47 protein-coding genes and 10 tRNA genes (2 of these 57 cut by a window edge) are annotated in these 57,671 nt (G+C 63.2%); 11 read left to right on the forward strand and 46 right to left on the reverse strand.

Translation table 11 applies throughout. From position 1 onward, the window contains the following. The 3 genes in view from ACZ6YA_RS07695 to ACZ6YA_RS07705 are tightly spaced (each overlapping or abutting the next) and all read left to right on the forward strand, a layout consistent with a single transcriptional unit that may run on beyond the window. Window positions 1-857 carry the 3' portion of an exonuclease SbcCD subunit D C-terminal domain-containing protein gene (locus ACZ6YA_RS07695; RefSeq protein ID WP_465896533.1) on the forward strand. Its footprint begins 382 nt before the window's first position, so 857 of the gene's 1,239 nt are visible here — the last part of the coding sequence; its start codon lies beyond the left edge, outside the window; the stop codon is at window positions 855-857. Further along, a complete protein-coding gene (locus tag ACZ6YA_RS07700) occupies window positions 854-4,498 on the forward strand; it encodes an AAA family ATPase (RefSeq protein ID WP_465896534.1) in 3,645 nt (1,214 codons plus the stop codon). The genes ACZ6YA_RS07695 and ACZ6YA_RS07700 overlap by 4 nt, the downstream gene beginning before the upstream one ends. Continuing rightward, on the forward strand, window positions 4,495-5,088 hold the full coding sequence (locus ACZ6YA_RS07705; protein WP_465896535.1) for a glutathione S-transferase: 594 nt from the start codon (window positions 4,495-4,497) through the stop codon (window positions 5,086-5,088). Before ACZ6YA_RS07700 ends, ACZ6YA_RS07705 begins: the two co-directional genes overlap by 4 nt. A 130-nt stretch (window positions 5,089-5,218) precedes the next feature. Here the strand turns inward: ACZ6YA_RS07705 and ACZ6YA_RS07710 are convergent, their stop codons facing one another. The 11 genes from ACZ6YA_RS07710 to ACZ6YA_RS07760 form a co-directional block, all read right to left on the reverse strand. Continuing rightward, window positions 5,219-5,398 carry a hypothetical protein gene (locus ACZ6YA_RS07710; protein WP_465896536.1) on the reverse strand — a complete coding sequence of 60 codons (180 nt, stop codon included), beginning with the start codon at window positions 5,396-5,398 and terminating at the stop codon, window positions 5,219-5,221. A gap of 121 nt (window positions 5,399-5,519) precedes the next feature. Beyond that, entirely contained in the window at window positions 5,520-6,650 is a 1,131-nt protein-coding gene (locus ACZ6YA_RS07715; protein WP_465896537.1) for a lactonase family protein, read from the reverse strand. After that, window positions 6,616-6,906, reverse strand: coding sequence for a DUF5629 family protein (locus ACZ6YA_RS07720; protein ID WP_465896538.1), 291 nt, complete (start codon window positions 6,904-6,906; stop codon window positions 6,616-6,618). The genes ACZ6YA_RS07715 and ACZ6YA_RS07720 overlap by 35 nt, the downstream gene beginning before the upstream one ends. Window positions 6,907-6,972: 66 nt before the next feature. Continuing rightward, complete coding sequence (locus ACZ6YA_RS07725) at window positions 6,973-9,348, reverse strand: efflux RND transporter permease subunit (RefSeq protein WP_465896710.1); 2,376 nt, start codon at window positions 9,346-9,348, stop codon at window positions 6,973-6,975. Window positions 9,349-9,368: 20 nt separating this feature from the next. Further along, window positions 9,369-10,409 (reverse strand): WD40/YVTN/BNR-like repeat-containing protein, encoded by a 1,041-nt coding sequence (locus ACZ6YA_RS07730; protein WP_465896539.1) that lies wholly within the window; start codon window positions 10,407-10,409, stop codon window positions 9,369-9,371. A 220-nt stretch (window positions 10,410-10,629) separates the two neighbouring features. Beyond that, a complete protein-coding gene (gene pepN, locus ACZ6YA_RS07735; RefSeq protein ID WP_465896540.1) occupies window positions 10,630-13,287 on the reverse strand; it encodes an aminopeptidase N in 2,658 nt (885 codons plus the stop codon). A gap of 13 nt (window positions 13,288-13,300) precedes the next feature. Continuing rightward, entirely contained in the window at window positions 13,301-14,131 is an 831-nt protein-coding gene (locus ACZ6YA_RS07740; RefSeq protein WP_465896541.1) for a DUF2797 domain-containing protein, read from the reverse strand. Further along, the gene (locus ACZ6YA_RS07745) at window positions 14,128-14,388 is read right to left on the reverse strand and encodes a YeaC family protein (RefSeq protein WP_401073641.1); all 261 of its coding nucleotides are present in this window, start codon (window positions 14,386-14,388) and stop codon (window positions 14,128-14,130) included. The genes ACZ6YA_RS07740 and ACZ6YA_RS07745 overlap by 4 nt, the downstream gene beginning before the upstream one ends. Window positions 14,389-14,401: 13 nt before the next feature. Beyond that, entirely contained in the window at window positions 14,402-15,289 is an 888-nt protein-coding gene (locus tag ACZ6YA_RS07750; protein WP_465896542.1) for a rhomboid family intramembrane serine protease, read from the reverse strand. Continuing rightward, window positions 15,286-16,257 carry a metallophosphoesterase gene (locus tag ACZ6YA_RS07755; RefSeq protein WP_465896543.1) on the reverse strand — a complete coding sequence of 324 codons (972 nt, stop codon included), beginning with the start codon at window positions 16,255-16,257 and terminating at the stop codon, window positions 15,286-15,288. The genes ACZ6YA_RS07750 and ACZ6YA_RS07755 overlap by 4 nt, the downstream gene beginning before the upstream one ends. Then, on the reverse strand, window positions 16,257-17,147 hold the full coding sequence (locus tag ACZ6YA_RS07760; RefSeq protein ID WP_023632574.1) for an NAD(+) kinase: 891 nt from the start codon (window positions 17,145-17,147) through the stop codon (window positions 16,257-16,259). Before ACZ6YA_RS07760 ends, ACZ6YA_RS07755 begins: the two co-directional genes overlap by 1 nt. Here ACZ6YA_RS07760 and ACZ6YA_RS07765 point away from each other — a divergent pair. Further along, the gene (locus ACZ6YA_RS07765) at window positions 17,146-18,171 is read left to right on the forward strand and encodes a DUF1853 family protein (RefSeq protein ID WP_465896544.1); all 1,026 of its coding nucleotides are present in this window, start codon (window positions 17,146-17,148) and stop codon (window positions 18,169-18,171) included. The two genes, ACZ6YA_RS07760 and ACZ6YA_RS07765, sit on opposite strands and share 2 nt — an antisense overlap. A 224-nt stretch (window positions 18,172-18,395) precedes the next feature. Beyond that, window positions 18,396-18,941: a cytochrome b561 gene (gene cybB, locus ACZ6YA_RS07770; RefSeq protein ID WP_465896545.1), complete on the forward strand. Its 546-nt coding sequence runs from the start codon at window positions 18,396-18,398 to the stop codon at window positions 18,939-18,941. Here cybB and ACZ6YA_RS07775 read toward each other — a convergent pair. Then, window positions 18,932-19,831: a 1-aminocyclopropane-1-carboxylate deaminase/D-cysteine desulfhydrase gene (locus ACZ6YA_RS07775; protein WP_465896546.1), complete on the reverse strand. Its 900-nt coding sequence runs from the start codon at window positions 19,829-19,831 to the stop codon at window positions 18,932-18,934. The genes cybB and ACZ6YA_RS07775 overlap by 10 nt on opposite strands. Before the next feature lie 47 nt (window positions 19,832-19,878). Further along, window positions 19,879-21,915: an oxidoreductase gene (locus tag ACZ6YA_RS07780; RefSeq protein WP_465896547.1), complete on the reverse strand. Its 2,037-nt coding sequence runs from the start codon at window positions 21,913-21,915 to the stop codon at window positions 19,879-19,881. 185 nt (window positions 21,916-22,100) lie between these two features. Here ACZ6YA_RS07780 and ACZ6YA_RS07785 point away from each other — a divergent pair, with 185 nt between their 5' ends. Beyond that, window positions 22,101-23,219 (forward strand): nitrilase-related carbon-nitrogen hydrolase, encoded by a 1,119-nt coding sequence (locus ACZ6YA_RS07785; protein ID WP_465896548.1) that lies wholly within the window; start codon window positions 22,101-22,103, stop codon window positions 23,217-23,219. A gap of 4 nt (window positions 23,220-23,223) precedes the next feature. After that, on the forward strand, window positions 23,224-24,264 hold the full coding sequence (locus tag ACZ6YA_RS07790; RefSeq protein WP_465896549.1) for an AraC family transcriptional regulator: 1,041 nt from the start codon (window positions 23,224-23,226) through the stop codon (window positions 24,262-24,264). 246 nt (window positions 24,265-24,510) lie between these two features. Here ACZ6YA_RS07790 and ACZ6YA_RS07795 read toward each other — a convergent pair whose 3' ends face one another. The 21 genes from ACZ6YA_RS07795 to leuC all read right to left on the reverse strand — a co-directional run bounded on the left by ACZ6YA_RS07795 (window position 24,511) and on the right by leuC (window position 44,490). Then, window positions 24,511-25,317, reverse strand: coding sequence for a DUF2242 domain-containing protein (locus ACZ6YA_RS07795; RefSeq protein ID WP_465896550.1), 807 nt, complete (start codon window positions 25,315-25,317; stop codon window positions 24,511-24,513). Between the two features lie 189 nt (window positions 25,318-25,506). Next, window positions 25,507-25,583: transfer RNA gene (locus tag ACZ6YA_RS07800), tRNA-Asp, on the reverse strand. 138 nt (window positions 25,584-25,721) lie between these two features. Beyond that, window positions 25,722-25,798: transfer RNA gene (locus tag ACZ6YA_RS07805), tRNA-Asp, on the reverse strand. 100 nt (window positions 25,799-25,898) lie between these two features. Further along, window positions 25,899-25,975, reverse strand: a tRNA-Asp gene (locus tag ACZ6YA_RS07810). A 79-nt stretch (window positions 25,976-26,054) separates the two neighbouring features. Beyond that, window positions 26,055-26,130, reverse strand: a tRNA-Val gene (locus ACZ6YA_RS07815). Window positions 26,131-26,277: 147 nt separating this feature from the next. Continuing rightward, window positions 26,278-27,051 carry an SDR family oxidoreductase gene (locus ACZ6YA_RS07820; protein ID WP_465896551.1) on the reverse strand — a complete coding sequence of 258 codons (774 nt, stop codon included), beginning with the start codon at window positions 27,049-27,051 and terminating at the stop codon, window positions 26,278-26,280. Beyond that, complete coding sequence (locus ACZ6YA_RS07825) at window positions 27,048-28,259, reverse strand: O-succinylhomoserine sulfhydrylase (protein ID WP_465896552.1); 1,212 nt, start codon at window positions 28,257-28,259, stop codon at window positions 27,048-27,050. The genes ACZ6YA_RS07820 and ACZ6YA_RS07825 overlap by 4 nt, the downstream gene beginning before the upstream one ends. A 16-nt stretch (window positions 28,260-28,275) precedes the next feature. Further along, window positions 28,276-29,781 (reverse strand): amidophosphoribosyltransferase, encoded by a 1,506-nt coding sequence (gene purF, locus ACZ6YA_RS07830; RefSeq protein WP_346613761.1) that lies wholly within the window; start codon window positions 29,779-29,781, stop codon window positions 28,276-28,278. A gap of 42 nt (window positions 29,782-29,823) precedes the next feature. Continuing rightward, a complete protein-coding gene (locus tag ACZ6YA_RS07835; protein ID WP_465896553.1) occupies window positions 29,824-30,381 on the reverse strand; it encodes a CvpA family protein in 558 nt (185 codons plus the stop codon). 172 nt (window positions 30,382-30,553) lie between these two features. Next, window positions 30,554-31,198, reverse strand: a complete 645-nt coding sequence (locus ACZ6YA_RS07840) for an SPOR domain-containing protein (protein WP_465896554.1) — start codon at window positions 31,196-31,198, stop codon at window positions 30,554-30,556. Window positions 31,199-31,202: 4 nt separating this feature from the next. Further along, a complete protein-coding gene (gene folC / locus ACZ6YA_RS07845) occupies window positions 31,203-32,489 on the reverse strand; it encodes a bifunctional tetrahydrofolate synthase/dihydrofolate synthase (RefSeq protein ID WP_465896555.1) in 1,287 nt (428 codons plus the stop codon). Further along, window positions 32,489-33,382: an acetyl-CoA carboxylase, carboxyltransferase subunit beta gene (gene accD / locus ACZ6YA_RS07850; protein ID WP_465896556.1), complete on the reverse strand. Its 894-nt coding sequence runs from the start codon at window positions 33,380-33,382 to the stop codon at window positions 32,489-32,491. Before accD ends, folC begins: the two co-directional genes overlap by 1 nt. A 223-nt stretch (window positions 33,383-33,605) precedes the next feature. Then, entirely contained in the window at window positions 33,606-34,226 is a 621-nt protein-coding gene (locus tag ACZ6YA_RS07855; protein WP_465896557.1) for a phosphoribosylanthranilate isomerase, read from the reverse strand. A 60-nt stretch (window positions 34,227-34,286) separates the two neighbouring features. Beyond that, on the reverse strand, window positions 34,287-35,138 hold the full coding sequence (truA, locus tag ACZ6YA_RS07860) for a tRNA pseudouridine(38-40) synthase TruA (protein WP_465896558.1): 852 nt from the start codon (window positions 35,136-35,138) through the stop codon (window positions 34,287-34,289). 86 nt (window positions 35,139-35,224) lie between these two features. Beyond that, window positions 35,225-37,924 (reverse strand): motility hub landmark protein FimV, encoded by a 2,700-nt coding sequence (locus ACZ6YA_RS07865; RefSeq protein WP_465896559.1) that lies wholly within the window; start codon window positions 37,922-37,924, stop codon window positions 35,225-35,227. Window positions 37,925-37,994: 70 nt separating this feature from the next. Continuing rightward, the gene (locus tag ACZ6YA_RS07870; RefSeq protein WP_465896560.1) at window positions 37,995-38,999 is read right to left on the reverse strand and encodes an aspartate-semialdehyde dehydrogenase; all 1,005 of its coding nucleotides are present in this window, start codon (window positions 38,997-38,999) and stop codon (window positions 37,995-37,997) included. Between the two features lie 205 nt (window positions 39,000-39,204). Continuing rightward, a complete protein-coding gene (gene asd / locus ACZ6YA_RS07875) occupies window positions 39,205-40,317 on the reverse strand; it encodes an aspartate-semialdehyde dehydrogenase (protein ID WP_400799066.1) in 1,113 nt (370 codons plus the stop codon). Between the two features lie 63 nt (window positions 40,318-40,380). Continuing rightward, the gene (gene leuB / locus ACZ6YA_RS07880; RefSeq protein WP_465896561.1) at window positions 40,381-41,463 is read right to left on the reverse strand and encodes a 3-isopropylmalate dehydrogenase; all 1,083 of its coding nucleotides are present in this window, start codon (window positions 41,461-41,463) and stop codon (window positions 40,381-40,383) included. A 54-nt stretch (window positions 41,464-41,517) separates the two neighbouring features. After that, window positions 41,518-42,282: a class I SAM-dependent methyltransferase gene (locus ACZ6YA_RS07885; RefSeq protein ID WP_465896562.1), complete on the reverse strand. Its 765-nt coding sequence runs from the start codon at window positions 42,280-42,282 to the stop codon at window positions 41,518-41,520. A 133-nt stretch (window positions 42,283-42,415) separates the two neighbouring features. Beyond that, on the reverse strand, window positions 42,416-43,060 hold the full coding sequence (leuD, locus tag ACZ6YA_RS07890; RefSeq protein WP_465896563.1) for a 3-isopropylmalate dehydratase small subunit: 645 nt from the start codon (window positions 43,058-43,060) through the stop codon (window positions 42,416-42,418). Then, complete coding sequence (gene leuC / locus ACZ6YA_RS07895) at window positions 43,057-44,490, reverse strand: 3-isopropylmalate dehydratase large subunit (RefSeq protein ID WP_465896564.1); 1,434 nt, start codon at window positions 44,488-44,490, stop codon at window positions 43,057-43,059. Before leuC ends, leuD begins: the two co-directional genes overlap by 4 nt. Before the next feature lie 130 nt (window positions 44,491-44,620). Between leuC and ACZ6YA_RS07900 the strand changes: the two genes are divergently transcribed. Together ACZ6YA_RS07900 and ACZ6YA_RS07905 are read left to right on the forward strand one after the other, a co-directional pair. Beyond that, on the forward strand, window positions 44,621-45,499 hold the full coding sequence (locus ACZ6YA_RS07900; RefSeq protein ID WP_403132979.1) for a LysR family transcriptional regulator: 879 nt from the start codon (window positions 44,621-44,623) through the stop codon (window positions 45,497-45,499). Between the two features lie 60 nt (window positions 45,500-45,559). Further along, window positions 45,560-48,856, forward strand: coding sequence for a PAS domain S-box protein (locus ACZ6YA_RS07905; protein ID WP_465896565.1), 3,297 nt, complete (start codon window positions 45,560-45,562; stop codon window positions 48,854-48,856). Between the two features lie 49 nt (window positions 48,857-48,905). On the opposite strand, the gene ACZ6YA_RS07910 is transcribed toward ACZ6YA_RS07905, so the two are convergent. The 12 genes from ACZ6YA_RS07910 to gltX all read right to left on the reverse strand — a co-directional run bounded on the left by ACZ6YA_RS07910 (window position 48,906) and on the right by gltX (window position 55,081). Further along, a complete protein-coding gene (locus ACZ6YA_RS07910) occupies window positions 48,906-49,349 on the reverse strand; it encodes an Hsp20 family protein (protein WP_465896566.1) in 444 nt (147 codons plus the stop codon). Between the two features lie 225 nt (window positions 49,350-49,574). Then, complete coding sequence (locus ACZ6YA_RS07915) at window positions 49,575-50,546, reverse strand: tRNA dihydrouridine synthase (protein WP_465896567.1); 972 nt, start codon at window positions 50,544-50,546, stop codon at window positions 49,575-49,577. 51 nt (window positions 50,547-50,597) lie between these two features. After that, window positions 50,598-51,032, reverse strand: coding sequence for an acyl-CoA thioesterase (locus ACZ6YA_RS07920; RefSeq protein ID WP_403132986.1), 435 nt, complete (start codon window positions 51,030-51,032; stop codon window positions 50,598-50,600). A gap of 43 nt (window positions 51,033-51,075) precedes the next feature. After that, a complete protein-coding gene (locus ACZ6YA_RS07925) occupies window positions 51,076-51,909 on the reverse strand; it encodes an alpha/beta fold hydrolase (RefSeq protein WP_465896568.1) in 834 nt (277 codons plus the stop codon). A gap of 16 nt (window positions 51,910-51,925) precedes the next feature. Continuing rightward, on the reverse strand, window positions 51,926-52,465 hold the full coding sequence (locus tag ACZ6YA_RS07930; RefSeq protein ID WP_465896569.1) for a TetR/AcrR family transcriptional regulator: 540 nt from the start codon (window positions 52,463-52,465) through the stop codon (window positions 51,926-51,928). 171 nt (window positions 52,466-52,636) lie between these two features. Beyond that, window positions 52,637-52,712, reverse strand: a tRNA-Glu gene (locus ACZ6YA_RS07935). Between the two features lie 42 nt (window positions 52,713-52,754). Next, window positions 52,755-52,830 (reverse strand) — tRNA-Ala (locus ACZ6YA_RS07940). A gap of 65 nt (window positions 52,831-52,895) precedes the next feature. Then, a tRNA-Glu gene (locus tag ACZ6YA_RS07945) sits at window positions 52,896-52,971 on the reverse strand. Between the two features lie 42 nt (window positions 52,972-53,013). Next, window positions 53,014-53,089 (reverse strand) — tRNA-Ala (locus ACZ6YA_RS07950). A gap of 53 nt (window positions 53,090-53,142) precedes the next feature. After that, window positions 53,143-53,218, reverse strand: a tRNA-Glu gene (locus tag ACZ6YA_RS07955). Window positions 53,219-53,290: 72 nt separating this feature from the next. Further along, window positions 53,291-53,366, reverse strand: a tRNA-Ala gene (locus ACZ6YA_RS07960). A 233-nt stretch (window positions 53,367-53,599) separates the two neighbouring features. Beyond that, window positions 53,600-55,081 (reverse strand): glutamate--tRNA ligase, encoded by a 1,482-nt coding sequence (gltX, locus tag ACZ6YA_RS07965; protein WP_465896570.1) that lies wholly within the window; start codon window positions 55,079-55,081, stop codon window positions 53,600-53,602. 143 nt (window positions 55,082-55,224) lie between these two features. Between gltX and ACZ6YA_RS07970 the strand changes: the two genes are divergently transcribed. Continuing rightward, on the forward strand, window positions 55,225-56,280 hold the full coding sequence (locus ACZ6YA_RS07970; RefSeq protein ID WP_465896571.1) for an HlyD family secretion protein: 1,056 nt from the start codon (window positions 55,225-55,227) through the stop codon (window positions 56,278-56,280). Further along, window positions 56,270-57,671, forward strand: the 5' portion of a protein-coding gene (locus ACZ6YA_RS07975) for an MDR family MFS transporter (protein ID WP_465896572.1). The gene runs 149 nt beyond the window's last position; 1,402 of the gene's 1,551 nt are visible here — the first part of the coding sequence; its start codon is at window positions 56,270-56,272; its stop codon lies beyond the right edge, outside the window. The genes ACZ6YA_RS07970 and ACZ6YA_RS07975 overlap by 11 nt, the downstream gene beginning before the upstream one ends.

Below are 57,671 nucleotides of genomic sequence, written 5' to 3' on the forward strand. Positions count from 1 at the left end.
CCAACGGCCGTGGCAAGGTCGCCGCCTGGTGCCTGGCCCTGCCCTTCCTGCGCCCGGCCGAGGTCACCGGCCCGCAGCTGGGTGACGACTACCTGCAAGGCATCACCCAGGTGCACCAGCAACTGATCGCCGCCGCGCAGCAAAAACGCAAGAAGGACCAGGCGCTGGTCGCCATCAGCCACGCGCACATGGCCGGCGGCGCGGTGTCCGAGGACTCGGAACGCAGCCTGATCATCGGCAACGCCGAGGCCCTGCCGGCCAAGCTGTTCGACAAAGCCATCAGCTACGTGGCCCTGGGCCACCTGCACAAGCCGCAGAAGGTCAACCGCGAATCCCGCATCCGCTACAGCGGATCACCTATCCCGCTGTCGTTCGCTGAAATCAACTACCCGCACCAGGTGCTGGAAATCGAGCTGGACGGCGCCGAGCTAGTCAGCGTCGAAGCGCGCCCGGTGCCGCGCGCCGTGGCCCTGCAACGCATCGGCCCGGCACCGCTCGGCGAGCTGCTGGAACAACTCGCCGAACTGCCAGTGATCGACCTGCTCGAAGACCCTAACCGCCAGCCGTGGCTGGAAGTACGCGTGCTTCTGGACGAGCCGCAACCCGACCTGCGCCAGCAAGTCGAAAGCGCACTCCAGGGCAAGGCCGTGCGGCTGATCCGCATCGGCGCCGAATATGCCGGGCGCCGCAACGAGGACGACAATGAGCTTGAGTTCGTCGAACTGTCGCAGATGACCCCGCAGGACTTGTTCAGCCGCGCCTGGGAACAGGCCTACGGCAACCCCGTCGACGAGCAGGTGCTGGCCGACTTCGCCCTGCTGCTGCAGGACGTCCAGCAGGAGGAGGAACAGCCATGAAGATTCTCGCCATTCGCCTGAAGAACCTGGCATCCCTGGCCGGCCCGATAGACATCGATTTCACCGCCGAACCCCTGGCAAGCGCCGGCCTGTTCGCCATCACCGGGCCGACCGGCGCTGGCAAGAGCACCCTGCTAGACGCGCTGTGCCTGGCGCTGTTCGGCACCGTGCCTCGGCTCAACGACATCGGCCGCGAAGCCAAGGTGCCGGACGCCGACGGCGACATACCCACTTCCGACCCGCGCAACCTGTTGCGCCGTGGTACCGGCAGTGGTTTTGCCGAGGTCGATTTCGTCGGCATCGACGGCCACCGCTACCGCGCACGCTGGGAGGCCAACCGTGCCCGCGACAAAGCCAACGGCAAGCTGCAGCTCAGCCGTCAGAGCCTGTATGACCTCGACAGCGAGCAGGTACTGGGCAGCGGCAAGAACGAATACAAGCAATTGATCGAAGCCCGCCTGGGCCTGAATTTCGAGCAGTTCACCCGCGCGGTGATGCTGGCGCAGAGCGAGTTTGGCGCCTTCCTCAAGGCTGACGACAAAGAACGCAGCGAGCTGCTGGAAAAGCTCACCAACACCGCCATTTATACCCGCCTCGGCCAGCGCGCCTTCGGCAAGGCACGGGAAACCGGTGAAGCGCACAATGCCTTGAAAGACCGCGCCAGCCATCTGTTGCCGATGGTCGCCGACGCCCGCGCCGAACTCGACCAACGCCTGGAACAGGCTCAGCAGCAATTCAAGGCCGACCAGGCGCGCCAGCGCCAACTGGAGCAGCAGCGCACCTGGCTCAACGAGCAATGCCAGCTACAGGCACAGCACAGCGAAGCCCGCGCTGCCCTGCAGGCTGCCGAGCAAAGCTGGCAAGCGCTGGGCGAGCAACGCCTCGACCTGCAGCGCCTTGAACGCCTGGCGCCCCAGCGGCACCAGTTCCACCGCCAGCAAATATTGACGGCGCAACTGACGCCACTGGCGGCACAGATCGCCGAGCAACAGCACCAGCACGCCGAGCTGAACATTCGCACCAGCGAACTGGAACACGCACTGGTTGCGGCACGTCAGGCACTTGCAGACAGCCAGGCCCAGCACAGCGAAAACGCCCCGCGCCTGCGCCAGGCCTTTGCCGCGCAGGACAGCCTCGCACGCCTCGACGCAGAACTGACGGCGCAGCGCTCGGCCGGCCAGCAAGCCGACCAGCACGTTGCCGAATGCCAGCAACATCTACAGCAGCTGGAAGAAAACCAGCAACGCAGCCTGCAACAGCTAGCGCAGATCGATGAAGCCTTGGCAGGCAGCCAACACCTGGCAGGGCTGGCCAACGCCTGGCAGGCCTACCTGCCGCAGCTCAAGCAAGTGATGCTGATCGGTGGGCGTTTGACCAAGGGCCGCGACGAGCTGCCAGGCTTGCAAGCCCAGGCCAGCCAGGCCAATGCGCAATGGCAGGCGCAACGCGACCATTACGATTTGCTGTTCCGCGAAGCCAAGGCCGAACCCCAGGCGCTGGCCGAACAGATCGACCTGCTCGGCGGCATGCTCCAGGACAATCGCAAGCAGCAGCGCGCCGTCGAAGAGCTGTCGCGCCTGCATGGCCGCGAGCTGGAACTGCGCCAGCAACTCGAAGCCATCCGCGAGCGCCAGCAGCAGGCCATGCAGCAACGCCAGCAACTGATCGGCGAGGGCACTGCAGCAAAAGCCGAGCTGGAAGCCGCCGAACAGGCGCTGAATCTCACTCGCCAATTGCTGGAACGCCAACGCATGGCGCGCAATACCAGCGTCGAAGAGCTGCGCGGCCAGCTGCGTGACGGAGAACCGTGCCCGGTCTGTGGCAGCGCCGAACACCCGTTCCACCAGCCTGAAGCATTGCTGCAAAGCCTCGGCCGGCATGACCAGGCTGAAGAGGACGCGGCGCAGAAGCAGGTCGAAACGCTTAACGGCAAACTGGTGGAACTGCGTACCCAGCTCGGTGTGATCAATGCCCAGCTCAAGGACTACCAGCAACAACAGGTCCAGCTGGGCGAGCAGTTGCAGCCTCTGGTTGCGCAGGTGCAGGCGCACAGCCTCTGGCCAGCGCTCGCACCACAGGACGACAAGGCTCGCACGGCCTGGCTGGCCAACCAGCAGCAGCGCCTGGACGATGAAATCGGCAAGGACGAGAAGCGCCAGAGCGCCCTGCTCGCCCTGCAAAAAGATGCCGCCCGCCTCAACCAGCAACTGCAGGCAGCGCAAGAAGCGCAGCAGCAGGCCCAACGCCATCTCGACCAGCAACACCAGGCACTGGCCAGCGACGAGCAGCAACTGCAGCAAGGGTTGAATGACCTGGCCAGCGTGCTGCCGGACGATGTACTCAAGGCCCTGAGCGATGACCCGGCCAATGCCTTCCTCGGCCTGGATCAGCAGATCGCCCAGCGCCTGCAGCAGCTGGAGCATCGCAAGGACGAGCAGGAAGAACAGCAAGCACGCCAGGTGCAACTGGACAAGCTGCGCGACCAGCTGCACACGCGCCTGCAGGCTCAGCAGCAATCGCAGCACCTGCTTGTCGGCCTGGACGAGCAGCGCCAGCACGCTCAAGCTGCGCTCGCCGAACTGCTGGGTGTACACGCCAACGCGCAAACCTGGCAACAGCATCTGGACGCACAGCTGGAACAGGCCCGCGCAGTGGATGCCGACACCGCTCAGCGCCTGCAGGACCTGCGTACCCAGGGCGTGCAATTGGCCGCCGAGCTCAAGGCCAATACTCAGCGGCAGCAGGCGTTGGAACACGAATGCCAGCAGCTGCAAGGCGAGATCGCCCAGTGGCGCAGCGAACATCCCGAGCTGGACGACAGCGGTCTCGACCGTCTGCTGGCCATAGACGACGGCCAGCTGGGTGAACTTCGCCAACACCTGCAAAATGCAGAAAAAGCCATCGAACAAGGTCGCGTGCTGCTGCAGGAGCGCGAGCAGCGGCTGCAGCAGCATGCCGCCCAGGCGCAGGAAGAGATGCCTGCCGAAGAACTGGAGCAGACACTGGCCGAGCTTGTGCAGCAACTGAACGTTCAGGAACAGCACTGCGCCGAGCTGCGTGCGCAACAGGCCGATGACCAGCGCCGCCAGCATGCACACCAAGCGCTGGCCGGCGAAATTGACCAGGCCTACCAGCAGTGGCAGCGCTGGGCTCGCCTGAACGCGTTGATCGGCTCAGCCTCTGGCGATGTGTTCCGCAAGATCGCCCAGGGCTACAACCTCGACCTGCTGCTGCACCACGCCAACGCCCAACTGCGCCAACTGGCGCGGCGTTACCGCCTGAAACGCGGTGGCAGCGCGCTGGGCCTGCTGGTGCTGGACACCGAGATGGGCGATGAACTGCGCTCGGTGCACTCGTTGTCCGGCGGTGAAACCTTCCTGGTGTCGCTGGCACTGGCTCTGGGTCTGGCCTCGATGGCCTCCAGCACCTTGCGCATCGAATCGCTGTTCATCGACGAAGGCTTCGGCAGCCTCGACCCCGAGTCGCTGCAATTGGCCATGGATGCCCTCGACGGCCTGCAGGCACAGGGCCGCAAGGTGGCGGTGATTTCCCACGTGCAGGAGATGCACGAGCGCATCCCGGTGCAGATCCAGGTACGGCGCCAGGGCAATGGCCTGAGTGATGTCGAGGTGTGCGGGTGATCCTCTACTCGTTCCGCCGTTGCCCCTGGGCCATGCGCGCGCGACTGGCCCTGCGCTATGCCGGGTGCGAAGTCGAGATCGTCGAGGTGGCGATGAAGCACAAGCCGGCCGAGCTGCTGGCGCTGTCACCCAAGGGCACGGTGCCGGTGCTGGATACCGGTGAGGGGGTGCTGGAAGAGAGTCTGGACATCATGCGCTGGGCACTTGAGCGCAACGACCCGCAGGATTGGCGGCTGCAGGCTGATCCCGCTGCTGCGCAGCTGGCCGACCGGCTGATTGCCCGCAACGACAGCGAGTTCAAGGCGCAGGTGAACTTGTACAAGTACGCCGAGCGCTATCCCGAGTATTCACGGGAGCATTACCGCCAGCAGGCTGAAACCTGGCTGGCAGAACTTGAACAGTTGCTCGAGGGCCGGTCCTACCTGCTGGCCGAGCACCCGAGCCTGGTCGACGCCGCCTTGTTGCCCCTGATGCGCCAGTTTGCCGGGGTCGAACCGCAGTGGTTCGCCGAGGCGGCTTATCCGCGGGCGCGGAGCTGGCTGGAGGGGTGGTTGGGGTCGGCGCTGTTCAAATCAGTGATGGCTCGCTAAAGCTCTCAGCTACGCACGAATCCATGTGGGAGCATGCTTGCCCGCGAAGCTGCCACCGCGGTGCATGGCACCGGCGTTGCCGGTGTTCGCGGGCAAGCCCGCTCCCACAGGGTACTCATGCAGGCTTACGTCAGTGATTATTCTTGCCACTCAAGGCCGCATGGAAGTGCGCACTCTGGCGCAGGTACTGCTCGGTGTAGCTGTGGGTGGCGGATGCCTTGGCGCTGGAGTCGGCATGGGCATGCGTGGGCAGCACGACCGATGCGGAAATGGCGGAGGCGGCGATGACCGGGAAGAGATTGAAGTTCATCTGGGCTGACCTCGACTGCGGTGGTTTGAGTTGACCCGTTGGGCCTTGGGTCAAACTTACGCCGATGAGGTCAGCCACAGAAATTCATTGCGGTGGTAGGGACTATCACGCGTATCGATAGTCACTCGATGAATTTCAGATCCGAAGGCGCGTCCTGCGGCAAGGTCTGCACGGTTTCACCCAGCTTGCCCGTGCGCGGGTCGCGGCGCATGACTACGATCTGGCTGCTCTTCTGGTTGGCCACCAGCAAGAAGTTGTCGCTTGGGTCCAGGACAAACTCCCGTGGGTGGTCGCCCTCCACCGAGCGACGCTGCAGGAACGCCAGCTGCCCGTCATCCTTGCCCACGCTGAACACCACGATCTCGTTGGCCGTGCCACGGTTGCTGACATAGAGAAAGCGCCCATCCGCCGACAAATGCAGGCCGCCAGCGGCCCTGGCCGCGGCATCTTTCTGCTCCGTCAACGGCAGGCGCTGGCGTTCCTGCAAGGCTGCATCCTTGACATCGAACATGACCACTTCGGCGCTCATCTCCAGCGTCAGGTAGGCGTGCCGCCCCTTGGCATCGAACAGCAGATGACGCGGGCCGCTGCCAGGCGGCAACGTGACCGACGCAGGGATCGCCGGGGTCAGTGGTTTGTCAGGGCTGGCACCGTCGTAGCGGTAGATGAACACCTTGTCGGCACCCAGGTCACTGGCATACAGGTGGCTGCCATCGGGCGACAGTATCAGCGAATGCACATGGGCACCGGCCTGGCGCTCGGGGTTCACGCCACTGGGCTTGTGCCGTACCTGCTGGACCACCGCCTTGAGCTTGCCGTCCTTGGCCACCGGGATCACCACCAGGCTGCCGCCAGGGTCGGGAGCGACGGCGTAGTTGGCGACGAACAGGTAGCGCTGGTCGCGGCTGAGGCTGGCGTGGGTCGGCTCGTCGCCACGGGTGGCCACCTGGTTGAGCGGTTTGATCTCGCCTTTGCTGCTCACGCTGAAACTGCTGGCATGGCCCTGCGGCGTTTCGTTGACCACGAACAGTTGCCGCTGATCGGCCGAGAGCACCAGCCACGAGGGGCTGACGCTCTTGACCACCTGCTGCGGCGTGGGGTCGATATGGCCGGTCTTGCTGTCGAATGCGTAGCGGTAGATACCTTGGCTGGCGCCATCGGTGTAACTGCCCACCAGCAGCGTGGCAGCCTGGGTATTGAAGGTCAGGGTCATGAGGCTAGCGGTCAGCAGGCTCGTCCATTTGCGGTTCATCGTCGTCTTCATCCGGGGCGCGAAAGGCACTCATACAGACTAGACGATGCTCGCCCTGGGCATCGCTGAGTTGCCACTCCTCACCCACGGCAATGGCGGCGGCGACCTGGTCAGTAGTGAAAGTCCAGCGGCGCAGTTGACGGCCGTCCATGCATTCGACCGTGAGGCCGGTTTCGTCGGAGGTGAAATCGAAGGCGTGCAGGCCGTCGATCAGCAGCATGTCGCAGGATGCGAGGGCGGTGGCGAGGGGGGACATGGGAATACCGATGAAAAAAGAGCCGGCAGTATAACCCGAGGGCCGCATGGCGGCCCTCGGGATACCTCAATGGGCGAAGATCGAGCCGCCCTCCTTGCCCACCATCTTCTCAGGCTTGATCAGGAACCTGGCCAGCGCCGGCAGCAGCCACAATGCACCAAACATGTTCCACAGCAGCATGAAGGTCAGCATCAGGCCCATGTCGGCCTGGAACTTGATGGCCGAAAAGATCCAGGTACAGACGCCGATGGCCAGGCACAGGCCGGTGAACAACACCGCCTTGCCAGTGGAGCGCAGGGTCTGGTAGTAGGCCTCCTGCAGCGGCAGGCCGGCACGCAGGAAGCTTTCCAGGCGACTGTAGATGTAGATGCCGTAGTCCACGCCGATGCCCACGCCCAGCGCCACCACCGGCAAGGTGGCCACCTTGACGCCAATCCCCATGAATGCCATCAGCGCATTGCCCAGCACCGAGGTCAGCACCAACGGCAGGACGATGCACAGGGTCGCGGCAAACGAGCGGAAGGTGATCATGCACATCACCGCCACGCAGAGGTACACCAGTATCAGGATGGTCAGCTCGGCCGACTTGATCACCTCGTTGGTGGCCGCCTCGATGCCGGCATTGCCTGCCGCCAGCAGGAACTGCAGGCCCTCCTTGTTGTGGCTGTCGGCAAAGGCCTTGGCGGCAGCGGTGACGCGCTCCAGGGTTTCTGCCTTGTGGTCGTTGAGGAACACCAGCACCGGTGCCAGTGAGCAGTCGCCGTTGTACAGGCCGTCGGCGCGGGCGATGGAGTTGTTGAGGATGTCCGGGTTGCGCGACAGGGTCTCCCATTTCAGGCTGCCCTCGTTCATGCCCTTGATCACCTGCTTGGACACGGTCACCAGGGAGATCGCCGACTGCACGCCGGGGGTATTCTGCATGGTCCACATCAGCTCATCGATCGGCGCCATGGTCGAGTGGATCGAACAGCTCTCCGCCGGAGTCTTGACCATGATCACCAGCACGTCCGAGCTGGTCGAATAGTTGCTGATGATGAAGTTGTTGTCCTGGTTGTAGCGCGAGTCAGGGCGCAGCTCCGGGGCGCCCTGGTCGAGGTCGCCGATCTTCAGGTTCTGGCTGTACCACAGGCCGCCAGCGAAGGCGACCAGGGCCAGGGCAATCGACACCGGTGCCACCTTGGCGCTGGCGAAGTTCGACAGCAAGCGCCAGAACGGGTGCTCGCGGGTCGCGTCTTTCTTGCTGCGCTCAATGGCCTTCTTGCTGATGCCGACGTAGGAAATCGCCACCGGCAACAGGATCAGGTTGGTGAACACGATCACCGCCACGCCGATCGATGCACCGATGGCCAGCTCACGGATCACGCCGATGTCGATGATCAGCAGGGTGATGAAACCCACCGCGTCAGCGAGGATGGCGATCATCCCCGGCAGGAACAGCTGGCGGAACGTGCGCCGGGCAGCGGTCAGGGCGTTATCGGCGTCACTCGACTGCAGGGCGATGCCGTTGATCTTCTGCACCCCGTGGGAAATGCCGATGGCGAAGATCAGGAACGGCACCAGCATCGAGTACGGGTCCAGGCCGAAGCCCACCGCGTGCATCAGGCCCAACTGCCAGACCACCGCCACCAGGGTGGTGATGAGCACGGCGATGGTGCTGCGGATGCACCAGGTGAACCAGTACAGCAGGATCCAGGTGATCACCAGCGCCACACCGAAGAACATCGCCACCATTACCAGGCCATCGATCAGGTCACCGACCTTCTTGGCGAAGCCGACGATATGCACCTTGACGTTGGGGTTCTGCGCCTGGAACTTGTCGCGGATCTTTTCCTCCAGCAGGTGCGAGAACTGCTGGTAATCAAGCTTGACCTGCTTGCCGGGGTCGTTCGGGTCGGGGTAACTCTCCAGCAGTGGTACATCGATGATGCTGGACTTGAAATTGTTGCCCACCAGGCGCCCGACCTGGCCGGACTTGAGCACGTTGTCGCGCAGCGTGTCGAGGCTGTCTTGCGAGCCGTTGTAGGTATTGGGGATCACCTCGCCGCCGGAGAAGCCTTCTTCGGTCACTTCGCTCCAGCGCACGCTAGGGCTCCACAGCGACTTGAGGCCCGCGCGGTCGACACCGGGGATGTAGAACACCTCGTCATGGACCTGGCGCAGGGTCTCCATGTAGTCCTTGTCGAAGATGTCGCCGTTGACCGCCTCGACCGAGATGCGCACGGTGTTGCCGAGGTTGGCCAGGTCGTTACGGTGCTCCATCATCTGTTCGATGAAGGGGTGCTCGAGCGGAATCATCTTCTCGAAACTGGTCGAGGGACGGATCTGCGTGGCTTGCCAAAACAGGAAAATGCTCACCAGCACGCACAGGGCGATGACCACGGGGCGGTTGTTGAAAATCAAGCGTTCCAGCAGCGTGGCCTTGTCCTGGTGGTGCGGGTGCATGGTGATGCTCTCTCGGCTGGTCATGGACGCGCCCCCTCGGCAGTGCTGTCGGCACCTTCGGCGGTAGCCAGGTGCACGCCCCCTTGCCCGACCAGCAGCAAGCCACCATTGGCCAGGCCACTGACGCCGGCCAGGGCAATGCGGTCGGCGCGGTTGTAGACGCTGAAGGTCTGCCCGTCGTCGACGCTGCGCAGCACGCTGCCGCCATTGCCGACCAATACCAGGCTGCCATCATCGAGAAGCGTAGCGCTTGCCAGGCCGAATTCGAGGTTGCCGCGTGCGGCCTTGAGCTCGATCGGCTGCCAGCTGTCACCGAAGTCGGTGGAGCGGAACAGGTTGCCGCGCAGGCCATAGGCCAACAGCGTGTGTGGCTGGGTGGTGCCGATCACGCCGAACAGCGAGCCCTCGTAGGGGCCATCGACCTTGGCCCAGGTCTGGCCGTTGTCAGCGGAGCGGAACATGCTGCCCTGCTCGCCGACGATGAACAGGCCGGCATCCCTTACTACGGCAATACCGTTGAGGTGCAGCTGGTCGGCGTTGTCCAGGCGTTCGGCAACGTCCTGCCAGTGCTGACCACCGTCGAGGGTTTCCAGCAAGGCGCCGTAGGCACCCACGGCAAACCCGTGCTGGGCATCGAGGAAGGTGACGTCGAGCAAGGGTGCTTCGCGGGAAAGGTCTTCGAACTGCTTGGTCCAGGTTGCGCCGCCATCGCTGCTGGCGAGGATCTGCGCGTCGTGGCCGACTGCCCAACCGCGCTTGTCGTCGAGGAAGAAAACGGCAGTGAGCAGTTGCCGAGTGGGCACCCGGGCTTGCGTCCAGGTCGTACCCTGGTCATCGGAGAACAGAATGTGGCCGCGGTCGCCGACCACCACCAGGCGCTTGCCGGCATGAGCGGCATCGATCAGCAGGCTCTGACTGGCCTTGGCCGATTCGGTGGAGTACTCGTCGGCCGCCGCCGCGTGCGCGTTGTCGGCCCACATCCCCAGTGCCAGCGCCAACAGCGCGCCAGCTGCCAACGGCCAGGCACCACGCCTGGCCTGCATCATCAACCGTTCCCTCATGACCGTCCCCTGTTGTGTTCTTTTTAGTGGGTCTGTGCTTTGGGGGATCGTATCGGTGGAGATCGAGAGATTACAACGAGCGGGACGTTATGTTTTGTTAACCGCCCAAAAGCTTCGCGGGCAAGCCCGCTCCCCCAGAAACCCCACCGCCCTAGAGAGCTGCAGAGAACCTGTGGGAGCGGGCTTGCCCGCGAAGAGGCCCGCTCAGGTCATAGAGAACTCAAGCCAGGCTCTTGCTCACCACCTCATACACATCACTGGAAAGCGCCCCAGACGCGAGAATCCGCTCCAGCTCACCTTTCATCAATCCCTGCCGAGCAGCGTCATATTTGCGCCAGCGTGTCAGCGGCGCCAATTGACGCGAAGCGATCTGCGGGTTCAACGCATTCAGCTCGATCACCAGGTCCGCCAGGAAGCGATACCCGGAGCCATCCGCCGCATGGAAGTTGACCAGGTTCTGCCCGGCAAAAGCACCGACCAGCGCCCGCACCTTGTTCGGGTTCTTCAGGGTGAACGCCGGATGCTGCATCAACGCCTTGACCCGCGCCAACCCGCCCGGCAAGGCGCTGGCCGCCTGCACGCTGAACCACTGGTCCATGACCAGTGGGTTGTCCTTGAAGTGCTCGGCGAAAGCTTCCAGGGCCTTGGCCCGCTCGGCCTCGAACGGCGAGTTGACCAGCACCGCCAGCGCAGTCAGGCGTTCGGTCATGTTGTCGCAGTGCTCGAACTGCTCCAGGGTCGCCTCCAGCACCTGCGGCTTGCCGCTCTGCATCAAGTACGACAGGGCGATGTTCTGCAGGCTGCGCCGGGCGAAATGCTCGGCCGCGGCGACGTAGGCGGTGTTGCGCGATACCTCGCGGTGCGCCTGGTAGCGTGCCCACAGGCCGTCGAACAGCTGCTCGGCGATCTGCTGGCGGGCGAACTCGCGGGCCGCGTGGATGGCATCGACGTCGGCCACCTGGCTGATCTCGGTCAGGTACGCCTCACCTGGCAACGACAGCATCTCGGCCACCATGGCGGCGTCCAGCGACTCGTTGCCCAGCACGGTACCCAGGGCGGTGATCAGGCGCTGATCGAGCTTCAGGGCTTCGCCACGCTGATGCTGGCCAATCAGTTCCTGCAGCACTTGCACCGACAGTTGCTGGCCCGCTTCCCAGCGGTTGAAGCCGTCGCTGTCGTGCTGCATGAGGAACATCAGTTGATCGCGGTCGTACGGGAAGCTCAGCTTCACTGGCGCGCTGAAACCACGCAGCAGCGAGGGCAGCGGCTTGGCCTGGATGCCTTCGAAGGTGAAGGTCTGCTCGGCCTCGGTCACCGACAGCACGCGGCTGGTGCCGCCCGCAGCGGCTTCACCGGCCAGGCGCAGTGGCAAGTCATTGCCTTCGGTATCCAGCAGGCCCAGCTCCACCGGAATCACGAACGGCAGCTTCTCGGCCTTGTCCGGGGTCGGCGGGCAGCTCTGGCGGAAGGTCAGGCTGTAGGTCTGAGCGCCAGCATCATAGGCCTCGCTGACCTCCAGGCGCGGCGTGCCCGCCTGGCTGTACCAGCGTTTGAACTGGGTCAGGTCGGCGCCGTTGGCGTCTTCCATGGCCTTGATGAAGTCGTCGGTGGTCACCGCCTGGCCATCGTGACGCTCGAAGTACAGGTCGCTGCCCTTGCGGAAGCCCTCGGCACCTAGCAGGGTACGCACCATGCGCACCACTTCGGCACCCTTTTCGTACACGGTCAGGGTATAGAAGTTGGAGATCTCGATGAAGCTGTCCGGGCGCACTGGGTGGGCCATGGGGCCGGCGTCTTCGGCGAACTGGTGGGTACGCAGGTAGGCCACGTCCTCGATGCGCTTGACCGTGCGCGAGTTCATGTCGGCGCTGAACTCGGCGTCGCGGAATACCGTGAAGCCCTCCTTGAGCGACAGCTGGAACCAGTCGCGGCAAGTCACGCGGTTGCCCGACCAGTTGTGGAAGTATTCGTGGGCGACCACCCCTTCGACGCGCTGGTGGGCGGCGTCGGTGGCGGTCTCTGCACGCGCCAGCACGCAGCTTGAGTTGAAGATGTTCAGGCCCTTGTTTTCCATGGCGCCCATGTTGAAGTCGTTGACCGCGACGATCATGAAGATGTCCAGGTCGTATTCACGGCCGTAGACTTCTTCGTCCCAGCGCATGGACTTCTTCAGGCTGACCATGGCGTGGTCGCACTTGTCGAGGTTCTCGGGTTCGACGTAGATGCGCAGCATCACATCGCGGCCCGACTGGCGCGTGAAGCTGTCTTCGACGCACCACAAGTCACCCGCCACCAGCGCGAACAGGTAGGCCGGCTTCATGAACGGGTCTTCCCAGGTGGCCCAGTGCCGGCCATCTTCTGCCGGCCCGCTGCCGATCGGGTTGCCGTTGGACAACAGCACCGGGTAGCGATGCTGCTCGGCGATCACCGTGGTGGTGAAGGTGCTCATCACGTCCGGGCGGTCGAGGTAATAGGTGATCTTGCGGAAACCCTCGGCCTCGCACTGGGTGCAGAACATCTTGCCGGACTTGTACAGGCCTTCCAGCGCGGTGTTGCTCTCGGGGTGGATCTTGACGCTGGTGTCGAGGATGAAGCGCTCGGCCTTGGGGTAGACAGTCAGGCTGTCGGTTTCGAGCTGGTAGTCGCTCGCCTGCAGTTCCTGATCATCCAGCGAGGCGCGTAGCAGCTCCAGCTGCTGGCCGTCGAGTACCAGGGGCGGCAGACCGGCACCGCGTGCCGGGTTGCGGCGCATGACCAGTTGCGCATGGACCAGCGTGTGGTCCTCGAACAGCTCGAAGGTCAGGTGCGTCTCGTCGATCAGGTACTCGGGCGCCTGGTAGTCCTTGAGGTAGATCACTTGCGGTTGTTCGGTACGCATGTGCAGGTCCTTTTTACTGGAGCACGGCCAACTGGTAGGCCGTGTACTTGCGAATGTTGATCACGCCGGTGTCGAAGATCAGGTACTGGCCCTTGATGCCCAGCAGCGTGCCTTCCACCACCGGATCCTTGTCGAGGTTGAAGCTGACGATCTTTTTCGGGTACGCCTCGACCGGGTAGTTCATCTGCACCACTTCAGCGTCGGGCAGCGGCTGGATCGCCTGCAAGCCGAAACGTGCCTGCAGCTCGCGCAGGCCGTCGGCGCAGGCGTCGAAAATCTGTTCTCGAATGGCCACCAGGTCGAGCGCTTCAGCGTCGCCCTTGAGCAGCGCGCGCCAGTTGGTGCGGTCCGGCACCTGGCTGCGCAATACGTCTTCGACCAGGCCTGATTGCTGGCGGGTAGCCACGCGCATGATCGGCAGCGCCTGGCTCGCACCCTGGTCGAGCCAGCGAGTGGGCAGCTGGGTGGCGCGAGTGATGCCGACTTTGACGCCCGACGAGTTGGCCAGGTACACCACGTGGTCGGTCATGCAGAACTGCTCGCCCCAGGATGGCTCCCGACAGGTGCCAGCGTCGTAATGGCAGCGTTCCGGAGCCATGATGCAGATATCGCACTGGGCCAGTTTGGTCATGCACGGGTAGCAGTAACCCTGGCTGAAACTGGTCTTGGTGCGCTTGCCGCAATGACTGCAGTGAATTGCACCGAGGTATTCCAGGCGCAGGCGCTGGCCGATCATTGGGTTGACCGGCACCTGCGTGTCATCCAGGCGAAAGCTGTATTGCACCAGCGGTGCTTGCAGGCTTACCGCCATTTTGCTCAAAGAGCCACGAGCGAGTTCGATCAATGTACCGAGTCCGACTTGAACAGAATATTGGCGATCGGCGCGGACTTCGACGCGCATTCCTGCGGGCCCATGTAGCCGGTGCGCTGGTCTTCGGGCAGGTTCTGCATTTCCCAGGCGATCACGGCCTGCAGCGACAGCTCCTTCTGCTCGGCGGTGAGCTTGCGCCCGTCCGACCATTTGCCAATTTCCACGGCCGTCTTCAGGCTTTCGTAGATTTCCGGGGTGATGTTTTCGATCATTTGCGCGAACGTGGACATAGCGTCTCCTAAATCAAGCGGACAGTTTACGCCGGGCCATCATTCCACCCAAGAGGCCCGTCAGGCATCCGATGAGCAGCCCGCCGACGTGGGCGGCGTTGGCGATCTGGCCGAAACCGAGCTGGCCGACCACACCGGTCAGGCAGATGACCAGCCAGATGAGCATCATTACCAGCACGCCCTTGGGCAGACTGAAGTGGGGGTTGGGCGCCAGCCATTGGTACAACCACACGTGGCCGAGCAGGCCGTACAGCACACCGGACAGGCCGCCGAACAGGCTCGGGCCGCTGGTGTAATGCTGGGCCAGGTTGGACACCAGGCTGAACAGCAGGGTCAGGCCGGCCAGCAGCCACGGGCCCTGGCGCAGTTCGATGCGTTTACCCAATTCCCAGTACCACATGCCATTCATGGCCAGGTGCAGTACGCCAAAATGCAGCAGCATCGGCGACACCAGGCGCCACCACTGGCCTTCGGCGAGGCCCCGAGCCAGCGGGGTGAAGTGCAGGTATTCGCCCTGGACGCGGTAGTCGAGGAAGGTGAACCAGCTGATGGTGGTGAGGTTGTCGCCCAGGCGGGTGAGGCCGGCGACGATGAGGCAGAGGAAGAGGACGAAGGCGGTGACCTTGCAGGCTTTGGCCTGGTCGGCCAGGGAGGGCTGTGGTGAAGCATTCGCGGCTGAAGCCGCTCCCACAGGGTCCAGGGTGGAGTCGATTTCGGCGTTGCCGTCGGGGTAGCGCTGGTAGAGCTGGAGGACATCGGCGGCCATGCTTTGCGGGGCCCAGAGAACCTGAACCTCGCCCTCTTCGCTGACCCGGTGCGGCACCTGCAGGCGCTGCAGCAAGTGCACGAATCCGCTGAGGTCGACCGACAGCGGCAGGCGCATCACTTCGACGATATTCATTGATTGGCCTGCGGTCGGTCAACGTCGACCCAGACGAACTTGTGTGGGTCGATCCGGGTTTCATCATCCAGGCGATAGGCCGCCAGCTTGCCATACAGCACCGCGCTGTAGTCCAGACAGGCCAGGTTGCCGCGGATCGGCGCCGGGCGGCCACTGCGCCAATAATGGCCGACGAACAGCAGCGGCTCCTCTTCGGCATAGCGTAGCAAGGCGTTCTTGTCAGTGTGGCTGAGCGGCGTGCGGGCCACCTGGTCGGGCAGCGCGTCGGGCTGGAAGACGATGTCACCGTAGGTCTGCGGGTCTTCTTCCCAGAACTTGGTGCGGAAGAAGGCGCGGGTAAGGCCATCGCCACCGGTTAGCGTCAGGCCGTCCGGCAGGCGCATGTCGGTGCCGCGCAGCAGGCGGTTGCAGACGGTGGAAGCAAAGCTGCCGGAAACGGCCGAGGCCTGGATGAAATGCTCATCGATGCGCCCGTCGGGGTATTGCTGGCGCAACGGCTCGATCAGCCTCGGGTCCCAGCAGGCATGCACCAGGCGGAAACGCCCGGCGTCGACGAACAGCGGCATGTCCTGGAACCACTGCAGGAAATCATGCCAGTCGCCGGGGTGGTGGGCGAACTGGGTCAGCGTCTCATCGATCAGGCGGGCATGCCGCGGCGTGTGCTCGCGCACGTAGGCCTTGCCGCTGCCAGGCAGTGCCGGGGTTACCCAACCCAGGGCGTTGTATTCGTGGTTGCCCATGATGCAGAACGCCTGGCCGGCTTCGACCATGTCGTGGACGATGTGCAGCGCCTCGCGGATGCGCGGGCCTCGGTCGACGATATCGCCAAGGAACAATGCCTGGCGTCGTGGGTGACGCCAGACGCCGCCGATACGCGTGTAGCCGAGGGCGTCGAGCAGGCGTTCGAGGGTCAGTGCACAGCCGTGCACGTCACCGATGATGTCGAAACTTCGCGCCGGATCGAGCATCAGTCGTCCCTGCCTCCCAGGCGGCTGCCCCAGCCGAGTTTGGTGCGGCACACCTCGTAGTAATTGTGGTCCAGTGGGTGGATCAGGCGCAGTTTCTGCGGTTTCTTGCTGACCGTAATGGTATCGCCGGGGGCGCAAGTGAAGTGGTTCTGGCCGTCACAGGACACTTGCGGATAGATCTGCAGGTCCTTGGACACCACGATTTTCAGCTCGCTGTTGCCGTCCACCACGATCGGCCGCCCGGACAGGGTGTGCGGATACATTGGCACGATGACGATGGCGTCGAGCTTGGGGTGCATGATCGGGCCTCCGGCCGACAGCGCGTAGGCGGTCGAGCCGGTCGGGGTAGCGACAATGAGGCCGTCGGCCTTCTGGCTGCAGACGAACTGGCCGTCGATGTAGATCTCGAACTCGATCATCCGCGTCGATTTGCCCGGGTGCAGGACCACGTCGTTGAGCGCATCGCCCTGGCCGATGGCCTCGTGGTGACGGCGCACCTCGGCCTGCAGCAGGAAGCGGTTTTCCACCAGGTAGTGGCCGTCGAGCACTTCGGCGACCTTCTCTTCCAGTTCGTCGGGGCGGATATCGGTGAGGAAACCCAGGTTGCCGCGGTTGATCCCCAGCACCGGGATGTTGTGCCGGGCCAGCGCACGGGCGGCGCCAAGCAGGCTGCCGTCACCGCCAACGACGATGACCAGGTCGCAGACTTCGCCCAGCAGCTTGCGCGTGGAGGTCTGCAGGCCGTGGCCGGGCAGCACTTCGGCAATGGTGTCCTCGAGGATCACGTGCAGGTGGCGCTCGAGGAGGAATTTTTTCAGTCGACGAATGGTGTCGAGCACCTGCGAGCTGCCGAGGCGTCCGATGATACCGATATTGCGAAATTGCTCCATGGGGCTCCTGCGAGGCTCTGCGGCGGGTGACTATGCGCCGATTATGGGCGAAACGACCGGGCAGCGGCAAACCGGCTATGCTCGCAGCATGACGCCCTTCGCCGAACTCCATGACCTGCCCCGCCAGTTGCGCCGCCCCGCCGTGCGCGACCTGGCCTGGACCCTGCTGTCGCCACCCCTGCTCAGCACCCCGCCCTGCCCCCAGCGCCATCCGCTGGCGGGCAGCGCCTGGGCGGCCGATCCGCAGCGGCTGAACGCGTGGTTGCAGCAACTGGATAACGATGACCAGCCCTTGCGCGAATGGCTGGCGACCCTTACCAGTCGGCGCCTGGGGCTGTACTACGAAGGCCTGTGGCAGTTCGCTTTGCGCCAGGCGCCAGGTATCGAGCTGCTGGCGGCCAACCTGGCGATCCGCTCAGGTGGGCGAACCTTGGGCGAACTGGACATCCTGTTGCGCGATGGCGACGGCACGCATCATCTGGAACTGGCGATCAAACTTTATCTTGGGCCTAGCGACCCTGCAGGCGTTGATCCGATGCAGTGGCTCGGGCCCGGTTGCCATGATCGTCTGGGCACCAAGCTGGCGCACCTGGCAGGGCATCAGCTGCGCATGTCGAGTGATGCGCAGAGCCAAGAAGCATTGGCCGCGCTTGGTGCCCGGCAGGTGCAGGCGCATCTGTGGCTGGCGGGTTATCTGTTCTACCCATGGCCAGGGCATGCCGAATCGCCCGCAGGGGCCAACCCACTGCACCTGCGTGGGCGCTGGCTACGCCGTTGGGATTGGCCAGTGAGCGCAGATGAACGCTGGCAGCCCTTGCCCCGCCAGGCCTGGCTGGCACCGGCCCGGGTCGAGGCGGATGCCTGTTGGACACCGCAGCAGTTCGCGCAATGGTTGCGAGCGTTGGAGCCGCAGGCACCCGCGCAGATGCTGGTGAGGCTCGAGTTAGGTTCGGATGGTGCCTGGCAAGAAGTGGAGCGATTGTTTCTCGTGGCTGATAGATGGCCACACGTGCCCACTGTGTGAGGCTGTCTGTACCGGCCTCTTCGCGGGCAAGCCCGCTCCCACAGCTTCCCCGCTGCCTTTGAATCCAGCGGGGAAGCTGTGGGAGCGGGCTTGCCCGCGAAAGGGCCGGCATTGATAACACAACTTTCACCGACCCAGCGCAAAGATCTAGTCACAGCAACGATTACAGTTACCCCTGAGCGCCGACAAGAGCGCCACCATCGACCTGATGACGAGGATCCACCATGGTTTCATCCACCCCCGCGACCCACTACGCGCGCCTGTCCATCGCTCTGCACTGGCTGATGCTGGTGCTGCTGGCCGCCGTCTACGCCTGCATCGAGTTGCGCGGCCTGTTCCCCAAGGACAGCGCCGAGCGCAATCTGATGAAGGACCTGCATTTCATGCTCGGTCTCACGGTTTTCCTGTTGGTCTGGCTGCGCCTGGCCGTACGCCTGAGCCGCCCTGCTCCGCCCATCGTGCCCAAGCCGCCGGCCTGGCAGACCGGCCTGGCCCACCTGATGCACCTGGCGCTGTACCTGCTGATGATCGGCCTGCCGTTGGCCGGTTGGCTGATCCTCAGCGCCGCCGACAAGCCGGTGCCGTTTTATGGCCTGGAGTTGCCGCACCTGATCGGCGCGGATCCCGACCAGGCCAAGTTCATCAAGGGCTGGCATGAGCGCGTGGCCACCTGGGGTTACTGGCTGATCGGCCTGCATGCACTGGCCGGGCTGTATCATCACTACGTGCAGCGCGACAACACGCTGCTGCGCATGCTGCCCTACAAGTAACCGCGCCGGCCCTGCAGGCCACCGGTGTGGAGAAAGATCAGCCGAGTGCCGGGCGCGAACAGCCCGGCCTCGACCTGCTCACGCAGAGCCAGCAGCGCCTTGCCGGTGTAGAGGGCCTCCAGGGGAATGCCCGTATGGCGTTCGGCTTCATCAATGAACGCCAGCAGTTCATCATCCAACTTGGCGAAACCACCCCGACAGGCCCCGTGCAACTGGTAGCCACGCGTGCCAGCCAGCTCCGCGACGGCTTGCGGCACGCCATGATTCATTGGCACCGCCAAAGCACCATGCACCGCATGCGCCCCCGCCTCTGCGAGCACCAGGCCTGCCAGGGTCGTACCGCTACCGGCGGGCAGCCACCAAGCGTCATAATCCGACCATCCCACGGAGGCCAGCTGAGCCCGGGCCTGCTCGACGATCAACCTGCACCCCTGGGCTCCCGCCAGGCCACCACCGCCCTCTGGGATGCAATGCCAGCCGGGGTAGCGTGCCTGCCAGGGTTCCCAGAAGCCCGCTTCGTTACGACTGCGGTAACCCCCATAGCCAAGCCAGTGCAGCTGCATGCCCAGCGCCTGCAGATCACGCACCGTGGGCGTGTCCTGGACGTGGCCACGCAACAGGCCCGAAGTGGCGAAGCCGAAACGCTTGCCAGCAGCCGCCAGCGCGTGGAGGTGGTTGGAATGGTTGCCACCCAGGCTGATCAGTCCAGGGGCGCTTGCCTCATGGGCATGCAGCAGGTGGTGGCGCAGTTTGAACCACTTGTTGCCACTGATCAGCGGGTCGATCAGGTCCAGGCGCAGGATACCGACTTCGATCCCAGCAGTTGCCAGCCAGGGAAGGTTGAGAGGTTGCAGAGGGGCATTGGGAAGGTCTGAAAAAGAGAGCGTCATGCGCGTCAGTTTACAGCGAAAGGGCCGCACAGCGGCCCCCTGCCCTGTCAGAGCTCGGCAGCCAACCGCGAACCCTGGTTGATCGCGCGCTTGGCATCCAGCTCCGCCGCCACATCCGCACCGCCGATCAGGTGCACCGACTGTCCTGCCGCTACCAGGCCTTCGTGCAGCTCACGCAGCGGATCCTGCCCAGCGCAGATCACCACGTTGTCCACCGCCAGCACCTGCGGCTCGCCTTCGCCAATACGGATGTGCAAGCCCGCATCATCGATACCCAGGTACTCGACGCTGTTGAGCATCTGCACCTGCTTGTTCTTGAGCCCCGTGCGGTGGATCCAGCCGGTGGTCTTGCCCAGGCCGTCGCCGACCTTGGACTTCTTGCGCTGCAGCAAGTACACCTGCCGCGCTGGCGCATGCGGCTCGGCCTTGATCCCGGCCACACCGCCCCGCGCTTCAAGACGGGTATCGATGCCCCACTCCTTCCAGAACGCCTCGCGGTCCTGGCTGCTGGCCACGCCCTGATGCACCAGGTATTCGGAGACATCGAAGCCGATCCCGCCCGCGCCGATCACCGCCACCGCCTCACCAACCGGCTTGCGCTGCAGCAGCACGTCCAGGTAGCTGAGCACCTTGGCATGCTCGACACCCGGAATCGCCGGGGTACGTGGCGCGATGCCAGTGGCCAGGATGATCTCGTCGTAACCACCCGCCAGCAGCTGCGGCACGTCGACGCGGGTGTTCAGGCGCAGATCGACGCCGGTGCTGTTCACCTTGTTGCGGAAGTAGCGCAGGGTCTCGAAGAACTCCTCCTTGCCCGGCACCCGCTTGGCGACATTGAACTGCCCGCCGATCTCGCTGGCGCTGTCGAACAGGGTCACTTCATGGCCACGCTCGGCCGCCACGGTGGCGGCTGCCAGACCGGCGGGGCCGGCACCGACCACGGCAATGCGTTTCACCGTGCGCACGGGCAGGTAGTTGAGCTCGGTCTCGTGACAGGCGCGCGGGTTGACCAGGCAGCTGGTCAGCTTGCCGCCAAAGGTGTGGTCAAGGCAGGCCTGATTGCAGCCGATGCAGGTGTTGATCTCGTTGCTGCGCCCTTCAGCCGCCTTGTTGACGAAATCCGGATCGGCCAGGAACGGCCGGGCCATCGAGACCATGTCGGCATCACCCTCGGCCAGCACCGCCTCGGCCACCTCCGGGGTGTTGATGCGGTTGGTGGTGATCAGCGGGATCTTCACGGCGCCCCGCAACTTGGCGGTGACCTTGCTGAACGCCGCGCGCGGCACCTTGGTGGCGATGGTAGGAATGCGCGCTTCGTGCCAGCCGATGCCGGTATTGATGATCGTGGCACCGGCCAATTCGATGGCCTTGGCCAGCAGCTCGATCTCGTCCCAGGTGCTGCCGCCCTCGACCAGGTCGAGCATCGACAGGCGGAAGATGATGATGAAGTTCGGGCCTACGGCGTCGCGCACCCGGCTGACGATGTCCACCGCCAGGCGCATGCGGTTCTCGTAGCTGCCACCCCAACGGTCGGTGCGGTGGTTGGTGTGGGCGGCGAGGAACTGGTTGATGAAGTAGCCTTCCGAACCCATGATCTCGACGCCGTCATAGCCGGCGCGCTGGGCCAGCACGGCGCAATTGACGAAGTCGGCAATCTGCTTTTCGATGCCCGCCTCGTCCAGCTCCTTGGGCTTGAACGGGTTGATAGGTGCCTGGATCGCGCTGGGCGCCACCTGACGCGGACTGTAGGCGTAGCGCCCGGCATGCAGGATCTGCAGGCAGATCTTGCCGCCAGCGGCATGCACGGCGTCGGTGACGATGCGGTGCTTGTCGGCCTCTTCATCGGTGCTCAGCTTGGCCGCACCGGAATACACCCCGCCTTCATCGTTGGGCGCAATACCACCGGTGACCATCAGGCCGACACCGCCACGGGCGCGCTCGGCAAAATAGGCCGCCATGCGCTCGAAGCCGCCGGGGCGCTCCTCCAGGCCGGTATGCATCGAGCCCATCAGGGTGCGGTTGCGCAGGGTGGTGAAGCCCAGGTCGAGCGGGGCCAGCAAATGCGGGTAGCGGTCGGCAGCCATGGATAAATTCCCCAGGTGGCGTGATCACGGAATGCGGGTGCCTCAACGGGCCCCGTCGTTTATCTGTCAGTGACATTAAACAACCGTTTGAACGCGCTCAATGATCGAAACTGACAACTTATTGATCCTCCCGCACAGCAGGACTACCCTAGGAAGCTCCGTACCCCAAGGCGCTGTAACGCTGCATGCGAAATCTTCTGGCAAGCGCCCTGGCGCTGGTGATGATCGCCGCCCTTTGCGGCTATGGCTTCTGGACCCAACAACGTCCGGAAGGTCACTACCTCTCCGACTTGCGCATCGAACTGGCGCTCAACCATGGTGTGCCCGGCGCACAGGGCAACTTGTTGGGCGTCGAACCCCTCCTCTACCCCAGCGACTACCAAAACCTGCAGCGCCTGCATCGCAAGCTCTCTGCCTACCTGCAACAAGCCCGCGCCCAGGGCCTGGTCGGCTCGCGCACGGTGGTGGTGCTGCCCGAACACATCGGCACCTGGCTGTGGGCCCGCGGCGAAAAGAACGAGCTGTATCAGGTTACCCGCAACCACGAGGCCGAGCAGTGGTTGGAGCTGAGCAATCCGCTGCGCTATGGCCTGGCGATGTTGCGGGCCAGCGGCGACGACCGTAGGGCCGACGCCCACCTGCGCATGAAAGCCCAGCAGATGGCCAGCGACTACCAGCAACTGTTCGGCGGCCTGGCTAAAGAATTCGGCGTGACACTGGTTGCCGGCTCGATCGTGCTGCCAGCTCCCTATGTGGAACAAGGCGTGCTACATGCAGGCAGCGGGCCGCTGTTCAACAGCAGCGTGGTGTTTGCCAGCGATGGCTCCCTGCTTGGCCAGCCACAGCGCCAGCAATACCCCGACAGCGAAGTGCGCAGGTACATCCATCATGGTCGGCATTTCCCGCTACAGGTCTTGCAGACCCCGGCCGGGCGACTCGGCGTACTCATTGGCAGTGACAGCTGGTATCCGGAAAACCAACGCCAGCTGGAACAACAGCAGGTACAGCTGATCGCCAACCCGGTTTTCCTCAGCGGCAAAGGCAGCTGGGAGGCACCTTGGCGCGGCAATCGGCATCAGGACGCCGCAGCCGAACTGGCGCTGCAGCGTGGCGAAGTCAGTGAGCAGACCGCCTGGCAACGCCTGACCCAGACCGCCGGCAATGGGGCTATCAGCATGAGCGTATTCATGCGTGGGCAGTTCTGGGAACAAGGCAGTGACGGCCAAGGCTTTGCCCACCAGGCGGGCGAGTTGCTGGCGGGCCCACCCAGCCACGGCGCCCGCCTGCTGAACTTGTGGTTGTAGGTGCATGGCCCGCCCACGTGTGCGCCTGGGCGACCTGTCGGTAGGTTTCGTCCAGCCGCTGGCCGAGGCCTTGCAAGAGCTTGGTCACGATCCACAACCCCTGCTGCGCCGCTACGGTCTAGACCCCACGCGCTTGGCCGAAGCCGGCGCGCGTTTGTCGATCCCGCGCTATATGCACCTGGGGCATGCTGCCATTGCGCTGTGTGGCGAGCCGGGCCTGGGCCTGCACATGGGCCGCCTCAGCCGGTTGGCGCAAGCCGGCTTGGCGGGGGTCACGGCGGCCCAAGCGCCGACGCTGGGCGATGCCGCCCGCACACTGCTGCGCTTCGAGCCAGTGTATGCCGCCAACTACCGCGGCCATTCGAGCTACCAGGAAGACGCCCAAGGGGCATGGCTGCGCTTCTACTCGATCAGCCCCTACAACGCCTACAACCGTTTCGTCGTTGACTCGTTGCTGACCGGCTGGCTGGCCCAACTCGCGGCCCTGGTCGATACACCCGTGCAGGCCGAGCGCCTGGAGATCGAGTTCGATGCTCCCGCCTATGCTGCGCAGTACCAGCCCTTGTGTAGCGGTGCCGTGCAATTCGGCGCCAACGGCAACCAACTACGTCTGGGCCGCGCCACGCTGGAGCTGGCCAACCCGCAGCATTGCCCGAGCACCTGGCAGCACCTGCTGCAGCTGTGTGAAACCGAAATGCTGCAACGCACGCGAGTACGCAGCCTGGGTGAGCGCATCACCCACCTTCTGGGCCCACTGCTTAATGGCGGCCGGGAACCGGACCTGGAAGAAGTGGCGCTGCGCCTGCAACTGCCCACCTGGACCTTGCGCCGCAAACTGGCAGAAGAAGGTACGCGCTTTCGCGATCTTCTCAATGACACCAGGCGCGATCTGGCCGAGACCTATATCCGCGATACGGAACTGGCCTTCGGCGAGATTGCCTATTTGTTGGGATTTGCATCGGCAGAGGCCTTCCAGCGCGCATTCAAGCGCTGGACGGGCCTTACGCCGGGGGAGTTCCGTCGCAGCCAGCGACAGGCCGGTTAAAGCTCGGTGGCGTCGTCAGCGGGTTCCGGAGGGTCCAGCTCATAGGCCTGAAACTCGAGCAGCTCTTCCTGATAATCGCCCATAGCCCTGCGTCCTCTCCACTCATTTATCTTCGTTAGTCATGCCTTCAACCTAAGCAATTGGGATGAAGTATTGATGACAAGCTTATGAGTGGTAAACGTAGCAGGTGTTCTGGAACTTATCGCCGCTCATCTGTAACAGTGTCTGTACCGAGCGGATCACGCTTTAAAGCGCAGCGGGTGCCGCCTCTGCGGGCTGCGCATCCTGCTGCACCTGGATCGGTGCAGATTCCGTTGGCGGCGCGACAGGCTGTGAGCCCTTGCTGTCATCCACTGCCGGTGCCGCTGCTGCTTCACTCGCCGGCGCTATTGCTGCTGGCGCTGGCGCTTCGGGAGTGGCAACAGGGGCTGCAGAGACCTGCTCAGGTAGCCCAAGGGCAGGCGTTGGTTTATCTACCTGTGGTGCAGGCGCCTCAACCTTGGTCTTGCTGACCTTCTTCGGCTTGGGCTTGGGCAGGTAGCTTTCGACCAAGGCAAAGTAACGTTCGTAGAACTGCGGCGCGGTCACCGTCTCGCTCGCGACCTTGACCATGGAGTCGTCACTCGAGCCAATCGGCATCGATACCGAGCCCAATATGCCGACACCGAGGCTGGCAGAGGTGTTGGACTTCTTCAGCGCATAACGGTCCTGCAGCGCGTTGGCGAACATGGTCGAGCGCTGCTCGTCGCTGCTGTCGGGCGCGCAGGTGACGCTGAAGCTGATCTGCAGGTGGTTATCGCTGTTCTGCTGGAAGCTCTTGTTGCCAGCGACCTGATTGGCGCCACTGCTGGTGATGATGTAGCCCTGGCTCAGCAGCGCACGCCGCGCAGCCTCGCACGTGCCTGCCTCGCTGACCGGGAAGCTACGCGAGTAGGTGCCCGAGTCATCGAAGTTTTCGTGCTCGTAGATGGCGGCTTTTTTCGAGGAGCAACCGGACACCCCCGCCAGCACCAGGGCCAGCCCGAGCGCACCAAAGACGGATGATCTGGTCATTGCCAATTCCGGGTAAGTCGAGAGGTGCCTATTGTGCCTCACAGCGCCCTTGTACTGAAACCGTTCATCTGTGAAGAGTCTGTCAGCTTCGTGTAAATGTCGAATGTGCAGGCGCAGAAACGAAAAAAGCGACCCTAAGGTCGCTTTCTCGTTTTGCTTCGAGGCGTTCAAGGGGCCTCAAGGCGAAGATGGCGCAGCGGACGGGACTCGAACCCGCGACCCCCGGCGTGACAGGCCGGTATTCTAACCGACTGAACTACCGCTGCGTATCGCTCGGGCTTGCGCCCGTTTGAAACTGGAGCCTGCCCTTCCGGTACGAAAACCTCAGAGCAGACACAAAAAAAGCAACACGATGATCGCTCCTTTTGTTGCTTCGAGGCGTTCAAGGGGCCTCGAAACGAAGATGGCGCAGCGGACGGGACTCGAACCCGCGACCCCCGGCGTGACAGGCCGGTATTCTAACCGACTGAACTACCGCTGCGTATCGCTCAGGCTTGCGCCCGATTGAAACTGGGATCAGTCTCCGGCATGTCTGCCTTTGACTTCAGACCGGTGCCAGGCACCCATCTGTTACTGAAAAATGGCGCAGCGGACGGGACTCGAACCCGCGACCCCCGGCGTGACAGGCCGGTATTCTAACCGACTGAACTACCGCTGCGCAGAATGGCTTATCAGGCCTTGTTCCTCTCTGGCGATGGCTTCTTTCGAAGCTTCCTGCACCAGGAACGCTCAGGAAGTGGTGGGTGATGACGGGATCGAACCGCCGACCCTCTGCTTGTAAGGCAGATGCTCTCCCGGCTGAGCTAATCACCCCCGCGATGTTGCTTGTTGCGTTTGCTTCGCTGAGGCCGCGAAATTTACGCAGATGGCGAAGCTAAGTCAATAGCCCCGTTGAATTTTTTTCAAAAAAGGCAAAAACGGAAAGGAGACCTTTCGGCCCCTTCCCTGACAGCGTCATGCTCAGGTGTAGATCATCTTGCGGGTCATGCCGCCATCGACCACGAACTCCTGGCCGGTGACGAACGCCGCCTGGCGTGACAGCAACCAGGACACCATGGCCGCAACGTCCTCCACCGTCCCTACCCTGCCCGTCGGGTGCTGGACATGATCGGCTTCGGTCAGCGGTTCGGCACGGCGCTGGGACGGGTCACGTGCATCGATCCAGCCCGGGCTTACCGCATTGACGCGGATCTCCGGGCCCAAGCTCATGGCCAGGGCATGGGTCAACGCCACCAGCCCCCCCTTGCTTGCCGCATAGGCCTCGGTGTCCGGCTCGGATTGCCGGGCACGCGTCGAGGTCAGGTTGACGATCGCGCCATTGTGCGCACGCAGGTACGGCGCGCAGTGCTTGGCCAACAGCATAGGGCCATTGAGGTTGACCGCCAGCACCCGATTCCATTGCGCCAGGCTCAGGCTTTCCAAGGTCTGGTTGTGCGGGTTGGCGATGGCTGCGTTGCACACCAACGCGTCCAATCGGCCGAACTGCCCCAGCACCTCGGAAACCCCGGCACTGACCTGGGCTTCGTCAGCAACGTCCATGGTGATGAACCAGGCGTTCTCACCCAGGGCCTTGGCGACTTTGGCGCCGCGCGGACGGTCGAGGTCGCTGAGCACCACCTGCCAGCCTTCACAGATCAACCAGGCGGCAATGCCCAGGCCGATGCCGCGTGCGGCACCCGTGACCAAGGCTACCCGGCCGTTATGACCGGGTGCACCGCCGCTGATTTCGATCACAGTGCTGCCAGCCCACGTGCAAGGTCCGCCTGCAGGTCGGCCACATCTTCCAAACCGACCGCAACGCGAACCAGGCTGTCACGAATACCTGCCGCCTCACGCTCCTGCGGCGACAAACGGCCGTGGGACGTAGTAGCCGGATGCGCAATGGTGGTCTTGCTGTCACCCAGGTTGGTGGTGATCGAAATCACCCGGGTGGCATCGATGAAGCGCCAGGCACCTTCCTTGCCACCTTTGACTTCGAAGCTGACCACCGCACCGAAGCCACTCATCTGGCGTTTGGCCAGTTCGTGCTGCGGGTGGCTGGGCAGGCCGGCGTAGTGCACCTTCTCGATGCCGTCCTGCTGCTCCAGCCATTCGGCCAGCTGCTGAGCGCTCTCGCAGTGCGCACGCATACGCAGCTTGAGGGTTTCCAGGCCCTTGGTGAAGATCCAGGCGTTGAACGGGCTGAGGGTCGGGCCGGCGGTACGCAGGAAACCCACCACTTCTTTCATCTGCTCGCTGCGCCCGGCCACCACGCCGCCCATGCAACGGCCTTGGCCGTCGATAAACTTGGTTGCCGAGTGGAACACGATGTCGGCACCGAGCTTGAGCGGCTGCTGCAGCGCCGGGGTGCTGAAGCAGTTGTCCACCACCAGCATGGCGCCACGGGCATGGGCGACTTCGCTGAGGGCGGCGATATCGACCAGTTCAGCCAGCGGGTTGGACGGCGACTCGACGATCAGCAGTTTGGTGTTGGCCTTGATGGCCTTCGCCCAACCCGACAGGTCGACCAGCGGCACATAGTCCACCTCGACGCCAAAGCGCTTGAAGTACTTCTCGAACAGGCTGATGGTCGAGCCGAACACGCTCTGCGACACCAGCACATGATCACCGGCACTGCACAGCGACATGACCACGGCGAGGATCGCCGCCATGCCGGTGGAGGTGGCCACGGCCTGCTCGGCGCCTTCCATGGCCGCCAGGCGTTCCTCGAAGGCACGCACAGTCGGGTTGGTGTAGCGTGAGTAGACGTTGCCCGGGGTATCACCGGCGAAGCGCGCGGCCGCATCGGCAGCCGTGCGGAAGACATAGCTGGAGGTCAGGAACAGCGCTTCGCTGTGCTCCGCCTCCGGTGTCCGGTTCTGACCGGCGCGCACCGCCAGGGTGTCGAAACCGACACCCTCGAGGTCGCTGTCCAGTCGCCCGGCATCCCATTGATCCGTCATGCCGTCGCTCCCTGAATCAATTGTTGTAGAGGTCGATGATCGCGCTGACCGCCTGGGTTTTCACCTTGGCCAGGTCATTACGGGCCTGCTCGATGCGATCGAGGTAGGCTTCATCGATGTCACCGGTAACGTATTCACCGTTGAACACCGCGCAATCGAAGTGCTCGATCTTGATCTTGCCGCCACCGACAGAATCGATCAGGTCCGGCAGGTCCTGATAGATCAGCCAATCGGCGCCGATCAACTCGGCCACCTGCTCGGTGGTACGGTTGTGGGCGATCAATTCGTGAGCGCTCGGCATGTCGATGCCGTAGACGTTGGGGTAGCGTACTGCAGGTGCGGCGGAGCAGAAGTAGACGTTTTTCGCGCCGGCTTCGCGGGCCATCTGGATGATCTGCTTGCAGGTGGTGCCACGTACGATCGAGTCGTCGACCAGCATCACGTTCTTGCCGCGGAATTCCAATTCGATGGCGTTGAGCTTCTGGCGTACCGACTTCTTGCGCGCGGCCTGGCCGGGCATGATGAAGGTGCGGCCGATGTAACGGTTCTTGACGAAACCTTCGCGGAACTTGACGCCCAGGCGGTTGGCCAGCTCAAGCGCGGCAGTACGGCTGGTATCCGGAATCGGGATGACCACATCGATGTCGTGCTCGGGGCGCTCGCGCATGATCTTGTCGGCGAGCTTTTCGCCCATGCGCAGACGCGCCTTGTACACCGAGATACCGTCGATGATCGAGTCCGGACGGGCCAGGTAGACGTGCTCGAAGATGCACGGCTGCAGCTTCGGGCTTTGCGCGCACTGCTTGGTGTACAACTGGCCTTCTTCGGTGATGTACACCGCTTCGCCCGGCGCCAGGTCGCGGATCAGGGTGAAGCCAAGCACGTCCAGGGCCACGCTTTCCGAGGCGATCATGTATTCCACGCCTTCGTCGGTGTGACGTTGGCCGAACACCACCGGGCGGATGCCGTTCGGATCACGGAAACCGACGATACCGTAGCCGGTGACCATCGCCACCACCGCATAACCGCCAACACAGCGGCTGTGCACGTGGGAAACAGCAGCGAATACGTCTTCTTCGGTCGGCTGCAGCTTGCCGCGCACGGCCAGCTCGTGGGCGAACACGTTCAGCAGCACTTCCGAATCGGAGTTGGTGTTGACGTGGCGCAGGTCGGACTCGTAAATCTCCTTGGCCAACTGCTCGACGTTGGTCAAGTTACCGTTGTGCGCCAGGGTGATGCCGTACGGCGAGTTGACGTAGAACGGCTGGGCCTCGGCCGAAGTCGAGCTGCCCGCAGTCGGGTAGCGGACGTGGCCGATACCCATGTGGCCTACCAGGCGCTGCATGTGGCGCTGCTGGAAGACATCGCGCACCAGGCCATTATCCTTGCGCAGGAACAACCGGCCGTCGTGGCTGGTCACGATACCGGCAGCGTCCTGGCCGCGGTGCTGGAGGACCGTAAGCGCGTCATACAGCGCCTGATTGACGTTCGACTTACCGACGATACCGACGATGCCACACATGCGACGCAACCCCTACTTTGATGAAACTTGAGTGAATAGCGCTCAAGGCCTTGCAGGCCCGAGCAGCTGTTCCTTGAACGGAAGATCAGCCGGAGTGCTGATCATCCCACTGGACATCCACTGACTGGAAAAACCCAGAATCAGGTTTTTGGACCAGTCAGCGACCAATAGAAATTGTGGTATCAGGCGAGATTCCTGCCACCAGGGATCTTGCTGCACCGGCCCAAGGCTGAGCAAGCCGATGGCCACCACCACAAGCAAGCCCCCGCGCGCAGCGCCGAAGGCCATGCCGAGAAAACGATCGGTGCCGGACAGCCCGGTGACGCGGATCAGCTCGCCGACGAGGAAGTTGACCATCGCCCCCACCAGCAAGGTGGCGACGAACAGAATCGCGCAGCCGGCGATGATGCGCATCGACGGGGTCTGGATATAACTTTCAAGGTACACCGAGAGCGACCCGCCGAACATCCAGGCGACTGCACCGGCAATGATCCAGATGAGCAGGGACAGGGCTTCCTTGACGAAGCCGCGCTTGAGACTGATCAGTGTGGAAACGGCGATGATCGCGATGATCGCCCAATCAACCCAGGTAAATGCCACGATGCTGCCTGCAGACGTTTGAGGCGGCGCATTTTACCAGAGCGGCGGGCTGTGGGTAAGCAGAATGTCAGGTCGTTTGGTAGCGCCTTGATTACCGCGCGAGCCCGCTCCCACAGGCTTTTCGTGGACTCTCAAGTCAAGAAAAGCCAGTGGCAGCGATGCGCCTCAAGCGTTAGCCGCGCTCCGGCTGGAAACGCACCACGAAACCCTTCAGATTCTGCTTGCGATTGATTGCATCACGCACGCGCTCGGCCTCGGCACGCTCGATCAACGGCCCGACATAAACCCGATTCATGCCACCAGCAGAGCGGATGTAGGCGTTGTAGCCCTGGCTACGCAGCGTATTCTGCAAGCTCTCGGCACCCGCGCGATTGGAAAGGCTGGCCAATTGGATCGACCAGCTCACCGGCAGGCCGTTGGCGTCGATTTTCGACGGCGCGGTCGCAGTGACCGCAGGCGCTGGCGTTGCAGCCTTGGGCGCTGGCGTTGGCACCGGCGTCTGGGCCTTGGGTTGCGCCTGGGTCTGCGGCGATGGCGTAATCGGCTGGGTCGGCGTGGTCGCCGGCGCGGTGGATTCATTGACCACCACTGGCGGCTGCTGCGGCTCTTCCGGCAACGGTTGCGGCTCTGGCACCGCAACCGGCTCCACTTTGACTTCAGGCAGCGTCGGCATCGCTGGGGCCTGCGGAGCCTCGACACGCACCTGACGCATCTCGTCCTCGCGGGTGAACAGCATCGGCAGGAAGATCACCGCCAGCGCCACCAGCACCAACGCACCCACCATGCGCTGCTTCATCCCTTTGTCCAGCACTGCCATCTACTCACCCCTCCAGGGCTTGGCGCCCCAGCCATTCCAGGGCCTCGGCGACACAGAAAAACGAACCGAACAACAGGACCTGGTCATCCGCCGTCGCCTGCGCGCATTGCCCTTCGAGGGCGGCGTCGACACTGGCATAAGACTTCACCGCAACACCGCGGTTCGTCAAGGCACCGGCAAGGTCGGCAGCCGGACGGCTGCGTGGCGATTGCAACGGCGTGACCGCCCACGCGTCGACCAGGCCCTGCAAGGGCTCGAGAACGCCTTCCAGGTCTTTGTCGGCAAGCAATCCGAAGACAGCCAAGCGCCGGCCTTTGAGCGGTCGCGCTGATAGGCGACGCGCCAGGTATTCTGCCGCATGGGGGTTGTGCCCCACATCCAGCAGCAGCTCCACACGCTTGCCGTGCCAATTGAGTGTGCGCCGGTCCAGGCGCCCGGTGATACGGGTATCGAGCAGCGCCTTGCGGATCCGCCCGGCATCCCAGGGCAGGCCCATCAGCAGGTAGGCCTGCAGAGCCAGGGTGGCGTTCTCCATCGGCAGGTCGAGCAACGGCAAGTCGTGCAGGTCTACACGCGCGCCGTCCGCCGTGGTGCCACGCCAATGCCAGGCACCCTCGTCGCTGGTCAAATCAAAATCATGGCCTCGCAGGAACAACGGCGCCGCCAATTCACGAGCCTTGTCCAGCAACGGCTGAGGTGGATCCTGGTCACCGCACAGTGCCGGCTTGCCTTGGCGGAAGATGCCGGCTTTCTCGAAGGCCACCAACTCACGGGTATCGCCCAGGTAATCGACATGATCGACTCCGATACTGGTGACCAGCGCCAAATCGGCATCGACCACGTTCACGGTATCCAAGCGGCCACCAAGCCCTACTTCGAGCACCACGGCATCGAGTTCAGACTGATAGAACAGCCAGAACGCCGCCAAGGTACCCATTTCGAAGTAGGTCAGGGAAGTCTCGCCCCGCGCCGCTTCGACGGCAGCGAAGGCTTCGCACAAGCGCTGATCGCTGGCCTCATGGCCGTCGATCAACACCCGTTCGTTGTAGCGCAGCAGGTGTGGCGAGCTGTAAACGCCAACCTTGAGCCCCTGGGCACGCAGCAGCGACGCCACGAACGCGCAGGTCGAGCCTTTGCCGTTTGTGCCGGTGACCGTCACCACACGGGGCGCCAGCTTGCCCAGCGCCAGCCGGGCAAGCACCTGCTGCGAACGTTCCAGCCCCATGTCGATCGCCGACGGGTGCAGGTGTTCGAGGTAGGCGAGCCATTCGCCCAGGGTTCTTTCTTTCATCACGCGACCGCGTCGACCTCACGAGCCTGCGCAGGGGTTTCCTGACCGGTCATCTGCGCCAGCAGGCGGGCCAGACGCGGTCGCAGATCGCCACGCGAAATGATCAAGTCGATGGCACCGTGCTCCAGCAGGAACTCGCTGCGCTGGAAGCCTTCCGGCAGTTTCTCGCGCACGGTCTGCTCGATCACGCGCGGGCCGGCAAAGCCGATCAGCGCCTTCGGCTCACCGACGATGACGTCGCCAAGCATTGCCAGGCTGGCGGAAACACCGCCGTAGACCGGGTCGGTCAGCACCGAGATGAACGGAATGCCTTCTTCACGCAGGCGCGCCAGCACGGCCGAAGTCTTGGCCATCTGCATCAGCGAGATCAGCGCTTCCTGCATGCGAGCGCCACCCGAGGCCGAGAAGCAGATCATCGGGCAGCGGTTTTCCAGGGCATAGTTGGCAGCGCGAACGAAACGCTCGCCAACGATGGCACCCATCGAGCCACCCATGAACGAGAATTCGAAGGCGCTGACCACGATCGGCATGCCCATCAGGGTGCCACTCATGGAGATCAGCGCGTCTTTCTCGCCGGTCTGCTTCTGCGCACCGGTCAGGCGGTCCTTGTACTTCTTGCCGTCACGGAACTTCAGGCGGTCGACCGGCTCCAGCTCGGCGCCCAGTTCGGCACGGCCTTCGGCGTCGAGGAAGATGTCGATGCGCGCACGGGCGCCGATGCGCATGTGATGGTTGCACTTGGGGCAGACATCCAGGGTTTTTTCCAGCTCCGGACGATACAGCACGGCCTCGCAGGCTGGGCACTTGTGCCACAGGCCTTCTGGCACCGAGCTCTTCTTCACCTCGGAACGCATGATCGAAGGGATCAGTTTGTCGACTAACCAGTTGCTCATGCTTTATTTCTCCAGTATTGGCGGGCGGGGACCGGTCTGGCCGGCCATGCCCTGCCCTTTGAGCTCAATGTCTTCTATGAAACGATGGCGGCTCGGCCACAGGGGCTGCCTGTGCGCCACGCCGCCTTCAATATGTGCTTCGGCCGCCCGGCATGCCGGCAGCCACCCCGCAGGGCTGCGAAAGCTATGGACGATGGCGCGCAGCCAGCCGTCACATCTGGCATCACGCCTGATTGACCGCGCGCATGAACGCTTCGATTTTCGCGGCGTCCTTGATGCCTTTTGCCTGCTCGACGCCACCACTGACATCCACCGCATAAGGCTTAACCTGTGCAATGGCCTGGCCAACGTTATCAGCAGACAACCCACCCGCGAGAATGATCGGCTTGCTCAGCCGTGCTGGCACCAGCGACCAGTCGAACGCTTCGCCGGTCCCCCCCGGGACGCCAGCAACATAGGTATCGAGGAGGATGCCACGGGCGCCAGAATAAAGCTGGCACGCCGCCTCGAGATCGTCCCCCGGACGCACCCGCAGCGCCTTGATCCAGGGCCGGTGATAGCCCTCGCACTCGGCCGGGGTTTCGTCGCCGTGGAACTGTAGCAGGTCCAGCGGCACCACCTCGAGGATCTCGTTGAGTTCGCAGCGCGAGGCGTTGACGAACAGGCCTACCGTGGTCACGAACGGCGGCAGCTCGGCGATGATCGCTCGCGCCTGGCGCACGTCAACGGCGCGCGGGCTCTTGGCGTAGAACACGAAGCCGATGGCATCGGCCCCCGCCTCGGCGGCGACCAGTGCGTCTTCGATGCGGGTAATCCCGCAGATCTTGCTGCGAACGTTACTCATGGACTGCAAACCCTGAGAGATCACTGAAAGGCCCGATGGTAGCAAAAGCCTTTTCACCCGTCAGTCGGCCAACGCTTCGTAGCCGCTCAGAAAGTGTGGGCCAATGTAACGTTGTGGCAGCTGAAAGGCTTCCGGGTACTCCACCTGCACCAGGTACAGACCATAGGGATGCGCCGTGACTCCGCCTTCGCGGCGGTTGCGCCCTTCCAGGACCTCACGGGCCCAACTCGCCGGCCGCTCGCCGGCACCTATGGTCATCAGCACCCCGGCGATGTTACGCACCATGTGGTGCAGAAACGCGGTGGCGCGCACGTCCAGCACGATCATCTGGCCATGCCGGGTCACACGCAGGTGATGGATATGCTTGATCGGCGACTTGGCCTGGCACTGGCTGGCGCGAAAGGCGCTGAAGTCGTGGGTGCCGAGCAGGTACTGCGCAGCCTCGGCCATACGCTCGACATCCAGCGGGCGGTGGTTCCAGGTCACTTCCTCAGCCAGGTGCGCCGGGCGAATGGGGTCGTTGTAGATCACGTAGCGATAGCGCCGGGCAGTGGCCTTGAAGCGGGCATGGAAGTCCGCCGGCATCGGCCGCGACCAGACCACGCTGATATCGTGGGGCAGGTTGAAGTTGGTGCCGAGGGTCCAGGCGCGCTCGTCGCGGATGGCCTGGGTATCGAAATGCACGACCTGCCCGCAGCCGTGCACGCCAGCATCGGTGCGCCCGGCGCAGACCACGCTGATCGGCTCGTTGGCGACTTTCGACAGGGCTTGCTCCAGCGCCTGCTGGACGCTGGGCACACCGCTGGCCTGGCGCTGCCAGCCGCGGTAGCGCGAACCTTTGTATTCCACGCCCAGGGCAATTCGGGTGAAGCCTGTAGCGGCCGATTCGGTGTCGATGATGTCCAAGCGCATGAAACCTGTGGGGTAATACGGAATGGCGGGGAGTATAACGACAACGGCAGCCTTGTTGGGCTGCCGTTGGTTTTACCGCGACTGAATCAGACCAGGCGCGAGAGCATCTCCTCGGCTTCGGAGCGTTGGGTGTCGTCGCCATCCTTGACCACTTCGTCGAGGATGTCGCGTGCGCCTTGGTGGTCACCCATGTCGATGTAAGCACGTGCCAGATCGAGCTTGGTGGCCACTTCGTCGCTGCCGGAGAAGAAGTCGAAGTCCAGGTCGTCCAGTGGCTCCGGATCCAGTGCGGCATCTGCTGCGGTGAAATGCGGCTCCAGCGAGGGCGACTCCAGGTTCTGCGACAGCTTGTCGAGCTCGGCGTTGACGTCACTCAACTCTGAGGCAAAGTTCTTGGCGGCTGGCGACTGGTCGTCCAGCGACAGCGACAGGTCGAAGTCGTCCGGCAGCTCCAGTTCGGAAATCGGATCGAATTCCGGGATGGAGTCGAACGCCGCGAGCTCCGCAGCAACGTCCACCGGTGCTTCATCGGCCACCTCAGGCATGCTCGGTTCACCGATATCCAGGTCGAAGTCGGCGAGGTCGTCGACACTCTGCGGCTCAGCCTGAGCCTGCGCCAGCAACGCTTCGAAATCGGCATCGGCATCGGTTTGCAGCTCGGCATCAGGTACGACCGGTTCGGCCTCGTCCTGCAACTGCGTCAGCGCTGCGTCATCCAGCATCGGCGATTCGAGGTCGTTCAGCGGCAGGTCATCATCGAGGCTTAGGTCAAAGGCGCTGTCAAGGTCGTTGTCGTCGACAGCCGGCGTTTCCGTGAAGGCCTCCGTAGCAGGCTCAGGCTCAGCCGCCACGAGCGGCTCCGGATCAACCTCTGCAACCGCTTGCGGCGCTGACTCAGCTTCAGGCTCGGGATCGACCGCTGTCGGTGTGTCCGGCTGATCTTGCAGCAGGTCCTGCACATATTGCTCATCCAGCTCCGCAGCCAATGCCGCAGCCCCCAGGCCCACCGCAGCGGCGCCGAGCATGGCCGGGTAACGCTCTTTGAGCCCGCTCACCTGGGCAACGTTTTCGTCGCTGCCCGGCAGCTTGCGCTCTTGCTCCACGAAGGCGCTGTGATCACCCTGGCGAGCGTAGACTTCCATCAACTTCAGGCGCAGGCCGTCATGCTCCGGCTGCGCTGCGACTGCCGTTTCCAACAGGTCGGCAGCATGGTTCAGGCGCCCACGGGCCAGGCTCTGCTCGACTTCGGCCAACAACTCGGCGTTCGGATCCTCGGCAACCACCGGCTCTGCAACCGGGGCTGGCGCGTCCAGTTTCTCCGCCGCCACGGCCGCTGCGGCCGACGCCGCAACCACAGCTGGCGACAGGGTTACGCTCGGCGCAGAAACCTCCAGCTCATCGAAGCTGCTCGAAGGCAGGTCGAGGTCAGGATTACGCTCACCCTCTTCGGACAGCGCACGCGCCATGCGCAGATGCTTTTCGGCCTCTTGCTGAGCTTTGCGCTTGCGTGCCAACAGCAACAGCAGGAGTAACAGCACCAGGAATGCAGAGCCTGCAATCAGGCCCAGCATGATGGGATTGGCCAGCAGCTCGTCCAGCACACTCGGCTGCTCGGCGGCCGGTGCAGGCTCGGCTGCCGGGGAAACTTCAGGTGCGGTGTCGACCGCAGCGGGTGCTGGCGCCACGATAGGCTCGGCGGGTGGCACCTGAGCGTTATCCGTAGGCTGCTCCGGGGCCGGCTCGCCAGGCAAGGTGGCGACAGGTGCGACCTCAGCAGCGCCACCCTGTGCTTCCAGACGGGCCAATTGGTCGTTCTTCAGCTGGATCAACTTCTGCAGCTTGTCCAGCTGGCTCTGCAGGTCGGTCATCCGGCTTTTCAGTTCGTCATTGTCACGACGGCTGGTATCGAGGCTTTCCTGGGCCACGGCCAGCTTGTCGTTGATCGCCTTGGCGCCAGCGCCAGCCTGGCTGCCAGGGCTGACCAGGCGCAGGTTGTCACCCTGGGCTATACGCTCCGGCGCCGCATCGGCGGCACCACGACGGGTGGCGTCCAGCTGCCGGGCACGCGGGCCCAAGCGCCGGCCTTCCCGCCAGGCCGCGTATTGCTCGGCCACTTCACGGTTCGCTTCGCCCTGGGGAACGCTCTGCACCTGCTGCTGATCGGGCAAGCGCAACACTTGGCCGACTTTCAGCTGGTTGATGTTATTGCCAATGAAAGCATCCGGGTTCAGCGCCTGGATGGCAATCATGGTCTGCTGTACCGAGCCGCCACCCTGGGTGTTGCGCGCGGCGATCTGCCACAAGGTGTCGCGGCGCTTGGTGGTGTAGCTGCCAGCGCTACTGGTGGCCGGGGTGACGTTGGCCGCAGCAGGCTGCTCGCCCTGGGCCTGGGCCTGGTCGAGCAGGACGCTGTAATCGCGCAGCAGGCGGCCCTGGGGCCACATCACCTGGACCAGGAACTTGACCACCGTGCCAGGCAGCGGCTGGCTGGAAGTAACCCGCAGTACACTCTTGCCGTTGGGGTTGATCACCGGGGTGAAGGTGAGGTCCTCGAGGTAGGTAGGATACGCCACCCCGGCCTTGCTGAACTCTTCCGGCGGCGCCAGGCTCGGCGCCACTTCGGCAGCGGTGAGGTCGCGCACATCGAGCAATTCGATTTCGGCGTCCAGCGGCTGGTTCTGCGCCGACTTGAGCGTCAGCTCACCCAACCCCAAGGCATTCGCCACGCCAGACGTCAGCGCAGTCGCTGCCGCCATGGCCAGAACCAGTTTGCGAATTCGAAGCATGACCTCTTCCCTTGTATGAATCGTCCCAAAACCGCGTGCGATGTAGGACAAAAGTGCTCGCCAGTATCTTTTACGCCATGCGTTTAATCAACAATTGCGCCACCTGCACGGCGTTGAGCGCGGCGCCCTTGCGCAGGTTGTCGGTGGTCAGCCACAGGTTGAGCTGCTGGTCTTCATCGACACCATGACGTACACGACCAACATAGACCACGTCTTGGCCAACTGCGTCACCTACCGGCGTTGGATAATCATCGCGCTCGACCAGCTCGACGCTGTCAGCGCTCTCCAGCGCAGCATTCACCGCCCCCAGATCGACCGAGTTACGGCTCTGCACCGCCACACTGAAGCTATCGCCGAAAAACACCGGGACTTGAATGCAACTCACGGAAATCTTCAGTTCGGGCTGTTCCAGCAGCACACGCAGCTCGCTGACAAGACGTTGCTCAACACCTGTGTGGCCTTGCTCGTCGACGGCACCGACCTGGCCCAGCACATTGAACGCCACCTGGCGGTCGAAGAAGCGCGGCTCCATTGGGCGGGCATTGAGCAGTTCGGCGGTTTGCCGGGCCAGTTCGCCGACCGCTTCGCGCCCCTGTGCAGACACTGCGAGGGCGGCCATCACTTGCACCCGCTCGATGTCCAGCAGCCCTTTGAGGGGGGCCAGCGCTACTGCCAGCGCCACTGCTGCAGAGCTTGGGCTGGCCAGAAGCGCCGGCAATTTGAGTTTGGCAATACTGTCGGCATTGGCTTCCGGCACCACGGCAAGCGCATCATCGAGGCCGCCGGACAGGTCGATGACGGTACAACCGGCCTGCTGCGCCTTGTTCGCGAAACTGCGGCTGACGGCAGGGCTGGCGGCGAAGAAGGCCAGTTTTACCTGGGCGAAGTCAAAGCTGTCGACTTCACGCACTTTGATCTTCTTGCCCGCGAACATCACGCTGCTGCCCGCCGACTCCATGCTGGCCAACAGGTGCAGGGTGCCGACCGGGAAACTCAGCTCTTCGAGAATCTGTACGAGGGTTTCACCGACGCTACCGGTGGCGCCTACGACGGCGATATCCAGAAGTTGGGTCATGGCGGGGGTCCTTTTTGCTGATACGGCGGGGGCGGCACTTTACTTGGATTGTAGGTGTTTGTCTGTGCTGGCCTCTTCGCGGCTAAAACCGCTCCCACTGGAAAGTAGTCATTCAGTGGGAGCGGTTTTAGCCGCGAAGAGGCCAGCACAGGCATAAAAAAACCCGCACTGTCACCAGCACGGGTTTTCAGACAAGCCGCAGCGATCAACGCTCCAGCAGGATCCGCAGCATGCGCCGCAGCGGCTCGGCAGCACCCCACAGTAGTTGGTCGCCGACGGTGAACGCGCCCAGGTACTGGGAACCCATGTTCAGCTTGCGCAGACGGCCTACCGGAATGTTCAGCGTACCGGTGACGTTGGTCGGGCTCAGCTCCTGCATGCTGATCTCACGCTGGTTGGGCACCAGCTTCACCCACGGATTGTGCTGGCTGATCATGCCTTCAATATCGGCCAGCGGTACGTCCTTGTTCAGCTTGATGGTCAGTGCCTGGCTGTGGCAGCGCATGGCGCCGATGCGCACGCAGATGCCATCGACCGGGATCGGGCTCTTGAAGCGACCGAGGATCTTGTTGGTTTCGGCCTGGGCCTTCCACTCTTCGCGGCTCTGACCGTTCGGCAATTCCTTGTCGATCCACGGGATCAGGCTGCCGGCCAGCGGCACGCCGAAATTCTCGGTCGGGTAGGCTTCGCTGCGCATGGCCTCGGCAACCTTGCGGTCGATGTCGAGGATGGCGGCAGCCGGGTTGGCCAGGTCTTCGGCCACGGCCGCATGGGTTGCGCCCATCTGCTTGATCAGCTCGCGCATGTTCTGCGCGCCGGCACCGGAGGCCGCCTGGTAGGTCATGGCGCTCATCCACTCGACCAGGCCAGCTTCGAACAGGCCGCCCAAGCCCATCAGCATCAGGCTGACGGTGCAGTTGCCGCCGATGTAATTCTTGGTACCGGCATCGAGCTGCTGGTCAATTACCTTGCGGTTGACCGGGTCGAGCACGATTACCGCATCGTCCTGCATGCGCAGCGACGAGGCCGCATCGATCCAGTAACCCTGCCAGCCGGCTTCACGCAGCTTAGGGAAGACCTCGTTGGTGTAGTCGCCGCCCTGACAGGTCAGGATCACGTCGAGGGTCTTCAGCTCTTCAATCGAATAAGCGTCCTTGAGCGGAGCAATATCCTTGCCCACGTTCGGGCCCTGGCCACCGACATTGGAGGTGGTGAAGAACACCGGCTCGATAAGGTCAAAGTCCTGCTCTTCCAGCATCCGCTGCATGAGCACGGAACCGACCATGCCGCGCCAACCGATCAGACCTACACGTTTCATCGCAACTACACCCTTGCTAAAAGTGGGCCGCCACCGACCAAAAACGGTGACGGGCCAGAGAGATTACAGATTCCGCAGCGCTGCGACTACTGCGTCGCCCATTTCCTGCGTGCCTACTTTGGTGCAACCTTCCGAGAAGATGTCGCCGGTGCGCAAGCCCTGGTCCAGCACCACGCTTACCGCCTGCTCGATCGCCTCGGCGGCGGCCGTCTGGTTGAAGCTGTAACGCAACATCATCGACACCGACAAAATGGTCGCCAGCGGGTTGGCGATGCCCTGGCCCGCGATGTCCGGCGCCGAGCCGTGGCAAGGCTCGTACATGCCCTTGTTGTCGGCATCCAGCGACGCTGAAGGCAGCATGCCGATGGAACCGGTGAGCATGGAAGCTTCATCCGACAGAATGTCACCGAACATGTTGTCGGTGACCACCACGTCAAATTGCTTGGGTGCGCGCACCAGCTGCATGGCCGCGTTATCGACGTACATGTGGCTCAGTTCGACGTCTGGGTAGCCCTTGGCCACTTCTTCGACCACTTCACGCCACAGCTGGCTGGAGGCCAGGACGTTGGCTTTGTCCACCGAGCACAGCTTCTTGCCGCGCACGCGGGCCATGTCGAAGCCGACACGGGCAATGCGGCGCACTTCGCTTTCGCTGTACGGCAGGGTGTCGTAGGCCTGGCGCTCGCCGCCTTCCAGCTCACGCTGGCCGCGCGGCGCACCGAAGTAGATGCCACCGGTCAGCTCACGGACGATGAGGATGTCCAGGCCAGAGACGATTTCCGGCTTCAGCGAGGAGGCATCGGCCAGTTGCGGATAGAGGATGGCCGGGCGCAAGTTGGCGAACAGGCCCAGTTGTGAACGGATTTTCAGCAGGCCGCGCTCCGGGCGGATGTCACGCTCGATCTTGTCCCACTTCGGGCCGCCCACGGCGCCCAGCAGCACGGCATCGGCCTTGCGTGCACGCTCCAGGGTCTCGTCGGCCAGCGGCACGCCGTGCTTGTCGATGGCCGCGCCACCGATCACGTCGTGCTCAAGGTTCAAATCGAGCTGGAACTTGTCGTTGGCCAGCGCCAGCACCTTGACCGCCTCGGCCATGATTTCCGGACCAATGCCATCACCTGGGAGAATCAGAATCTGCTTGCTCATGCGTTCCTCTATCCATTCAAGCGATGCGACCCATTCGGCCGCATCGAAAAAAACTCAGCGCTCGGCCCACAGCACGATGACATCGGTGCTGAAGGAGCCATCGGTTTCGACCTGGTAATACTGCCGCACTTCTTCACCCATCGCTTGCTGCAATTGGCGGATGGCCACCCGCAACGGCTCAGGCGTGCGCATGCGCTCGACCCACGAATTCCACTCAAGGCGCAGGCGCTGACGCGTATGGCTGCGGGCATGCAGGCCGGCCTCGCTGACCTGACGCTGCCACTCGGCGGCAGAATAATCGCGCACATGACTGGTGTCGCGCAGCACTTCGACCGTTTGCAAATAGGTATCGAACAAAGGGCTGCCCGGCGACATCACGTCGATGAACGCCGCCACGCCGCCTGGCTTCAGCACCCGACGCACTTCACGCAGCGCCAAGCCCAGATCGCTCCAGTGGTGCGCCGAATAGCGGCTGAAAACGTAGTCGAACGAGGCATCGGCGAACGGCAGGCGCTCGGCGGCGCCGCGTTCGGTGGTGATATTGCCCAGGCCGCGCTCGGCGGCGGCGCTGGCGACCACGTCGAGCATCGACTGCGACAGGTCGTAGGCGACCACTTGCGCCACAAGGGGCGCAACGTGGAAGCTGACATGACCGGCGCCACACCCCAGGTCCAGCACGCGCGCCGCGCCCTGCCCCGCCAGCTCGGCCTGCAGCAGGGCGAATTCGCTGCCTTGGGCGTGCACGGCGCTGCTGAGGTAGGCGCTGGCCTGTTCGCCGAACTGGCGTTGGACCACGTCGGTGTGGGTGGTGCTGGTCATGGTTCGATCCTTCAGATTTATTATTGCCTGTTCCGGCCTCTTCGCGGGGCAAGCCCGCTCCCACAGACTCAAAGGAGGCCTTTGTGGGAGCGGGCTTGCCCCGCGAAGAGGCCGGCCCTGTCATCTACAAACTTCAGGCATCACGGAACAGCCAAGGCTGCGCCGCACGGTGCTTGCCTTCGAATGCCTTGATGGCCTCATCATCCTGCAAAGTCAGGCCGATGTCGTCGAAGCCGTTGATCAGGCAGTGTTTGCGGAACGCATCGATCTCGAAGTGCAGCACCTTGCCGTCCGGGCGAGTCACCGCCTGCGCCTGCAGGTCGATGGTCAGCTGGTAGCCGGGATTGGCTTCAACCTGCTTGAACAGCTCATCGACTTCTTCGTCGCTCAAGATGATCGGCAGCAGGCCGTTCTTGAAGCTGTTGTTGAAGAAGATGTCGGCGAAGCTCGGCGCGATCACGCTGCGGAAGCCATATTCGTCCAGCGCCCATGGGGCGTGTTCACGGCTCGAACCACAACCGAAGTTTTCCCGCGCCAACAGCACGCTGGCACCCTGATAACGCGCGTGGTTGAGCACGAACTCCTCGTTCAGGGGGCGCTTGCTGTTGTCCTGATAGGGCTGACCCACATCCAGGTAACGCCACTCGTCGAACAGGTTGGGGCCGAAGCCGGTGCGCTTGATCGACTTGAGAAACTGCTTGGGAATGATCTGGTCGGTGTCGACGTTGGCACGGTCCAACGGCGCAACGAGGCCGGTGTGCTGGGTAAAGGCTTTCATGCTGCGCTCCCTTGGATCAACTCGCGGACATCGATGAAGTGGCCGGTCACCGCGGCAGCGGCGGCCATGGCCGGGCTGACCAGGTGGGTACGGCCACCGGCGCCCTGACGGCCTTCGAAGTTGCGGTTGGAAGTGGACGCACAGTGCTCGCCGCTTTCCAGGCGGTCCGGGTTCATCGCCAGGCACATCGAGCAGCCCGGCTCACGCCATTCGAAACCGGCTTCGAGGAAGATCTTGTCCAGTCCTTCACGCTCGGCCTGCGCCTTGACCAGGCCGGAGCCCGGCACGACGATGGCCTGCTTGACGGTAGCGGCAACCTTGCGACCCTTGGCGATTGCTGCCGCAGCGCGCAGGTCTTCGATCCGCGAGTTGGTGCAGGAACCGATGAACACGCGGTCCAGGTGGATGTCGGTGATCGCCTGGTTGGCGCTCAGGCCCATGTACTTCAAGGCGCGCTCGATGGAACCACGCTTGACCAAGTCGGCCTCGGCGGCCGGATCCGGCACACGTTGGTCGACCGCCAGGACCATCTCCGGCGAGGTGCCCCAGCTAACCTGCGGCTTGATGTCAGCCGCGTCGAGCTCGACCACGGTGTCGAACACCGCATCGGCATCGGAAACCAGGTCTTTCCACGACTCGACCGCACGCTCCCACTGCTCGCCTTTCGGCGCGTAAGGGCGGCCTTCGACATAGGCGATGGTGGTGGCATCGGTCGCAACCAGGCCCACCCGGGCACCGGCTTCGATGGACATGTTGCAGATGGTCATGCGGCCTTCCATGGACAGTTCGCGGATGGCACTGCCTGCGAATTCCATGGCGTGACCGTTGCCACCGGCGGTGCCGATCTTGCCGATCACGGCCAGCACGATGTCCTTGGCGGTGACGCCGGCAGGCAATGTGCCTTCGACGCGCACCAGCATGTTCTTCATCTTCTTGGCGACCAGGCACTGCGTAGCGAGCACGTGCTCGACCTCGGAGGTGCCGATGCCGTGGGCCAAAGCACCGAAGGCGCCGTGGGTGGAGGTGTGCGAGTCGCCGCAGACCACGGTCATGCCAGGCAAGGTAGCGCCCTGCTCCGGGCTGATGACGTGGACGATGCCCTGGCGCACGTCATTCATCTTGAATTCGACGATGCCGTATTCGTCACAGTTCTCATCGAGGGTCTGCACTTGAAGGCGCGACACCTGGTCAACGATGGCGTCGATACCGCCTTTGCGCTCCGGCGTGGTCGGCACGTTGTGGTCGGGGGTGGCGATGTTGGCATCGATGCGCCATGGCTTGCGGTTGGCCAGGCGCAGGCCTTCGAAGGCCTGGGGCGACGTCACTTCATGAATGATATGGCGGTCGATGTAGATCAAGGACGAGCCGTCATCACGGCGCTTGACCTCATGGGCTTCCCAGAGTTTGTCGTAGAGCGTTTTGCCAGCCATCAGACTGTTCCTCATCAGCGTCTTTCTATGCCAAAGACCCCTTGGCTTGTACGGACGATGCTATGGCGATAGATTGAATAACTCAAATTCATAATTTTCATGCTTTGCATAACCATCAGGAATTCAAACGATGGACATGGCCAACCTGAGTGCCTTCATCGCCATTGCCGAGACCGGCAGCTTTTCCGGGGCCGGCGAACGCCTGCATCTGACCCAGCCGGCGATCAGCAAACGCATCGCCGGGCTCGAGCAACAGCTGGATGTGCGCCTGTTCGACCGCCTGGGCCGTGAAGTGACCCTGACCGAAGCCGGCCGGGCCCTGCTGCCACGGGCTTACCAGATTCTCAATGTCCTTGATGATACTCGACGGGCACTGACCAATTTGACTGGGGAGGTGAGTGGTCGCCTGACCCTCGCCACCAGCCACCATATAGGCCTGCACCGTCTGCCCCCGCTGTTGCGGGCGTTTACCCGTCAGTACCCGGCGGTGGCGCTGGATATTCAGTTCCTCGATTCAGAAGCGGCCTACGACGAGATTCTGCATGGTCGCGCCGAAATCGCGGTGATCACCCTGGCCCCCGATCCCCATCATCTGGTCAAGGCGGTCCCGGTGTGGGATGACGCCCTGGATTTTGTCGCCGCGCCCGAACATCCACTGGCCAGCAATACCCAGGTCAGCCTTGCCGACGTCGCCCGCCATCCAGCGGTCTTCCCCGGCGGCAACACCTTTACCCACCACATCGTGCAACGTCTGTTCGAAAGCCAGGGCCTGACGCCGAACATCGCCATGAGCACCAACTACCTGGAAACCATCAAGATGATGGTCTCGATCGGCCTGGCCTGGAGCGTGCTGCCCCGGACTATGCTGGATGATCAGGTTGCACCCATCGCCTTGCCCGGCATACAGCTGTCACGCCAGCTAGGCTACATACTGCATACCGAGCGAACGCTGTCGAACGCCGCCCGGGCCTTCATGGCCCTGCTCGACAGCCACGCAGGGTCCGCCTGACCGGTCGTCAGCCCGGCACTTCCAACTCATGGACGCGTAAACGCCAAAGGTCTGGTACCAATGCCCAAATCCGCAAACCGCTTTCCGCGCCTGCCGCGTATCCCTGCGGCTGACCCTCAGGAGTCGGAACAGGCCTGGCAGAACGCCCCGCAGCTGTTGGCCGCACTCAACGGCGCGCGCCTGGGCGCCTGGCTGTGGGACATCGACAGTGGCCGGGTGAGCTGGTCGCGCGGCACCCAGGCGCTGTTCGGCTTCGATCCGCAGCGCCCACTGCCCAAGGACATTGACTACCTCGACCTGCTGCCGGAAGAAGACCGCGCCCGTACCCGCCAACTGTTCCAGGCAGTGGTCAACGGCGAGCCCGCCGAAAAAGCCATGCGCCATCGCATCCGGTGGCCGGACGGCAGCCTGCACTGGCTGGAAATCAACGGCAGCCTGACCCACGATCGCCAGGGTCGACCGCAGATGATCGGGGTGATCCGCGAGATCACTCGCCAGCGCGAACGGGAAACCGCGCTGATCAATTCGGAAAAGCGCTTTGCCACACTGTTTCACCTGAGCCCCAACGCGATCCTGCTCACCCGCCGCAACGACGGCATGATTTTCGAGGTCAACCAGCACTTCGAAGACATGTTCGGCTGGCCCGGCGACCAGGTGATCGGCAAGACCAGCCTAGAATTAGGCCTGTGGGTGAACCCCGAGCAACGCCACCAAGTGCTCGAAGCGATCCGCGCCAGCGGCGGACCGGCGAGCCTGGAAGTGCAGTTCCGCGCCAGCAGCGGCAAACTCCACGACGGCATACTGTGCACCCAGGGCATCGAACTGGAAGGCGTGACCTTCTTGCTCAGCACCTTCGTCGATACCTCTGAGCGCAAACGCGCCGAGCAGGCGCTCAAGGACAGCCAGGAGCGCCTTGACCTGGCCCTGGACTCGGCGCAGCTGGGCACCTGGGACTGGCACATCCCCAGCGGCATGCTCTACGGTTCGGCCCGAGCGGCGCAACTGCACGGGCTGGAGCCCATCCCCTTTCATGAATCATTCGACGCGTTTTTCGAAGGCGTGCCCGAAGAAGAGCGCGATGTCATGCGTCACGCCTACCGCAGCCTGCGCGAGGGCCCCGCAGGCAACTACCAGATCACCTACCGCGTGCAACTGGATAACGGCGCCTCACGCTACATCGAGAGCCGCGCAAGGCTGTATCGCGATGATCAAGGCAAACCGCTGCGCATGGCCGGCACCCTGCTCGATATCACCGAGCAGGTAGAGCGCGAACTGCGCCTGAGCGCCTCGGAAGAGAAGTTCGCCAGCCTGTTCCAGGTCAGCCCCGACCCGATCTGCGTGACCCGCCAGGACACCGGCCAGTTCATCGAGATCAACCCCGCGTTCACCCAGTCTTTTGGCTGGAGCGCCGAGCAGGTGATCGGCCGTACCGCTGAAGCGATCGGCCTGTGGGCCGAGTCGATCGAGCGCGCCCAGCGCATCGAGCGGGTGATCCGCGAGCAGGCCCTGAGCAACGTAGCCGTGGTGGTCAACCACCGCAACGGCTCACCGCTGACCTGCGTGATCGCCAGCCGGCTGATCACCGTCGACAATCAACCCTGCAGCGTCACCACCCTGCGCGACATCACTCAGCAGCAGCGCTCCGAGGCGGCATTGAAGTCCAGCGAAGAGAAGTTCGCCAAGGCGTTTCACTCCAGCCCCGACGCCATCACCATCACCGAACGCCGCAGCGGCCGTTACGTCGAGGTCAACGACGGTTTCTGCCGGCTGACCGGCTACAGCAACGACGACGTGATTGGCCGCAGCGTCTATGACCTGGGCATCTGGGCTGACGACAAACAGCGCAATGCCCTGCTCACCGAGCTAAAAGAGCGCGGCCGGGTACACCACCGGGAGATGCTCGGGCGCAACAAACGGGGTGACATCCTGACCGTGGAAGTGTCGGTAGAGCCGATCAGCCTCAATGAGGTCGATTGCCTCCTGCTCACCGCCCGCGATGTCAGCCAATTGAAAAACGCCCAGGCGCAAATCCGCCACCTGGCCTACCACGACCCGCTGACCAACCTGCCCAACCGCGCCCTGCTGATGGACCGCCTGAGCCAACAGATCGCCCTGCTGCGTCGGCACAACCTGCGCGGCGCCCTGCTGTTTCTCGACCTCGACCACTTCAAGCACATCAACGACTCGCTCGGCCACCCGGTGGGCGACACCGTGCTGAAGATCATTACCGCACGACTCGAAGCCAGTGTGCGCCTGGAAGACACGGTGGCACGCCTGGGCGGCGATGAGTTCGTTGTGCTGCTTAGCGGCCTGGAAGGCAGCCGCGAGACGGTTGAGAACAAGGTTCGCGAACTGGCCGACACCCTGCGCGAGCTGCTGGCCGAGCCCATGTCGCTGGATGGCCAGCGCCTGCAAGTGACACCGAGTATCGGCGTTGCATTGATCCCCGACCATGGCGCCACCCCGGCCGACCTGCTCAAGCGCGCCGACATCGCCCTGTATCGGGCCAAGGATTCGGGCCGCAACACCACCCAACTGTTCCATACCACCATGCAAAAAGCCGCCAGCGAGCGTCTGCGCATGGAAAACGACTTGCGCATGGCCCTCGCGCGCGGAGAGCTGGCTCTGCACTTCCAGCCCCAGGTGGACGCCCGTGACAACCGCATCGTCGGCGCCGAGGTACTATTGCGCTGGCATCATCCACAACTGGGCCAGCAACCCCCGGCGCAGTTCATTCAAGTATTGGAAGAAAGTGGCTTGATCCTCGAAGTTGGCAGCTGGATTCTCGACGAAGCCTGCGATGCCTGCGCGCGCATGCTTGAAGATGGGCTGATCGATGCCGATAATTTCAGCCTGTGCGTAAACATCAGCCCGCGGCAATTTCGCCAGAACGACTTCGTCGAGCGGGTCCTGCGCAGCTTGGACGATTACCGGCTGCCACGGCAGATGCTAAAGCTGGAGATCACCGAAGGCATCGTCATTCAGAACCTGGAAGACACCATCAGCAAGATGCGCGAGCTCAAACGCTACGGGGTGAGTTTCGCCATGGACGACTTCGGCACCGGCTATTCTTCGCTGACCTACCTCAAGCGCTTGCCGGTGGACGCGCTGAAGATCGATCAGACCTTCGTCCGCGACGCACCGGTGGACCCTAACGATGCGGAGATCGTCCGCGCAATCGTCGCCATGGCGCGCAGCCTGGACCTGGCGGTGATCGCCGAAGGAGTGGAGCTGACCGAGCAATTGGAGTTTCTTGAACGCCTGGGTTGCCACCTGTATCAGGGTTACCTGCACAGTCGGCCGCTACCGCTGCCCGAGTTCAGGCAGATGCTGCTGGAGGCGCCGGCGGATTATTAAGCAACGCAAAAGGGCACCCGAAGGTGCCCTTTTGTTCATCCCACCGAACTTAGTTCAGCGCTGGATTTTCGCCATTGATCGGGATGCGCTTGGCCTTGGCTTCTTCCGGCACGATGCGCAGCAGGTCGATGCTGAGCAGGCCGTTGGCCAGGCCGGCGGATTTGACCTCGATATGGTCAGCCAGGCGGAAGGACAGCTTGAAGGCGCGCTGGGCGATGCCTTGATGCAGATAGGTCACTTCTGCAGCGCTGTTTTCGCGTTTGCCGCCGATGACGGTCAGGACACCTTTTTCGACCTGGAGGTCGAGGTCCTGCTCCTGGAATCCGGCTGCGGCAACCACGATGCGGTAGTGGTCATCGCCATGTTTTTCGACGTTGTACGGAGGGTAGCTGCTACCCGCCTCGTTACGTGCCGCAGACTCGAAGAGGTCGTTGAAACGGTCGAAGCCTACGGAATGGCGGAACAGTGGGGCGAGAGAGAAAGCGCTGGTCATGGTCATGAACTCCTGAAATTCAGCAAGTAAGTCACTACGCGACCCGACTTCGGCATCGCGTACTGAATAGATAGGGTTCAGGAGAGCGCTTTCAAGGGTGGCAAGCAAAAAATTTGCGACAACAGTAACGGCCCTTTCGCGGGCAAGCCCGCTCCCACAATGACCGCATCGCCCGCTGACATACGCACAACCTGTGGAAGCGGGCTTGCCCGCGAATGGGCCATTTCAGGCAACAGATTCTTCGAATTCTTGCACTTCTATCCCAAGCAACTGGCTGATCCGCTGGCAACTCTCTTCGCGCCGCAACTCGGCAAACAGCACCACCGCTTCCGGATAGCTACGCGTCAGCATCGCCAGCCACTGCTTCATCCGCCCTGGCGCATAACGCGGTGACAGCTTGGCCTGGGCCTGGCGCCAGAATTCACGCAGCAGCGGCAACAGCGCCTCCCAGCTCATCGGCTGGTAGTCCCGCCCGTCACGCGCGGCGGCGATCTGCAAGGCCAGATCAGGCCGTGACACCAGGCCGCGCCCTAGCATGATGTCTTCCGCGCCGCTGACTTCCCGGCAACGCCGCCAATCGTCCACGGTCCAGATCTCGCCATTGGCGAACACCGGGACCTTGACCACATCCTGCACCCGCGCCACCCACTCCCAGTGCGCCGGCGGCTTGTAACCCTCGACCTTGGTGCGCGCATGCACCACCAGGTGCGCCGACCCACCCTCGGCCAGGGCCGTGGCGCAATCCAGCGCACCATCAGGGCTGTCAAAGCCCAGGCGCATCTTCGAGGTGACCGGGATGTGCGCCGGCACGGCGCGGCGCACCTCACGCACGATGGCATGCAGTAGCTCCGGCTCCTTGAGCAGTACCGCGCCACCCCGGGATTTGTTCACGGTCTTGGCTGGGCAGCCGAAATTCAGGTCGATCACCGGTGCACCCAACTCGCAGGCCAACGCCGCGTTTTCGGCCAGGCAGACCGGGTCGGACCCCAGCAACTGCACGCGCATGGGCACGCCGGCAGCCGTGCGCGCGCCCTGACGCAGTTCAGGCGCGAGCTTGTCGAAGGAGGAAGCCGGCAGCAGGCGGTCACACACGCGGATGAACTCGGTGACGCACCAATCGATGCCGCCCACGCGGGTCAGGACGTCGCGCAGGATGTTGTCGACCAGCCCCTCCATCGGGGCCAGGGCAATTTGCATGTTGCGGTCTCGGCGAGAAAAGGCGGCAGTCTAACAAAAAACGCCGGCAGTTCAGGCGCCGATCAGCGCCGGGCCGTAACCGTCGACGAATTCCGCCGGCATGCGCTTGGGTTTGCCGCTGGAGAGCTCGATGCAGGCGAAGGTGGTCTGCGCACGCAGCAGGGTCACGCCGTCACGCGGGCGCTTGAGCTGGAAGCGTCGGGTCATGCGCAGGCGCTGATCCCAATTGATGATCCAGGTCGCCAGCTGCAGCTCGTCTTCCTCGTAGGCAGCGGCAAGGTAATCGATTTCGTGGCGGACCACTGCCATGGCCCGGTCCAGGCGCCGGTATTCGGCCAGATCCAGGCCCAGGCGCTGGGAGTGGCGCCAGGCGCAACGCTCCAGCCAGGTGACGTAGACCGCGTTGTTGGCGTGGCCGAGGCCGTCGATGTCCTCGCTGCCGACGCGCAGGTCGATGATGAATGGCGTTGCCAGGTCCCAGCTCATGCCCGCTCCCAATGTCAGTGAACGGGCAGAGTGTATCGGATGTTCAGGCGCTTTGCCGCGCGGGTGCGCTGGCACGTTCAAGCAATTCGAGCACCGCCTCGCTTACGCGCGGGTCGGCCAGCACGCGCTGGTGGCCACCTACCTCCAGCCGCAGCAGACGGCTGTCGAACCAGGCTTTGTGGATAACCTCGGCCTCGCCAACAGGGACCAGCGTGTCATCGGCGGCATGCACGACCAATCCTGGCAGCTCCAGCTGATAACCACTGACATCGAGGCGATTGATCTGCATGCCGACGTCCCGCTCGACTTGGCGAATGAACGCCGCCCTGGCGCGTGCCGGCAGGCCAAGGTGGCGAGCGAAACCACGCAACACACCGAGCAACTGGGCCGGCGCAGCGATGCTCACTGCGGCGTCGGCACGTAGCCCCATCTGCAAGGCCAGCATCACACTGGCACCGCCCATGGAATGGCCGATCACCGCACGCAGCGGTGGCAGCTCAGCGGCCGCCTCCAGCAGCGCCCGGGCAAACAACACGACATTCGCTTGCTCCCCCGGCGAACGACCATGGCCAGGCCCCTCCAGCGAGACCACGGTATGCCCGCCCTTTACCAGGGTTTCGATCAACGCGGCAAATTGGGTCGGCCTCCCTTCCCAACCGTGCATCAACAGCACCGTTGGGCCTTGCCCCCAGCGCAAGGCAGACAGCCCAAAGCGCAGGGTAACGCGCTCTGCGCTGGCCAACAGGGGCAGCTCCCATTCCCTTGGCGGCAGGTTGCGCGGCGTCATGAACGCCCGGCGCATCTTGCCGGCGACGTGCTCGGGGGCCAGGTGGCCGAGGGTGCCATTGACACCACGAATCCAGCTGAGTGTAGTCATCGCCTTGCTCCAGGTTTCAGACGACCGCCGATTTGGCGGCACGCAGGATACGGTCGGACATCTCGCCGGTGCCCAGGGCACGGGCCAGCGCCAGACCACCAATCATCAGGGCCAGGTCGGCCAGGGCCTTGTCGGCATCTTCTGGGCGATCGACCATCGCCGCAGTCATCAGCTCGATATGCTCGGCCAGCACCTCGCGAAACTCCTCCGGCAGGCGCTGCATCTCGCCAATCGAGTTGGGCAGCGGGCAGGCGTGCACCTCGGCGTCACGGTGCTTGCGCGACAGGTAGAAGGCGCTCACCAGCGCTCGCCGCCCTGCCCCGTCCAGGCTCGGGTCCACCTGAGACAGCAGCGCCCGGCGCTCGCTGAGCAATTGGCGGAACGCCTCGAGCATGAGTTCGTCCTTGCTGTCGAAGTGGGCGTAGAAGCCCCCGACAGTCAGGCCGGCAGCGCCCATGACCTGACTGACACTCGGTTCAGCCGGTCCGTGCTGGATCAAGGCGCTACGGGCAGCTTCGAGAATGCGCTCGCGCGTCCTGGTCTTCTTGTCGCTCATGAACGTGCACCGGGCAAAATATGATGATCGAAATATTATTCTCATCATATTTTTTAGCAAGCAGAATTTGCCGCCGCTCATCGACGCCGCAACTTTGGGGAAGGGAGAAAAACAAAAGGCCCATTCAATAAGCGAATGAGCCTTTAAAGTCCCGCAAAACGCGGGTAAACGTGGCGTCCCCTAGGGGACTCGAACCCCTGTTACCGCCGTGAAAGGGCGGTGTCCTAGGCCACTAGACGAAGGGGACGTAACCTTCGCGAAGATTCGCTATTGCGAACCCTGGCTAAATTGGTGGAGCTAAGCGGGATCGAACCGCTGACCTCCTGCATGCCATGCAGGCGCTCTCCCAGCTGAGCTATAGCCCCGAAAACAAAAGGCTCATCCAATAGGCGAATGAGCCTCTTTAAGCCCCGCAAAGCGCGGGTAAACGTGGCGTCCCCTAGGGGACTCGAACCCCTGTTACCGCCGTGAAAGGGCGGTGTCCTAGGCCACTAGACGAAGGGGACGTAACCTTCGCGAAGATTCGCTAATGCGAACCCTGGCTAAATTGGTGGAGCTAAGCGGGATCGAACCGCTGACCTCCTGCATGCCATGCAGGCGCTCTCCCAGCTGAGCTATAGCCCCGGATTTCTAGCCTCGCGGCCCAGCGACATAATGAAACATCGCTTGTGTAAAACTGGCGTCCCCTAGGGGACTCGAACCCCTGTTACCGCCGTGAAAGGGCGGTGTCCTAGGCCACTAGACGAAGGGGACGAACCTTCTTACCTTCAAGACCCGGTTGCTGGACCCGGTCTTGCTTACCAGCCTTGGCTGTTAAGCGGAATTTGGTGGAGCTAAGCGGGATCGAACCGCTGACCTCCTGCATGCCATGCAGGCGCTCTCCCAGCTGAGCTATAGCCCCACAATGTCGCTTTGAACCGAACCACCGGCTGGGTGCCTGGCGCTTCGTTTTCGTTCATCGCTGTGGACGGGGCGCATATTAAGATCGGATTTCAGGGCTGTCAAACGAAATTTTGAAAATATTCAAAAGTTTTTTCACAGATAACAATCACTTACCGCCCTGCCCCAATGATTCTCAGCTTTTACCGTGCAGGAGCAGGCATGCCCGCCCCTGCAAGATAACCCATAAAGCTGTCAGGCAATGTTCGCCAGCAGCTTTTCCCACTCTTTGTTTTCTTTCTTCGACACGCCACCCAGCAGGTCCAGAGCCTGGCGCAGGCGGTAGCGGGTCAGGTCCGGGCCAAGGATTTCCATGGCGTCGAGCACCGATACCGAGCTGGCCTGGCCAGTGACGGCGGCGAACATCAGCGGCATGGCATCACGCAGTTTCAGTTCAAGCGCTTCTACCACGGCCTGGATGCAACCGGTGATACGCTCTTTTTCCCACTGGCGCAGGCTTTCCAGCTTCCACAGGATCAGCTGGATGACCTGGCGCACCTGATCGGCGGACAGCTTCTTGCTTTCGAACAGCTTGGCGTCGAGCTTCAGCGCGCCTTCGAAGAAGAATCCGCCCAGCGGGGCGACCTGGCTGAAGGTTTCGACCCGGCCCTGCACGTGCGGGGCGATCTTCATCATGTAGTCGCTGTTGAACGCCCACTTCTGCAAGCGCGCGGCGAATTCCTCGACCGGCAGCTCACGCAGCCATTGGCCGTTGAGCCAGGACAGCTTCTCGATGTCGAAGATCGGGCCACCCAGCGAGATACGCGACAGGTCGAAATGCTCGACCATTTCCGCCAGGGAGAACTTCTCGCGCTCGTCCGGCATCGACCAGCCCATTCGGCCGAGGTAGTTGAGCATCGCCTCGGGCATGAAGCCCATGCGCTCGTAGAAGGTCACCGAAGTGGGGTTCTTGCGCTTGGACAGCTTGGACTTGTCCGGGTTACGCAGCAGCGGCATGTAGCAAAGCTTGGGCTGCTCCCAGCCAAAGTATTCGTAAAGCTTGATCAGCTTCGGTGCGGACGGCAGCCACTCTTCGCCGCGTAGCACGTGGGTGATGCCCATCAGGTGGTCGTCGACCACGTTGGCCAGGAAGTACGTCGGCAGGCCGTCGTTCTTCATCAGCACCTGCATGTCCATGCGGTCCCACGGAATTTCGACGTCGCCACGGAGCATGTCCGGTACCACGCAGATGCCTTCGCTCGGCACCTTCATGCGGATCACGTGCGGCTCGCCGGCAGCCAGGCGGCGCTGCACTTCCTCATCGCTCAGCAACAGTGCACGGCCGTCATAGCGCGGGGTTTCGCCGCGGGCCATTTGCTCGGCGCGCATCTGCTCAAGCTCTTCGGCCGTGCAGAAGCAATAGAAGGCATGACCGGCATCGACCAGCTGCTTGGCGTACTGGGCGTAGATCTCGCCACGCTCGCTCTGCCGGTAAGGGCCGTGTGGGCCGCCGACATCCGGGCCTTCGTTCCATTCGATGCCGAGCCAGCGCAGGGCATCGAAGATCTGCTGCTCCGACTCGCGGGTCGAGCGCAACTGGTCGGTGTCTTCGATGCGCAGGATGAACTCACCGCCATGCTGCTTGGCAAAGCAGTAGTTGAACAGGGCGATGTAGGCGGTGCCGACATGGGGGTCGCCAGTGGGCGATGGCGCGATACGCGTGCGTACGGTGGTCATGGAGAGTCTCGAACGAAAGATGAAACAAAGGCGGGATGTTAGCAGGGAGCAGGCACCGGGCTCCAGCAATGGCGCGAACGTCACTTGTGGACGGGCGGTGTGTACCTGTTAAATTTGCTTACATTTCTGGAACGATAGTCCCCATGCCCGCTCAACTCAAACGCCGCCTGCTGATCTTCTTCACCCTGGTGGAGATCATCGCCCTCGCCTTCCTCGCCCACTGGTTCTTCAAGGGTCGCTTCTACGAGAGCACCGACAACGCCTACGTACAGGGCGAGATCACGCGCATTTCCAGCCAGCTTGGCGCACGGATCGACGAGGTGCCTGTGGAAGACAACCAGCATGTCAACAAGGGTGACCTGCTGGTGCGCTTGGAAGTCGCCGATTTCGAACTGGCCGTTGAACGTGCCCGTGCCGCCCTGGCCACCCGCGAGGCCGAACATGTGCAGGCAGAAAGCCGGCTGACCCAGCAGGGCAGCCTGATTGCCGCCGGTCAGGCCCAGGTCGCCGCCAACCAGGCCACGTTCGACCGCTCGCGCCTGGACCTGAACCGCGTGGAAAAACTGCGCAAGCCGGGCTTCGTGTCCGAACAGCAGGTCACCACCCTTTCAGCGGAAAGCCACGTCGCCGGCTCCCAGGTCGACAAGGCCCGTGCCGACCTGCAAAGCCAGCGCCAGCAGGTCAACGCCCTCAGCGCCGACCTCAAGCGCCTGGATGCGCAGATTGCCAACGCCCGCGCAGATCTGGCCCAGGCCGAGCTTAACCTGACCCGCTGCGAGATCCGCGCTCCAATCAGCGGCATCATCGGCCAGCGCAATGCCCGCAATGGCCAGGTGGTGCAGGCCGGCGCTTATCTGCTGTCGATCGTGCCCGACCAGGACATTTGGGTGCAAGCCAACTTCAAGGAAACCCAGATCGGCCACATGCAGCCCGGCCAGCGTGCCGAACTGCTGTTCGACAGCTACCCCGATACGCCGATCGAAGGCCGCGTCGACAGCCTGTTCGCCGCCTCCGGCGCACAGTTCAGCCTGCTGCCACCGGACAACGCCACCGGCAACTTCACCAAAGTGGTGCAGCGCATCCCGGTGAAGCTGACCTTCGCCACCGACAACCCGCTGCATGGCCGCATCCGCCCGGGCATGTCGGTGACCGCTACCGTTGATTTGCGCACAGAGGATGAAGGCCACGATGGCCGGTGATCAACTGCTGCGGCCAACTGCGGAACCTACCCGGCGCGACTGGATTGCGGTGATGAGCGTGATGCTCGGCGCCTTCATGGCGGTGCTGGACATCCAGATCACCAACTCTTCGCTCAAGGACATCCAAGGCGCGCTGTCGGCGACCCTGGAGGAAGGTTCGTGGATTTCCACTTCTTACCTGGTGGCGGAGATCATCATGATCCCGCTGACCGCCTGGTTGGTGCAGTTGCTGTCCGCCCGGCGCCTAGCGGTGTGGGTGTCGGCCGGGTTCCTGTTTTCGTCGCTGTTGTGCTCGATGGCCTGGAACCTGGAGAGCATGATCCTGTTCCGCGCACTGCAGGGCTTCACCGGCGGCGCGCTGATCCCGCTGGCCTTTACCCTGACCTTGATCAAGCTGCCCGAACACCACCGCGCCAAAGGCATGGCCATGTTCGCCATGACCGCCACCTTCGCCCCTTCCATCGGCCCGACCCTGGGCGGCTGGCTGACCGAGAACTGGGGCTGGGAGTACATCTTCTACATCAACATTCCCCCTGGCCTGGTGATGATCGCCGGCCTGATGTATGGACTTGAGAAGAAGGAAGCGCACTGGGAGCTGCTGAAAAGCACCGATTACGCTGGCATCGTTACGCTGGGCGTGGGCCTGGGTTGCCTGCAGGTGTTCCTTGAAGAAGGCCACCGCAAGGATTGGCTGGAATCGAACCTGATCGTCGCCCTCGGCAGCATTGCCCTGGTCAGCCTGATCACCTTTGTCATCCTGCAGTTTTCCAAACCACACCCGCTGATCAACCTGCGTATCCTCGGCAACCGCAATTTCGGCTTATCGAGCATCGCCAGCCTGGGCATGGGGGTCGGGCTGTATGGGTCGATCTACCTGCTGCCGCTGTACCTGGCGCAAATTCAGGGCTACAACGCCCTGCAAATCGGCGAAGTGATCATGTGGATGGGGGTGCCGCAGCTGTTCCTCATCCCGTTAGTGCCGCAGTTGATGAAGGTGGTGTCGCCGAAAGTACTGTGTGCGCTCGGTTTCTGCCTGTTCGGCGCCGCCAGCTTCGGTTCCGGCGTACTCAACCCCGACTTTGCAGGACCGCAGTTCAACCACATCCAGATCATCCGCGCCCTTGGCCAACCAATGATCATGGTGACCATTTCGTTGATCGCTACGGCCTATATTCAGCAGCAGGATGCCGGATCGGCGTCGAGCCTGTTCAATATTCTGCGGAACCTCGGAGGTGCCATTGGCATCGCCTTACTCGCCACCTTGCTCGATGCGCGAACCAAAGTGTATTTCGACTACCTGCGTGAGGCGGTGGTGCCGAGCAACCCGCAGGTGGCCGAGCGGCTGACGCAACTGGCGGAACGGTTGGGCACTGACAATGCGGCACTGGGCA

This window comes from Pseudomonas sp. NPDC090752 (genome assembly GCF_055584805.1).

Coding starts and splice junctions, on each gene's coding strand:
- ACZ6YA_RS07700 (WP_465896534.1), top strand. CDS start 854: ATGAAGATTCTCGCCATTCGCCTGAAGAACCTGGCATCCCTGGCCGGC.
- ACZ6YA_RS07710 (WP_465896536.1), bottom strand. CDS start 5,398: ATGAACTTCAATCTCTTCCCGGTCATCGCCGCCTCCGCCATTTCCGCA.
- ACZ6YA_RS07715 (WP_465896537.1), bottom strand. CDS start 6,650: ATGAACCGCAAATGGACGAGCCTGCTGACCGCTAGCCTCATGACCCTG.
- ACZ6YA_RS07720 (WP_465896538.1), bottom strand. CDS start 6,906: ATGTCCCCCCTCGCCACCGCCCTCGCATCCTGCGACATGCTGCTGATC.
- ACZ6YA_RS07725 (WP_465896710.1), bottom strand. CDS start 9,348: ATGCACCCGCACCACCAGGACAAGGCCACGCTGCTGGAACGCTTGATT.
- ACZ6YA_RS07730 (WP_465896539.1), bottom strand. CDS start 10,409: ATGAGGGAACGGTTGATGATGCAGGCCAGGCGTGGTGCCTGGCCGTTG.
- pepN (WP_465896540.1), bottom strand. CDS start 13,287: ATGCGTACCGAACAACCGCAAGTGATCTACCTCAAGGACTACCAGGCG.
- ACZ6YA_RS07745 (WP_401073641.1), bottom strand. CDS start 14,388: ATGTCCACGTTCGCGCAAATGATCGAAAACATCACCCCGGAAATCTAC.
- ACZ6YA_RS07750 (WP_465896542.1), bottom strand. CDS start 15,289: ATGAATATCGTCGAAGTGATGCGCCTGCCGCTGTCGGTCGACCTCAGC.
- ACZ6YA_RS07755 (WP_465896543.1), bottom strand. CDS start 16,257: ATGCTCGATCCGGCGCGAAGTTTCGACATCATCGGTGACGTGCACGGC.
- ACZ6YA_RS07765 (WP_465896544.1), top strand. CDS start 17,146: ATGGGGCTCCTGCGAGGCTCTGCGGCGGGTGACTATGCGCCGATTATG.
- ACZ6YA_RS07760 (WP_023632574.1), bottom strand. CDS start 17,147: ATGGAGCAATTTCGCAATATCGGTATCATCGGACGCCTCGGCAGCTCG.
- cybB (WP_465896545.1), top strand. CDS start 18,396: ATGGTTTCATCCACCCCCGCGACCCACTACGCGCGCCTGTCCATCGCT.
- ACZ6YA_RS07775 (WP_465896546.1), bottom strand. CDS start 19,831: ATGACGCTCTCTTTTTCAGACCTTCCCAATGCCCCTCTGCAACCTCTC.
- ACZ6YA_RS07780 (WP_465896547.1), bottom strand. CDS start 21,915: ATGGCTGCCGACCGCTACCCGCATTTGCTGGCCCCGCTCGACCTGGGC.
- ACZ6YA_RS07785 (WP_465896548.1), top strand. CDS start 22,101: ATGCGAAATCTTCTGGCAAGCGCCCTGGCGCTGGTGATGATCGCCGCC.
- ACZ6YA_RS07790 (WP_465896549.1), top strand. CDS start 23,224: ATGGCCCGCCCACGTGTGCGCCTGGGCGACCTGTCGGTAGGTTTCGTC.
- ACZ6YA_RS07795 (WP_465896550.1), bottom strand. CDS start 25,317: ATGACCAGATCATCCGTCTTTGGTGCGCTCGGGCTGGCCCTGGTGCTG.
- ACZ6YA_RS07825 (WP_465896552.1), bottom strand. CDS start 28,259: ATGACGGATCAATGGGATGCCGGGCGACTGGACAGCGACCTCGAGGGT.
- purF (WP_346613761.1), bottom strand. CDS start 29,781: ATGTGTGGCATCGTCGGTATCGTCGGTAAGTCGAACGTCAATCAGGCG.
- ACZ6YA_RS07840 (WP_465896554.1), bottom strand. CDS start 31,198: ATGGCAGTGCTGGACAAAGGGATGAAGCAGCGCATGGTGGGTGCGTTG.
- folC (WP_465896555.1), bottom strand. CDS start 32,489: ATGAAAGAAAGAACCCTGGGCGAATGGCTCGCCTACCTCGAACACCTG.
- accD (WP_465896556.1), bottom strand. CDS start 33,382: ATGAGCAACTGGTTAGTCGACAAACTGATCCCTTCGATCATGCGTTCC.
- ACZ6YA_RS07855 (WP_465896557.1), bottom strand. CDS start 34,226: ATGAGTAACGTTCGCAGCAAGATCTGCGGGATTACCCGCATCGAAGAC.
- truA (WP_465896558.1), bottom strand. CDS start 35,138: ATGCGCTTGGACATCATCGACACCGAATCGGCCGCTACAGGCTTCACC.
- ACZ6YA_RS07865 (WP_465896559.1), bottom strand. CDS start 37,924: ATGCTTCGAATTCGCAAACTGGTTCTGGCCATGGCGGCAGCGACTGCG.
- ACZ6YA_RS07870 (WP_465896560.1), bottom strand. CDS start 38,999: ATGACCCAACTTCTGGATATCGCCGTCGTAGGCGCCACCGGTAGCGTC.
- asd (WP_400799066.1), bottom strand. CDS start 40,317: ATGAAACGTGTAGGTCTGATCGGTTGGCGCGGCATGGTCGGTTCCGTG.
- leuB (WP_465896561.1), bottom strand. CDS start 41,463: ATGAGCAAGCAGATTCTGATTCTCCCAGGTGATGGCATTGGTCCGGAA.
- ACZ6YA_RS07885 (WP_465896562.1), bottom strand. CDS start 42,282: ATGACCAGCACCACCCACACCGACGTGGTCCAACGCCAGTTCGGCGAA.
- leuD (WP_465896563.1), bottom strand. CDS start 43,060: ATGAAAGCCTTTACCCAGCACACCGGCCTCGTTGCGCCGTTGGACCGT.
- leuC (WP_465896564.1), bottom strand. CDS start 44,490: ATGGCTGGCAAAACGCTCTACGACAAACTCTGGGAAGCCCATGAGGTC.
- ACZ6YA_RS07900 (WP_403132979.1), top strand. CDS start 44,621: ATGGACATGGCCAACCTGAGTGCCTTCATCGCCATTGCCGAGACCGGC.
- ACZ6YA_RS07905 (WP_465896565.1), top strand. CDS start 45,560: ATGCCCAAATCCGCAAACCGCTTTCCGCGCCTGCCGCGTATCCCTGCG.
- ACZ6YA_RS07910 (WP_465896566.1), bottom strand. CDS start 49,349: ATGACCAGCGCTTTCTCTCTCGCCCCACTGTTCCGCCATTCCGTAGGC.
- ACZ6YA_RS07915 (WP_465896567.1), bottom strand. CDS start 50,546: ATGCAAATTGCCCTGGCCCCGATGGAGGGGCTGGTCGACAACATCCTG.
- ACZ6YA_RS07920 (WP_403132986.1), bottom strand. CDS start 51,032: ATGAGCTGGGACCTGGCAACGCCATTCATCATCGACCTGCGCGTCGGC.
- ACZ6YA_RS07925 (WP_465896568.1), bottom strand. CDS start 51,909: ATGACTACACTCAGCTGGATTCGTGGTGTCAATGGCACCCTCGGCCAC.
- ACZ6YA_RS07930 (WP_465896569.1), bottom strand. CDS start 52,465: ATGAGCGACAAGAAGACCAGGACGCGCGAGCGCATTCTCGAAGCTGCC.
- gltX (WP_465896570.1), bottom strand. CDS start 55,081: ATGACCACCGTACGCACGCGTATCGCGCCATCGCCCACTGGCGACCCC.
- ACZ6YA_RS07970 (WP_465896571.1), top strand. CDS start 55,225: ATGCCCGCTCAACTCAAACGCCGCCTGCTGATCTTCTTCACCCTGGTG.